Raw genomic sequence first — 57,671 nt, 5'->3', positions numbered from 1 at the left:
CGGGCCCGGCCCGGATCGCATTGTCGTGTTCCAGGAGTTCGACCAATTGCCGCCGTGGAAGACGGTGGTCGAGAACGTCGCGTTTCCGTTGCGTGCGGCCGCGAAGCTGTCGCGTGCCGAAGCATGCGAGCGCGCGCTGCACTATCTCGACAAGGTCGGGCTCGCCGGCTTCGCCGATACGTACCCACATACGCTGTCGGGCGGCATGAAACAGCGCGTCGCGATCGCGCGTGCGCTGGCGATGCAGCCGCGCGTGCTGCTGATGGACGAACCTTTCGCCGCGCTCGACGCGCTCACGCGTCGCAAGATGCAGGAAGAACTGCTGCGCCTGTGGGACGAGCTCCGCTTCACGTTGCTGTTCGTCACGCATTCGATCGAGGAGGCGCTCGTCATCGGCAACCGGATCCTGCTGCTGTCGCCGCATCCGGGCCGCGTGCGCGCGGAGCTCAACAGCCACGACTATTCGCTCGACAGCGTCGGCAGCGGCGACTTCCGCGACAGCGTCGCGCGCATTCATCATCTCCTGTTCGATACCGACGAAGCGAACGTCACCCGCGCAGCACCGGCCACGGAGGCAATCGCATCATGAGCACGATCGATCCGGCTCTGCCGCCGCTGCCGCCCGTTCGCGCGGAATACGTCCATGCGCTCGACACGCCGCCCGACGCCGAACGCGCGGCGCCCGTGCCGCTGATGCGCCGCATCGTCGGCGCGAGCGGGTTTCGCCGCGCCGTCATCGCGCTCGTGCTGATCGCCGCATGGGAAATCATCGCGCGCATCGTCGCGAATGACCTGCTGGTGCCGACCTTCGGCGCGACGCTGGCCGCGTTCGTGCAGGGCATCGCGTCGGGCGAACTGCTCGTGAAGACCGGCATCTCGATGTCGGTGCTGTTGCGCGGCTATGCGCTCGGGGTGCTGTTCGCGTTCGTGCTGACGTCGGTGGCGGTCTCGACGCGCATCGGCCGCGACGTGCTCGCGATGCTCACGTCGATGTTCAACCCGCTGCCGTCGATCGCGTTGCTGCCGATCGCGTTGCTGTGGTTCGGGCTCGGCACCGGCAGCCTGCTGTTCGTGCTGGTGCACGCGGTGCTGTGGCCGCTCGCGCTCAGCATGTATACGGGTTTCGCCGGCGTGCCGGCCACGCTGAAGATGGCCGGGCGCAACTACGGCCTCACGGGCTTGCGACAAATCGCGTTGATCCTCGTGCCGGCCGCGCTGCCGTCAATCCTGTCGGGGCTGCGGGTCGGCTGGGCCTTCGCGTGGCGCACGCTGATCGCCGCGGAGCTCGTGTTCGGCGCGAGCGCGGGGCAGGGCGGGCTCGGCTGGTACATCTTCCAGAACCGCAACGAGCTGTATACCGACCGCGTGTTCGCGGGCCTCGCGGCCGTCATCGTGATCGGGCTGCTCGTCGAGCACCTCGTGTTCGATACGCTCGAACGCGTGACGGTGCGCCGCTGGGGCATCCAGCAATGAGCGCTTCGAGCCGGGACCGGACGCATGCGCGTGCGCACTCCCGGCGCACGCATAACCAAAGCTGAAATCGGTTTTTCACGCGGGCGGGATGCGTCCCTATTGTTGGCGTTCTTTATTGATGCTAGCGGTGCTCAGTAACCATGCTAACGGCAATCAAACGGAAACTACCTGGTTTCAAGGCGTTTGGGGGAAATTCCGCGTTTCTCAGGCCGTTGCTATGGCGCATCAAATGACGCTTCCGCTGCTCACCAACTTTGCTGGCAGGTCGTTGAATTACTGTCGGGCCGGACGTATTTTTTCCGTTCGGTCGTTCGCGGCGATCACCGCGAAGCGTTCGATTTCGGCTCATTCGCCCGATTTCAATGCTCGAGTGTGCCGATATTCACCTGCCGCCGTTGTGCCAAATGACGCGCGCCCAACCTCGCCCCCTCAAAAAATCGACCTTCCCGTATAAGTCGTCAACCACTCCAGCGCCAGCGTCCCTGCGCTACGAATATATAAACTCGCATGTGATTCCATCGGGACCAACCGGACGGGCGTGTGCCGTGCTGCCCTCGACGACCGAGTTCGGCCAGAAGCGGTCAGTCGCAAGACCGTTGGACCTGCACCTTACCAACCTATCGAATCTCGTTCGGTGTCGCACAGGCGACTATCGTCCGATCCAGGTACGATGCACAGGAAGGGCAGCCGCTGTCCCAGTTGGATAGGTTGTCTATCGGGCTTGGGGATGCCGACTGCTGTCGTCCATGAGACGACCCTCGACAGAGCAGTGTAGATTCTCGACAATGCAACGGGGGCTAATCAAGAGTGACCGACTGCGTTATGCCACAAATCTTCTATCGAGACTGGCCGATCCCACCGAGAATGTCCCGGTCGGAGTACTTTAGGTTTCGCCTTAGGTTGCTCGCGCTTATTGTCCTATGGGTATTTTCTGGTATCGCCTTGGTAGTTTTTTGGGGGCATCTGCACGTCCTGCTGAAGTGCCTGATTGTGGTGCTGGAGTATGTGTTTAGTCCCGATATCGATTTGATCGAGAATCTGTTCGTTTCGTACGAGAAATACCTCAAAAACGGCTTGTGGTGACAATGTGTCTCATTGATCAGCATTGCGCGGCGCGGTAGACAAAGCGGGCATCAAACTGTCTGCATCGGGGGCGATTGCTGCCGATGGCCGAATTCCCCATTAAGCGCTCTAGCTCGCGCCGATATGAATCTGCCGCCGTCGCGCCACATGAGGCACGCTTGACTTCGACGCTTCAAAAGATCGAGCGCCCCGAATAGGTCGTCAACCATTCAAGAGCCCTGGTCCCCGCCAGCGAGTTCCCGTTCGCATCGAGCCCCGGCGCCCATACGCACACGGCCATGTCACCCGGCAGCACCGCGACGATCCCGCCGCCGACACCGCTCTTGGCAGGCAAGCCGACGCGATAAACGAAGTCGCCCGCCGCGTCATAGGTGCCACAGGTCAACATCAGCGCCGACAACCGCTTCGCCGAACTCGCATCGACGACCCGCTCGCCAGTAACGGGCGCGACGCCGCCGTTCGCGAGAAACAGCGCCGCTTGCGCAAGCTCGACGCAGTTCATCGTGATCGCACACTGGCGGCAATACGCGTCCACCACCGTGTCGGGCGGCATCTGCATGTTCCCGAAGCTCGCCATGAAATGCGCCATCGCGCGGTTGCGTTCCGCGTGTTGCAGTTCCGACAGCGCGACGCGCGAATCGTAGTCGAGGTCGGTCGCGCCGTTCAGCCGCCGCACGAACTCGACGAGCGCCGTCTCGGCGCGCACGAAGCGGCGGCACAGCACGTCGGTGACGACCAGCGCGCCGGCGTTGATGAACGGGTTGCGTGGCTTGCCGCGCTCGCTTTCGAGCTGAACGAGCGAATTGAACGCGGTGCCGGACGGCTCGCGGCCGACCCGCTCCCACAGCGCATCGCCCAGCAGCTGGAACGCGAGCGTGCAAGCGAACAGCTTCGAGATGCTCTGGATCGAGAAGCGCTCCTGCGCGTCGCCGACGGTGTAAACGTTTCCGTCCAGCGTCACGACGGCCATCCCGAACTTGTCGGCGGGCACTTTAGCGAGCTCGGGAATGTAGTCGGCGACACGTCCCTGGCCGATCCAGGGGGCGAGTTCGGCATGGATGCGTTCGAGGATCGACTGGTAATTCATCGTGTGTGAGGCAGGGCGGGCGCGCGGCCCGGTTTTCGGAGAGCCCGTATGGAACCGTTTCGGCGCCGATTCGTCAAGCGCGGCGACCATCGCACCCTTATTCTCCAGATCTTCAAACGGGCAATCGGTGGGCGCAGTATCATGCGGTACGTTTCGACCGATGGCCGGCAGCCGGCGCAGGCCTGCTGCCGCCGCGGTTTCCCCGTACGATCCGACCGTTGCCCATGTCTTTTCGCATCCTGCTCGTCGAAGACGACACCCGCCTGTCCACACTGATCGCCGGCTACCTGCGCAAGAACGACTATGAAGTCGACACTGTGCTGCACGGTGACGCCGCCGTCCCGGCGATCCTGTCCACGCGCCCGGATCTCGTCATTCTCGACGTGAACCTGCCGGGCAAGGACGGCTTCGAGATCTGCCGCGAGGCGCGCAAGGAGTACGACGGCGTGATCATCATGGTGACGGCGCGCGACGAGCCGTTCGACGAACTGCTCGGCCTCGAATTCGGCGCCGACGACTACGTGCACAAGCCGGTCGAGCCGCGCATCCTGCTCGCGCGGATCAAGGCGCAACTGCGCCGCGTCCCCGCGCGCGCGGCCGAGGGTGCCGCGCCGCAGCCGGAGCGCTACACGTTCGGCCAGTTCTCGATCGACCGCACCGACCGTTCGGTCGTGCTGCCGGGCGGCGGCTCGCCGGACCTCACGTCGGCCGAGTTCGACCTGCTGTGGGTGCTGGTGTGCCATGCGGGAGAAGTCGTCAGCCGTGACGACCTGATGCTGCAGCTGCGCGGCGTCGAGTTCGACGGTCTCGACCGCACGATCGACGGGCGCATCTCGAAGCTGCGCCGCAAGCTGCATGACGATGCGGGCAACCCGCAGCGGATCAAGACGATCCGCAGCAAGGGTTACCAGTTCAGCAAGCATGCGTGGGAATGACGCCGGCCCGGCACGACGCCGTCGGCCGCCGCATCCCCGCATCGCACGATAGCCGGAAGCCGCGATGATCCGACGCACCCGTTCGCACCCCGATGCAGCGCCGCTTTCGGCGCCGCGCTATGTCAGATGGCGCTGGCTGCATTTCCGCCGCGCGTGGACCGACACGCGCGCCGACCGCATTCCGAGCTGGTCGCGCCTGTACGTGCGGACCTACCTGCATCTGCTCGGCCTCGTGCTGCTGACCGCGCTCGTGCCGGCGCTCGCGCTGTGCGTCGTGCTGTCGCCGGAAGTCGTGTGGCACGCGTTCGACGCGCTGCCGGGCGATATCTGGATCGTGCTGGCGTTCGTGTTCGCAGCGCCCGCGCTCGCCGCATATCGGTGGATGCGGCCGGTCTGGTCGGATCTCGTGATGGTGCGCGAGCGCGCGATCGACTTCACCGGCGGCCGCTTCAACACGCGCGCGCGGGAGTCGCACAGCGTGATCATCGGCCCGCTCGCGCGCACGCTGAATGCGCTCGCGATGCGCATGGAGCGGCTGATCGCGGCGCAGCGCGACCTGACGAACGGGATCTCGCACGAGCTGCGCACGCCGCTCGCGCGCGTGCGCTTCGCGCTCGAGATGCTGCGCGAACCGGGTTCCGCCGCCGAATACCACGGTGCGCTGGAGAGCATCGCGCAGGACGTGACCGAGCTCGAGGAGCTGATCGACATGAGCCTCACGTATGCGCGGCTCGAATACAGCTCGCTGCAGTCGAACCTCGAACTGACCGCGCCGGTCGCGTGGTTCGAGCACCAGGTCAGCGACGCGCAGCTGCTGTATCCGGAGCGCGCGATCGAGTCGCGCATCGCGATCGCGTCGGACCTGCGCGTGAAGATGGACCGGCGGCTGATGTCGTACGCGATGCGTAACCTGCTGCGCAACGCGAGCAAATATGCGGCGTCGCGGATCGTCGTCGGGATCGCGCTCGAGCACGGCAACATCGCGATCTTCGTCGAGGACGACGGCCCGGGCGTGCCGGAGAGCGAGCGCGAGCGGATCTTCGACGCGTTCGTGCGCCTCGACCGCCGCACCGGCGGCTACGGGCTCGGCCTCGCGATCACGCGGCAGGTGCTCCACGCGCACAACGGCCGGATCGCGGTGGTTGATCCGGTCGAACTCGGCGGCGCGCGCTTCGAGATCAGTTGGCCGATCTGAACGCCGTCAGTACGTGCGGCCGAGCTGCAGGTAGATGTTGCGCCTGCCGCCCGGCGCGAGCGCGACACCCATGTACAGCGGACCGAATGCGGTCGACAGGCTCGTGAAGAACGTGTAGCTCTGCTTGAGCGTGCCGCCGCCGACCTTCACGCCGCTCGACCACACATTGCCGACTTCCGCGCTGGCGCCGACCGACAGCGCCTTGATCGGGGACGCGTTGAACGTCATCAGCTGGTTCATGTACGTCACGTTACCGTACGCGAGTTCATTGCCGGTCAGCTGGTCGGCCGCATACGCGGCCAGATGCTGGAACCCGCCGAGCGTGAAGTTGAACGCGTTGATCAGGTTGGTGCCGCCGATGCTCTTGCCGCCCTCGATCGTTGCACTGACGCTGTGCCGGCCGAACTGCTGCGCGATCATCGCCTTGCCGTAGAGCTCGGTGTAAGGCGTGTTCGACGTATCGGCGAGGTCCTCCGCGGACTGGCTGTTGTGCGACCACAGCGACCGTTCGACACGGAATTCGCCGTAGTAGCCGCGGCGCGGGAACATCGGATCGTCGAGCTGATCGATGACGAGCCGCGCCCGCGCGGTCAGCGCCTGCGACGTGAAGCTCGGCCATATCAGCGTCGAGCTGCCGTCATCGAACGGGAACGGCAGGTTGTAGTTCGGCGAGCCGTGCCCGGTCGCGTAGCCGATACCCATCCGGAAGTCGCCGAGCCGGGCGATCGGCAGGCCGAAGTCGAGCCCGGTGCGCGCCGTCTGCATCAAGTACTGATTCAGCTTCACCTCGCCGCTGTTGTCGTACAGGTTCACGTAGCGGCGCTGATATTCCGCGTAGGGCGAAATGTACAAGCCGTATGCGGCCGGCAACGGCTGGCGCAATTCGACGCGCGCCGACTGCAGATCGCTGCCGATCGTCGTGTCCGCGCGGAACTCGAGGCCCGATTCGGTGAGCCACGGCCGCCGGTAGCCGATGTGCAGGCGGAAGCCGCCCTCGTCGGTCGAGCTGCTCGACATCCCGACGCCGAACAGCAGGAAATTCGGCCCCCAGTATTTCTCCCGCGCATCGATCTCGAGCACATTCTCGTCGCCGTGGCTCACGATCTGCTGCGTCACGCTCTCGAAATTGCCGCCGGTCGTCAGCCCGAGCAGGTCCTGGCTGACGGTCGCCGGATCGTAGGTGTCGCCCGGTTTCACGTGCAGCGCGTCGCTGACGACGCGCTTCGGCACGCCGCCGGTCGTCTTGATCTCGACCCGCGTGATGCGGATCGGCGGCGGCAGCGGCTGCGCATGCGCGGACCGGTAGGCCGCGTACTGTTCCGGCGTGAGCGCGAAGTGCCTGAGCCGCGGGAGCGCCGCGGTCGCGGCGGCCGCGCCGGCGGCGATCGCCTGCTTCGCGTTCTGGAAATCGGTGAACGCGAGCGCGCCGAGGTCGGGCGTGAGCAGCACATCCTGCGCGGCGAGTTGCTTGCGCTGCAACGTCACGTTCTGGCGGATCAGGATGCCGACCATCTGCTGCATCACGTCGGCCGGCGACGCGAGCGCGTCGAGCGGGCGCAGCGGCGAGCCGATGTCGACGGCGATCACGACCTTCGCACCCATCTGCCGCGCGGTGTCGACCGGCAGGTTGCTCACGAGGCCGCCGTCGACGAGCGCGCGGCCGTTGATCTCGGCCGGCGCGAACAGGCCGGGCATGGCCATGCTCGCGCGGATCGCGAGCGGTAGCGAGCCGCGGTCCAGCACGACCATCTGGCCCGTCTGCAGGTCGGTTGCGACCGCGCGATACGGGATCGGCAACTGGTCGAACGGCTGATTGGTCGGCACGGCGGCCGTCCAGTTCGCGAGCAGCGCCTGCAGCCGGTTGCCCTGCACGAGGCCGACCGGCGCCTTCACGCCTTTCTTGCCGAAGCCCAGTGTAAGGCTGTTGATGTACAGTCGCTCGTCCTCGCGGCTGCTTTGCGGCAGGTCCGCGCGGTCGGTCACGTCGAACGCGATGTCGGCCAGGTTCACCTCCGACAGCTGCTTCTGCATCTCGTCGGCGGCCATTCCGCTCGCATACAGGCCGCCGACCACGGCGCCCATGCTGGTGCCGGCGATGCAATCGATCGGAATGCGGTTCTCCTCGAGCACTTTCAGCACGCCCAGGTGGGCGTACCCGCGGGCGCCGCCGCCGGACAGCACGAGGCCGATCGCCGGCCGGCCGGCCGGACCACCGTCGGCGTTGCAGGTCGGCGCGGGCCTGGCGGTGGGGGCGGCGGCCGTCGTGACGGGGGCGGCCGGCGCGGCGGAAGTGGCCGCCGTCGCGGTGCGGGGGGCGGTGTCGGCTGCCGGCAAGGGCTGCGCGGCAACGGTGCAGCACCAGAGCGCAACGAGCGTTGCGCCCAGTTGGCGCACCCCGAGCCAGCGGGGAAAAGCGGGCGCTGTCATGGAGGAATACCTGGCGTGATCGGGCGTCGGACGCCTGCCGGGAGCAGGCAAGACCGAGAGATTACCGTGTTTTACAAGCGCGACGCGAGAGGCCGATGCGTAGCCGCGGACCTGCCGAAACACACATTCGGCAATCTCGTCGCGAAAAAATCATCGGAATTGTCTAAAGTACCGGAACGATTTGCCGCTAAGTCCATGATGGGGCGGTAAAAGCGCGCCGCGGAGACGCGGCCTGGCCGTTTCGGCCGGTTTGTTCAAAAAAAGGCTTGATATGTCGACACCGCTGTTCGGAAAGTTGTTTGCGCAACCCGTTGCGATCGACCCTGGAACGGCGAGTACGCGGATTTATACGCACGAGCGCGGCGTGGTGCTGAACCAGCCGTCGGTCGTCTGCTTTCGCAAGGGCGGCGCGATGGACGCGCGACCGACGCTCGAAGCGGTCGGCGAGCGCGCGAAGGCGCTGCTCGGCCGTGAGCCGGGGCATCTGGAGGCCGTGCGGCCCATGCGGCACGGCGTGATCGCCGATGCGCACGCCGCCGAGCAGATGATCCGCCGCTTCATCGACATGTCGCGCACGCGTTCGCGTTTCGGCCGCCGCGTCGAGGTCACGCTGTGCGTGCCGTCGGACGCGACGGCGGTCGAGCGCCGCGCGATCCGCGAGGCCGCGTTCGCGGCCGGTGTATCGGACGTCGAACTGATCGAGGAAGCGCTCGCCGCCGGGCTTGGCGCGGGCCTGCCGGTGACCGAGCCGGTCGGCTCGATGGTGATCGATATCGGTGGCGGGACGACCGAAGTTGCCGTGATCGCGCTCGGGGGCATCGTCTACCGCGAGGCGATCCGCGTGGGCGGCAACCAGTTCGACGCGGCGATCGTCAACCACGTGCGCAACCTGTACGGCGTGCTGCTCGGCGAGCAGACCGCCGAGCGCGTGAAGAATACGATCGGCTCGGCAACCAGCGCGGTGCCGCGCACGTCGACGCGCGCGATCGGGCGCGGCGTCGCGGACGGCCTGCCGCGGTCGATCGAGCTGTCCAACCACGACGTGGCGGACGCACTGGCCGCACCGCTCAAGCAGGTGATCGGCGCGGTGAAGTCGGTGCTGGAAAATGCGCCGGCCGAACTCCTGACCGACATCGCGCATCGCGGCGTGGTGCTCACGGGCGGCGGCGCGCTGCTCGCGGACCTCGAACGCCTGCTGCGCGACGAGACCGGACTGACCGCGCGGATCGCCGACGAGCCGGCCACCTGCGCGGTGCGCGGCGCGGGGGAGGCGAAGGGGCGGCTCGCGACGTGTCCGGTGGACTGACGCCGGCCGGGCCGGCGCATTGGCGTTCCTTGCCGGCCTTTCGAACCCCGAATTTCGTGCATGCCGAACGTCGTCCGGGTTCTCCGGACACGCTCGGCACGTCGTGTCGACCTCGTTACCTGGACAGGCGCGAGCGCGCCGTGGCAGCATGCCGGGCCGTGTGCCGTGCAAACCGGCGGCGCGCTTCTCCAGGAGTCCGATACCTTTGAACCAGCGTTTCAAGCGGGGCCGTGCGGCCCGGATCGGCCGTGTCCTGGCCGCGTTCGCGTGTTTGTGGATTGTCGCGGCCGTTGTGCTCGTCGGAACCGGGATGCGGATGCCGAGCGAGCCGGCCGACGTCGCGGTGATCTTCGGCAATGCGCTCGACGACGGCGGTGCGCCGAAACCGGTGCTTGCGGCGCGGCTCGATGTCGGCGTGCGCTGTTATCGCACCGGGCAGTGCCCGGCGTTCCTCGTCAGCGGCGCGATCGACGGCCCCGGGCTGAACGAGGCGACCGCGATGCGCGACTATCTGGTCGCGCGCGGCGTGCCGGCCGACCGGATCGCCGTCGACGACCAGGGCGACAACACGCTCGCGACCGCGCAGCACGCGCGCGCGTACATGCAGGCGCACCGGATGTCGCGCGTGCTGATCGTCAGCCAGTATTACCACCTCGCGCGGGCGCGCCTCGCGTTCGAGCGGGTCGGCATCGCGCCCGCGAACATTTTCGCCGCGTATCCACACAGCTTCCAGTGGCGGGATATCTATTCGAGCTGGCGGGAAGTGCCCGCATACGCGATCTATGCGCTGCGCCTGTGGCTCGATCCCGATGCACGGCCCATGTCGTTCCGGCCGATGCTTTATCTGATCAGCCTGTTTTCATAACACGGCGTTCCGGCCGGGATTCGGTCGATTTTACGGCTTTCATTTTCATTTCCAAATGCCGCCTTCGCATGGGCCGGATCCGAAACCGCCGGGAAGCATGTTGAAAATCGGCGATTTCAATTTGGTAAATGAAATGGATCCGGATTATCGAACCGACTGCCGCAGCCGCCACTTATATTGCACCGCGAAAATCACCCGTCTATGAGGTATCGGCATTTTCACGGATCGAGCTCCGTCGGCAGCTTCGCGCCGGATTTGACGGAGTGACCGGGAGATCCGTGGAAACCAGTGACTTTGCGCATTTCATCAAGTAAAAAATACGCATTCTATTGACCCTCCACAGATAACCAAACATCGACTGGAAAACCATGTTTTTTTGATATAGCCTTGTCTGACAAAAGCAGGGGCGGTAATCAAATCAACCAGAAAGTCGCTGCATAAAAACAAGGGTCACGATCATGGCATCCGGTTAGTTTTGCATCCTCAAACGAGAATCGATTAACCAATAATTCATCCACGAATAAACCGACGTCGTTCCGCGACCGCCGGAGGGCACGCTTGCGTCCCGGATTTTCCGCTGTCGCCGGTCCGATTCAGCGTCCATGCCGATGACGAGGGGAAGCATGAACATTGCGCATTCGAAGAAGAGCGGGGAGCCGTTTCCGAGATTCCTGTTGCCGACGGGGGTTTTTCTGGCATTGTCCGGCGCGGGCATCGTTCCCGCGTACGCGACCTGCAGCACAGCAGGCACCACGGTGACCTGCTCGGGCGTCGCGAACCCGCTGGCGCCGAGCTATGCAAACAGCGCCAACAACCTGAACGTCACAGTCAATCCCGGCGCGAGCGTCGGCGTGCTGCTGGGCGTCGGCGGCACCGCGATGTCGCTGACCGGCAGCGGCGTCACGCTGACCAACAACGGCACGATCGATCCTTCGGTGCTCGGCCCGGGGCTCGGCGTGCTGTCGAGTGGCACGGTGGTCGGCAATGCGTCGGCGAGCACCACGACCGTCACCAACAACGGCACGATGATGGGCTCGACCGGCGTCGCGATCAGCGGCGTGACGGGCATGGCGCTGTCGGTCCAGAACGGCACGGGCGGCGTCTCCAGCATCACGAACACCGGCGTGATCGGCTCCACGCCGCTGGCCGGTGCGACGCTGTCCGGCGCGGACGCGCCCGTGGTTGCCGCTTACGGTGGCGGCCAGGTCAACATGTCGAACAGCGGAACGATCACCGGGCGCGTGTCGCTCGGCTCGAGCGGCACGCCCGGGCTCGGCAACACGTTCGTCAACTCCGGCACGATCAACGGCGGCGTGTCGATGGGCGCCAACAGCACGAACACGTTCACCGCGGTCACCGGCTCGTCGGTCAATACGGCGGGCGGCACGGGCGGCGCGTTCAACATCACGGTCGGCCCCTTCACGCTCGGCGTCGCGGCGACCGGCGTCGTCGACGGCGGCGCGGGCGGCAACAACACGCTGGTGCTGCAGCAGGGCGCTACGGCGAACGGCACGATCGCGGTCAACAATTACATCAACTTCAATCATCTCGACGTCACGAGCGGCAACTGGACCGTCAACGGCGCGTCGACCGCGCAGGACGCGACACTCGCGGGCGGCGTCGCAATCATCAACGACAACGCGTCGCTCGGCACGGGCACCGTCACGGCCACTGGCGGCACGCTGCAGGCGGGCACGGCCGGGCTGAACGTCGCCAACAACGTGGATCTCGGCGCGGGCGGGCTGACGGTGCAGGGCGCGACCGGGCTCACGCTATCGGGCACGGTGACGGGTAGCGGCACACTGACGAAGAACGACGGCGGCACGCTGACGATGTCGGGTGCGAGCACGTATACGGGGGGCACGAACCTGAACGGCGGCGGCCTGGTGGTCGGCAGCAACACGGCGCTCGGCGCGGGCGCGCTGAACGTCAATGCGGCGGCGTCGCTCGACGCGAGCACGAACGTGACGCTCGGCAACGCGGTCAATCTCGCCACCGGCACGACGCTGACGATCGGTGGCAGCAACGCGCTTGCGCTGTCCGGCGCGATCGCCGGCGCCGGCGGCCTCGTGAAGGACGGCGCGGCGACGCTGACGCTGAACGGCACGAACACGTACACGGGAGACACGACGATCAACGCCGGCACGCTCGCGCTCGGGACGGGCGGCAGCCTCGCGGCGACCGGCACGGTGAACCTGACCGGCGCTGGCGCGACGTTCGACCTGAGCGGCGCGTCGGGCGCACGGACGATCGGCGCGCTGGCGGGAGCGGCCGGCACGAACGTGAACCTGGGCAGCACTTCGCTGACGCTCAACGGCACCATCAATGCGACCTACGCGGGCACGATCGGCGGCGCGGGCAGCGTGACGCTGTCGGGCCCCGGAACGCAATCGCTGACCGGCACGAACGTCTACACCGGCGGCACGAACCTGAACGGCGGCAACCTGGCCGTCGGCAGCAACACGGCGCTGGGCTTGGGCGCGGTGAACGTCAACGGCTCGTCGACGCTCGATGCGACCGCCAACGTGTCGCTCGCGAACGGCATCAACGTCGCCACCGGCACGACGCTGACACTGGTCGGCAGCACCGATCTCGGGCTCGGCGGCACGATCTCAGGCGGCGGCGGGCTCGTGAAGAACGGCGCGGCGACGCTGACGCTGAACGCCGCGAACAACTACACGGGCGGCACGACGCTGAACGCCGGCGTCCTCGCGCTCGGCAATGCCGCGGCCCTCGGTTCCGGCACGCTGACCGTCGGCGGCGCGGCGACGCTCGATGCGATCACGAACCTGTCGATCGGCAACGCGATCGATCTCGGCGCGAGCACGGCGCTCACACTGGGCGGCAGCAACGCACTCGTGCTGGGCGGCGTGATCTCCGGCACGGGTGCGCTCGTGAAGGCCGGCGCGGCGACCACGACGCTGACGGGCGCGAACACGTATACAGGCGGCACGACGATCAACGCCGGCACACTGGCGATCGGCGCGGGCGGCAGCCTGGCGGCGACCGGCGCGATGAATCTCGCGAACGCGGGCGCGGCGCTCGACCTGAGCGCTGCGACGGTGCCGCAGTCGATCGGCGCGCTGGACGGTGTGGCGGGCACGAACGTGAATCTCGGCGCCAATACGCTGACGCTGGGCGGGACGGCCGGCGGCACGTTCAGCGGTGCGATCGGCGGGACCGGCAGCCTGACGCTGGCGGGCACCGGCACGCAGACGCTGAACGGCGCAAGCACCTATTCGGGCGGCACGAACCTCAACAGTGGCAGCCTGGTGCTCGGCAACGCCGCGGCACTCGGCACCGGCGCGCTGAACGTCGGCGGTGCGGCCACGCTCGATACGAACGCGAACCTGTCGGTCACCAACGCAGTCGATCTCGGTGCGGGCGCAACGCTGACGCTCGGCGGCAGCAATGCGCTCGGATTGAGCGGCGCGATCTCCGGCACGGGCGCGCTCGTGAAGAACGGCGCGGCGACCACGACGCTGACGGGCGCGAACACGTACACCGGCGGCACGACGATCAATGCGGGCACGCTGGCGATCGGGGCGGGCGGCAGCCTGGCGGCGACCGGCGCGATGAATCTCGCGAACGTGGGCGCGACGCTCGATCTGAGCAGTGCGTCGGGTGCGCAAACGCTCGGCGCGCTGTCGGGCGTGAGCGGCACGAACGTGAATCTCGGCGCCAACGCGCTGACGCTGGGCGGGACGGGCAGCGGCACGTTCAGCGGGGCGATCGGCGGGACCGGCAGCCTGACGCTGGCGGGCACCGGCACGCAGACGCTGAACGGCGCGAGCACCTATTCGGGCGGCACGAGCCTCAACAGTGGCGGCCTGGTGCTCGGCAACGCATCGGCACTCGGTACCGGCGCGCTGAACGTCGGCGGTGCGGCCACGCTCGATACGAACGCAAACCTGTCGATGACGAATGCGGTCGCTCTCGGCACGAGCGCGACGCTGACGCTCGGCGGCAGCAATGCGCTCGGATTGAGCGGCGCGATCTCCGGCACGGGTGCGCTCGTGAAGAACGGCGCGGCGACCACGACGCTGACGGGCGCGAACACGTACACCGGCGGCACGACGATCAACGCGGGCACGCTGGCGCTCGGGGCGGGCGGCAGCCTGGCGGCGGCCGGCACGGTGAACCTCGCCGGCACCGGCGCGACGCTCGACCTGAGCGGCGCGTCGGGTGCGCAAACGCTCGGTGCGCTGTCGGGCGTGGCCGGCAGCAACGTGAGTCTCGGCGGCAACGCGCTTACGTTGGGCGGAACCGCCAGCGGCGCGTTCGGCGGGGTGATCGGCGGCACCGGCGGCCTGACGGTCGCGGGCACCGGCATTCAGACGCTGACCGGCAGCAACACGTACACGGGCGGCACGACGATCGCGGCGGGTGGCACGCTTCAGCTCGGCAACGGCGGCTCGTCGGGCAGCGTGGTCGGCAACGTCGTCGACAACGGCGCGCTGATCTTCAACCAGTCCGCCAACGTGACGCTCGCGAGCGTGCTGTCCGGCACCGGCTCGCTGACCCAGGCCGGCAGCGGACAACTGACGCTGACTGGCACCAGTACGCTGAGCGGCCCCACCACCGTCGCCGCGGGCACGCTCGCCGTCGACGGTTCGCTCGGCCAGTCGACCGTGACCGTGCAGAACGGCGCGACGCTGACGGGCACCGGCACGGTCGGCGGCCTCGTCGTGCAGAGCGGCGCGTTCGCGGCCGTGTCGCAGCCGGGCGCGGCGCTGAACGTCGCCGGCAACGTCACGTTCCAGCCGGGCTCGACGCTGCAGGTCGCGGTCACGCCGCAGCAGGCGGGCAGCATCGCGGCGAGCGGCACGGCCACGCTGAACGGCGGCACCGTGCAGGTGCTCGCGAACCAGGCCAGCTATCAGCCGACCACGAAGTACACGATCCTCAGCGCGTCGTCGGGCGTGCAGGGCACGTTCAGTCAGGTGAATTCGAACTACGCGTTCCTGATGCCGACGCTCAGCTACGATCCGGACCACGTGTACCTGCAACTGGTCGCGAACGGCACGTCGCTGACCGATGTCGCGACGACGCCGAACCAGCGCGCGGTCGCGACCGCGATCGGTGCGCTCGGCGCGGGCAACCCGCTTTACGACACGGTGCTGACGACCGATGCGGCCACCGCGCGCCGGGCGTACGGGATGCTCGACGGCGAACTGCAGGCGAGCCTGAAGAGCATGCTGCTGCTCGACAGCCGCTACGTGCGCGATGCCGTGACCGATCGCGTGCGCCAGGGCCTCGCGCCCGGATCGGGGCCGCTCGCGGCGCTGTCGTCGGGCGGCGCCGCGCTGTGCGGCGACAACACGGCCGGTGTCACCGACCCGACGTTGCCGCCGGAACGCCGGATCGGCTCGCGGGCCGGCTGCCATGGCGGCACGCCTTATCAGCCGGTTGTCTGGGGGCAGGCATTCGGCGGCCGCAGCAGGCTCGCGGGCGACGGCGACACGTCGGCGATCAACCGCAGCATGACGGGCTTCATCGCCGGTGCCGACATGGCGCTCAACGACAAGTGGCGTGCCGGCCTGGCCGCCGGCGTCACGCACAGCTCGCTCGACAACGACCTGAGTTCGTCGGCGTCGGTCAACAGCTACTACCTGTCGCTGTACGGCGGCGCGCAGTACGGTGCGCTCGGCGTGCGCGGCGGCGCGTCGTACACGTGGTATCGGATCAACAGCGACCGCTATCCGGGCTTCGCGGGCTTCTCCGACCACGATTCGGCCGGCTACAACGCGAATTCCGCGCAGGTGTTCGGCGAAGTCGGCTACGCGCTGCCGGTCGGGCCGGTCGCGCTCGAACCGTTCGCGGGTCTTGCCTACGTGAACCTGCATACCGACGGCTATACGGAAAGCGGCGGTGCGGCCGCGCTGCGGGCCGGCGGCCAGACGACCCACGTCGGTTTCTCGACGCTCGGCGTGCGTGCCGCGTCGCAGTTCGGCACGTTTACCGCGCGCGGGACGGTCGGCTGGCGGCACGCGTTCGGCAACGTGCAGCCGTCGTCGGCGTTCACCTTCGCGAACGGCGGTACGTCGTTCCAGGTATCGGGCGTGCCGATTGCTCGCGACAGCGCGGTGCTCGAAGCGGGCATCGACGCGACCATCACGAAGCGCCTGACGCTCGGCCTCACGTTCAGCGGCCAGTACGGCAGCGGCGTGCGTGACAACGCGGTGCTCGGCAACATCCTGTGGAAGTTCTGACCGTCGCCTGATGTGCCTGTGCGCGGCCCGGTGCGGCGGCGGCAACGCCGCGGGGGCCGCGTCTTTTTCGTCGCTGCGCGCCCCCCCGGTTCTGGCCTATCCTGTGCGAAACACGCGACGCGCACCGCGCGTTGCGCCTCGACACAGGAGCATCGATGCCGAATCACGCCGAAGCCACCACGACGCAGGCGCCGCAAGTCGCGCCGGTTCCCCCGACCCAGGCGACGGGCCCCGCGTTCATCGCGCCCGAAGCCGATCCGCAGGCACTCGCACGCAACAACCAGTACGTATTGAAATCCGGCGACGCATTCGTGGTCAGCGATGCGCTCGGCGACATCGGCGGCCATGACGACGGCCTGTTCGTCGACGACATGCGCGTGCTGTCGACATGGCGTTTGACCTTCGGCGGCCGTGCGCCGTCGCTGCTGTCGGGCGCGACGAGCGCGGACAACGCGTCGTTTACCGCACACCTGACGAACCGCCCGCTGCCGCCGCTCGGCGGCCGCGAGACGCCCGAGGGTGTGATCCACATCGAACGGATGCGCGTGCTCGCGGGCGACGTGCTGCACGAAGCGCTGACGTTGACGAACTACGGCGCGAGCGAGGCCGAGGTGCCGCTGTCGCTGTCGTTCGCGGCGGATTTCAAGGACATGTTCGAAGTGCGCGGCACGCAGCGTCCGAAGCGCGGCACGGTGGCCGCGCCGCGCGTCGACGCCGGTGCGGTGCGGCTGCGTTACGACGGCCTCGACAAGGTCGAGCGCAACGTGACCGTGCATTTCTCGCCGGCACCCGACGCGCTCTCGGTCGATCGCGCCGATTACACGCTGACGATCGCCGCGCAGGCGTGCGTGTCGATCTACCTGACCGTCGACGCGACGCTCGGCCCCGCGCGCGACGGGGAAGGCCCGGGATGCGGCCGCGTCGCGCTGCGCACCGCGCTCGTCGGCGTGCATCGCGAGATGCGTTCGCGGCGCGAGGCGATGGCGCGCGTGAACACCAGCAATCCGCTGTTCGACGCATGGCTCGACCGGTCGCTCGCCGATCTCGGGCTGCTCACGACGCAGCTCGACACCGGGCCGTATCCGTATGCGGGCATTCCATGGTTCTCGACGCCGTTCGGCCGCGACGCGGTGATCACGTCGCTGCAGATGCTGTGGCTGCAGCCGTCGCTCGCGCGCGGCGTGCTGCGCTTTCTCGCGGAGCACCAGGCGCGCGAGACGTCCGCGTTCCGCGATGCGGAGCCCGGCAAGATCATGCACGAATTCCGCCGCAGCGAGATGGCTGCGACGGGCGAGGTGCCGTTCGCGCTGTATTACGGCGGCGTCGATACGACCCCGCTGTTCATCGTGCTCGCGGGGGCGTACGTCGAACACACGGGCGACGATGCGCTGATCGACGAGCTGTGGCCCGCGCTCGAGCGCGCCGCGCAGTGGGTGATCGACAAGTGCGACCGCAATCCGTACGGGCTGCTCGATTACCAGCGCACGTCGGAGCGCGGCCTCGCGAACCAGGGCTGGAAGGATAGCCACGATTCGGTGTTCCACGCGGACGGCCGCTTCCCCGACGGCCCGATCGCGCTCGTCGAAGTTCAGGCTTATGCGTGCGCGGCGCTCGATGCGATGTCGATGTGCTCGCACCGGCGCGGACACGCGGCCGACGCGACGCGCTATGCGTTGCGCGCGAAGACGCTGCGCGACCAGGTCGAGGCACTGTTCTGGATGCCGGAGTCCGAGTTCTACGGGATCGCGCTCGACGGTCACGGTGACTTGTGCCGCGTGCTGGCGTCGAACGCAGGCCATCTGCTCGCGTTCGGTCTGCCCGACGCCGGGCGCGGCGCGGCGGTCGCCAGCGTGCTCGGCTCGACGCTGTTCCAGACGGGTTGGGGCATTCGCACGCTCGCGGCCGGCCAGCCGCGCTTCAATCCGATGGCCTATCACAACGGTTCGGTGTGGCCGCACGACAATGCGCTGATCGCGCGCGGGCTCGCGCGCTATGGCGACAAGACGGCGGCGGTGAACCTGCTGCGCGCGCTGTTCGAAGCCGCGGTCAGCTTCGAGATGCGGCTGCCGGAGCTGTTCTGCGGGTTCCCGCGCCGGCGCGGCGAGCCGCCGACGGCGTATCCGGTCGCGTGCCTGCCGCAAGCGTGGGCGGCCGGTGCGCCGTTCATGATGCTGCAGGCGTGTCTCGGCGTGAGCGTCGACGCGGCGCGCCACGAAGTGCGTGTCGAACGCCCGACGCTGCCTGAAGGCGTCGACTGGCTGCGCATCGACGAACTGCGGGTCGGCGACGAGACCGTATCGCTGACGTTCCGGCGCGTCGACGGCCAGGTATTCGCGGCGGCCGCGCAGCCGGGGCGGGTGAAGGTGGTCGCGGTGCTGTAATGATGCGGCAGCCTGCACGGACGTTGCGCGATGTCGCGCCACGTCCGCGCGCAGCGGCATAGAATCGTGACATGACCCTTGAACGATGGCGGAGGCACCTACGATGACGACCGATAAACGGCCCGACGACGGCGAGCAGAAGCTCGAGAATCTGGAAGCGGCGGTCGACCACCTGCACAAGTCGATCGAGTCGCAGAGCATCGCGGCTGGCGCGGCGAAGGGCATCCTGTTCAGCCTGATCGAAACGCTCGGCGCGCTGATCGGCGATCCCGACCTGCCCGAACATGCGCGCTCCGGATACGAGGCGCTGCGCGACAAGGCGAGCGAATTGCGCAGCGGGCTCGACCGGCATTGATGAATCGGCAGCACCGGCGTCGGCCGCACGGCCTGCGCCGGTGCTGCACAATCTTGCGCGGCGCGCACAAAACCCCGTGCGCTCAATGAGTTAGCCGGCCGGTGCGCAGGATATCCACAAGCTTGCCAACATAATCTGTGGAGAACCGTCCGGCCCGCGAGCCGGCGCGCAGGGCGCGCGCCGCGAGGTTGCAAACGATGCCGCGTCATTGACCTGTCTGGGCCGATCTACTGAATCCCCTTTTGTATCAGGATGTTACGCGTCACATTGGTGGAATATCCACAGGCTTGCCAACAAAATCTGTGGATAAGTCTGACGTGATTGCTTCCTGATGGTTGAGGATCCGGCGCGCGGCGGCCGCTGCGTTCAACCTCCAGGCAGCACGGGCTGCCCGATACGTGCATCGGCGCGGTAATTCGTGCGCGATCAACGGGTTAGGCCCCGGGTACCCAGGATATCCACATCCTTGCCAACAAAATCTGTGGACAAGCAGGGCCTCATCATTCGACTGGCGCCGCGTCGGCCGCTTCCGCAACGATCCAGTCGCGAAACAGCGTCATTGCCGGCGTGAGCGGCTTCGACTTCAGCGACGTGAGCCAGTAGCCGCCCGCGCGCACGTCGATGTCGAGCGGCCGCGCGAGCTGGCCGAGCTGCAGTTCGCGCGCGAACATGCAGGCCGGCGCGAGCGCGATGCCCGCGCCCTGCATCGCGGCCTCGACCATCAGTCGCGACGAATCGAACACCGGCCCGTTCACTGGCCAGGGTTCGAGCTGCGCGGCGTCGAACCAGCCGAGCCATTCGTCGGTACGGTACGAGCGCAGCAGCGTTTCGTTCGCGAGATCCGTCGGCCGTGCGAGGCGCCGCGCGATCTCCGGCGCGCACAGCGCGGTGAGCGGTGCGTCAAGCAGCCGCTCGTTGCGCGTCGCCGGCCAGTTGCCTTCCCCGAAGCGGATCGCGAAATCGAGGCCCTCGGCCGCGAGGTCGACGACGTTGTTGTTGGTCCGCAGCCGCAGCTCGACGAACGGGTGCGTGTCGCCGAAGCGCTTCAGCCGTGGCATTAGCCAGCCTATGGCAAAGGTGCCGACCGCGCCGAGCGTCAGCACCTCGTGGAAGCGTCCGCCCTCGAATTGCTTGAGCACGGTCTCGATCCGGCTGAATGCGTCGCTGAGCACCGGCAGCAGCGCGCGCCCTTCGTCGGTGAGCCCGAGGCCGCGCGGCAGCCGCGTGAACAGCGCGCAGCCGAGCCGCTCCTCGAGCGAGCGCACCTGCTGGCTCACGGCAGCCTGGGTCACGCTCAGCTCGAGGCCGGCACGCGTGAAGTTCAGGTGGCGCGCCGACGATTCGAATGCGCGCAACGCATTGAGCGGAAGATGAGGGCGGAGCTTAGTCATAAGAATTTCTTGTGTCAGCGCTCAATTATCGTTGCTTGTCAGGCAACCGTAAAGTCACGATAGTGCTGTCTCGCCGGCCGGCCGTTCCGCATCCATTCCACCACGAGAGACACGACATGACCTACTCATCGCAACGTCGAAACCTGTTGCTGGCCGCCGCGACGGCGCCGCTCGTCCTGACCGTCGCCGCGTGCGCGTCACCGCCGGCCGCGGGGCAGGACGTTTCGTCCGCGACGTCGTTTGCCGCGCTCGAGCGCGCCGCGGGCGGCCGTCTCGGCGTGTGCGCGATCGACACCGCGAGCGGCCGGCACGCGCGGCATCGCGCGGACGAACGCTTCCCGTTCTGCAGCACGTTCAAGGCGATGTTGAGCGCGGCGGTGCTCGCGCAGAGCGTCGAGCACCCGGGGCTGCTGCAGCAGCGCGTGACGATCGCGCAGTCCGATCTCGTGAACTACTCGCCGGTGTCGGGCAAGCACGTCGGCACCGGGATGACTGTCGCCGAGTTGTGCGAGGCGGCGATCCAGTACAGCGACAACTCGGCCGCGAACCTGGCGATGAAGCTGATCGGCGGGCCGGCGGCGGTGACCGCGTATGCACGCTCGATCGGCGACGACACGTTCCGGCTCGATCGCTGGGAGACCGAACTGAATACCGCGTTGCCGGGCGACCTGCGCGACACGACGACGCCCGACGCGATGGCCGCGAGCATGCGCGTGCTTACGCACGGCGACGCGCTGCCGCCCGCGCAGCGTGCGCAGCTCGTCGCGTGGCTGCGCGGCAACAAGGTCGGCGACAAGCGGATTCGCGCGGGCGTGCCGGCCGGGTGGCAGGTGGCCGACAAGACCGGCACCGGCGACTACGGGACGACGAACGATGCGGGCGTGATCTGGCCGCCGTCGCGCGCGCCGATCGTGCTCGTCGTGTACTACACGCAGGCGCGTGCCGATGCGAAGGCGAAGGACGACGTGATCGCGGCCGCCGCGCGCATCGCGGTCGCGACGTTCGCCTGAGCGGGCGGCGCGGCGTGCGTTCATCGATGGCTGGACGAAGCGATGGAGGCACGCCGTGCCGCAGGCGTGACCGGCACGTCGAAACGTTGTGCGATCAACGACTTAGGTCACGCATGCTCAGGATATCCACATCCTTGCCAACAAAAATTGTGGACAAGCCCGCGAGCGGTCTCGTTCGTCGCGCAGCGGGCACGGCGCTCGCGTGCCGCAGGCCTGCCTGCACGGTTTGAAGCGGCACGGACAAAACCTTTCGGATCAAGCGCTTGTGCGTGGTATGCGCAGGCTATCCACACGCTTGCCAACACAATCTGTGGACAAGCGGTGTGGCGCGCGCGACATGCGGTCCGTCGCATCGCACGACGATGCGCGAACGGCACGGTGCCCGCCGCGTGCCCCATTCGAAGCGATGCGGACAAAGTCTTTCGGATCAAGCGCTTGATCGCGGTATGCGCAGGCTATCCACATGCTTGCCAACACAATCTGTGGACAAGCCAGCTTGATGTTCAGCCATGCCGATCGTCGACCGAGGGCCAGCGCGCGAATGCGAAAACCCACAACATGATGAAGTTCAGGACCGGGACGAACATCGTCAGGATCCACCAGCCTGAATGCCCGGTACGCCGAACGATCCGGACATACGGATAGACGACGATCGCGACGAGCACGAGTGAGACGATCAACTGCCCTGCGGTGAAGTGTTCCATGGCCTTCCTCGGATGATGTGTCGTTGTACGATGCGGGCCGAACGGCCCGCACGCCGCGCGCAGTCTCGAGATGCGCGGCCGCGTGCGGCTCGTGTGATCCTGACGCGTCGCATGCACGCACGTCAAGCCGCGTTCAGGGCGCGCCGTTGCGCCGGATCGTCCGATTGCGCGCATGTGCGGACCGCGCGCTGCCGCAACGGCGGCGCGGCGCATGAATCATTGGCCGATCAACGGGTTAGGCGATGCATGCGCAGGATATCCACAAGCTTGCCAACATTTTCTGTGGGTAAGTGGCGCGGCGATCGCGTCGTGTATCGAACGCGCATCGACGTGGCATCGTGATGCGAAGTGCGGCGAACCGGCGCGTGTGACGGGCGCGGTGCGCGCCGCGTCTGCATCACGCGTGCCAAAGTCCGTCGGATCAAGGGCTTAGCGTCGCGGTGCGCAGGATATCCACAAGCTTGCCAACATTTTCTGTGGAGAAGTCCGCGTGGCGATCGCGCGGCGCGGCACCGCGTGCAAACCGTGCGTCGCACCGGCTCGCGCATCGGCTCATGCATCGGCTCACGCGGTACACACGCCTGCCACGGCGACTTTCTGGAACAGGTGCGGGCTCGCGACGGCGGACGACGGATAAGCCGACAGTTTCGCGACGAACGCCGGATGCGTGAAGGCCGCGCGAAACGCGTCGGTCGATTCCCAGATCGCGTAGTTGAAGTAAGTCGGACTGTCGCCGAGTGCGCGATGAAGCTGGGTCGAAATGAATCCGGGCTGCCGTTTCATGAACTCGGCGTCGTCCTTCCACACAGCCAGGAAATGCGCTTCGTCGGCCGGATCCAGCGTGAAGACGTTGACGAGGACGACGGGTTGCGCGTCGATGCCGAGCTGTTGCTGGATCGGAAAGGCCGGGTCCATCGGTTTGAAACGAGGCATGGAGCACTCCTGCAAGTAATTGGGTCGATGGCGCGATCATGCCTGCCCGTTCGGCGCATGAGCGCCGGACATCGTCGACAGCACGCGAATCGCCGCATCGAGATCGGCCGAACTGAATTGACCGGCGATGTCGCGGACATGCTGCTGCCATTGCCCGACCACCGCCTGGTAGGCCGCGGTACCGCGCGGGGTCAGCGCGTACAACGGAGAGCGCTTGTGCGTCGGGTTCGGCAGCGGTTGCACCAGCCCTTCTTCCACGAGCACGTTGATCTGTTTCAGGACGGCCTGCCGCGAGATGCCCATGGCGTCGGCGATCTGCGGGATGTTCGGGGCTTCCGGCGCCATCGAGATGGCGCCCAGCACCTGCCAGCGCGCGCTGGTCAGGCCGTGCGGCGCGGCAAAGGTATTGCCCCATTCGATCAACAGGCCGTTCAGGCGGAAGACGGACAGCGCGACGGCAGTCAGCTTGGCGGGTTTCGTCATGGTCGGGATGTGCGATAAATTGACAACCAATTTACGTAATTGGTAACTGGTTGTCAAGTTTGTCGTGGATCGCCACGGCCGGACGGGCGTGGCAGGAGAGGGGATCGGTACGCGATGTCGCGTCCGGACGTGGGGTGTGCGGCGCGGTCTGGCGCATTCGCTGCGCACGACCGACAAACCCTTTCGGATCAATCGCTTGTCGTCGTTAGCGGCCGGTTGTCCACAAGCTTGCCAACACAATCTGTGGAAAAGCCGCCCGTCGGGCGAGCGTCAGGCCGGCACGGGAAAACGCACCGTCACGGTCAGCCCGCGCCCGCCTTGCGTCGTGCCGAGCGCGACCGTCGCGCGATGCTGTTCGGCGATCCGCTTGACGATCGACAGGCCGAGCCCGCTGCCCGACGACGTGGCAGCCTGCGCGCCTTCGCCGCGATAGAAGCGCTCCCATACGTCCTTGCGCTCGGCTTCCGGAATGCCGGGGCCGTCGTCGGCGACTTCGAGCACGGGCGTCGCGCCGTCGAGGCGCGCGGACACATCGACGCGCGCGCCGTCGCCCGCATAGCGGATCGCGTTGTCGACGAGGTTGTTCAGCAGCACGCGCAACGTGTCCATGTTGCCCGTGGCCATCACCGGCGACGCCACGATCGCGCCGAGGTCGATTCGGTGCGCATCCGCGACGCGCGTGCGGTCGGCGACCACCGAGCGGCACAGCGCGGCGAGATCGACGCTCGCGGATGCCGCGGCGGACGCCTGCGCGTCCGGTTCGAGGCGCGCGAGTGTCAGCAACTGCTCGGCGAGGTGGCCGAGGCGTGTCGTGCCGGCCTGGATCTGCGCGAGGATCTGCTCGCGCTCGTCGGCCGTCGACGCGCGCCGCAGCAATTGCGACTGGATCGACAGCCCCATGATCGGCGTGCGCAACTCGTGCGCGGCATCGGCGATGAAGTGCCGCTGCAGCGTGAACGAGCGGTCGAGCCGCGCGAGCAGGTCGTTGATCGCTTCGGCGAGCGGGCGGACCTCGTTCGGCATCGACGCGACGTCGACGGGTTCGAGATTGTTCGCATTCCTGCGCTTAAGGCCGGATGCGATCGTGCGCAGCGGCCGAAGCCCCGCGCCGATGCCGAACCACAGCCCGATCGCGAGTACGGGCAGCATCGAGAACACCGGCCACAGCAGGTGCACCGCGATGCCCGCGATCGCTTCCCAGCGCGCATGGCGCGCCTGCGCGAGCCGGATCGTCGTGCCGCCGCGTTCGGTCACGTAGGTGCGCCACGGCTGGCCATCGACGTCGACGCTCCCGATGCCCGTCTGCGCGGGCGGCGGCAGCTCGGACTTGCGATCGGTCGAGTAAACCAGCGTGCCGTTGCGCCAGACCTGCAGCAGCACCGCGTCGGGATCGCTGGCCTCGAATTCGTGCTTGCCGTCGCCGTGATTGCGGAACGACAGTTCGCCGTCCGGGCCGACGACGATCTGCTTCGACATGCTGCGCATCTGGTCGTCGAGGAGATCGTCGAGCTCGCGCAGCGCGCCCCAGTAGGTGCCCGCACTCGCGACCAGCCCGATCACGCACGCGGCCGGCAGCAGCCACATCAACAGGCGCCGCCGCAGCGATGCGCTGCGCCAGCGCGCGATCGCGTGTTGCAGACGCGTCATGCGCCGTCACCGATCCGGTAGCCGACGCCGCGCACCGTGCGGATCATGTCGTGGCCGAGTTTCTTGCGCAGGTTGTGGATGTGCACCTGCACCGCGTTGCTCTCGATTTCCTCGCCCCAGCTGTACAGCCGTTCCTCGAACTGTTCGCGCGAGATCACCGCGCCGGGGTCGCGCATCAGTTCTTGCAGCAGCACGAATTCCTTCGGCGACAGCGTCACTTCGTCGTCGTTGAGCCACACCAGGTGCTTGACGGGATCGAGGCGCAGCGGGCCGATCGCGAGCGTCGTCTGCGCGCGCCCCGCGTGGCGGCGGTTGACCGCGCGAATGCGCGCGAGCAGTTCCTCGAGCACGAACGGCTTGACGAGGTAGTCGTCGGCGCCGCTGTCGAGGCCTGCGATGCGGTCGGGCACGCCGTCGCGCGCGGTGATGATGATCGCGGGCAGGGTTTCGTCGCGGCGGCGCAGCGACGCGAGCACCGACAGGCCGTCGCGGTTCGGCAGCCCGAGATCGAGCAGCAGCAGGCCGTAGCCGGTCGAGCGCAGCGCGAGCGTCGCAGCATCGCCGTCCTTGACCCAGTCGACTGCGAAGCCTTCCTGTTTGAGGCCCTGTTCGAGCCCGCTGCCGATCAGCGGATCGTCCTCGACGAGCAGTACGCGCATGGATTCGTGTCTGTTGGCGGGCGTGGCGCCCGGGGTTCCCATGATAAGCGCAGGTGCCTTAGGCCGAGCTTAAACACGGGCGCTTCCGTGCGTTCGCGCACCGAAATGCCGCGACGGCATGCCGCGGGGGACGACCTTCAGGTTTGCTTAATCTTACGCTCCGTAATCTCGGGCCGTCGCGTTCAACGGGAGCGCGACGTACTCGAACAACTGGAGGAACGAGATCATGAAACACCTGACGAGAATCCTGGTGGTCGCGCTTGCCGTGCTGCCCGCCGCCGTCTACGCGGAATACACGGGGCCGTCCACGCTGACCACGACGACCGTGAAGGAACTGCTCGCGAACGGCAAGGACGACCAGCACGTGCAACTCCAGGGGCGCATCGTCAAGCATACCGGCGGCGAGGACTACGAGTTCGCCGATGCAACCGGCACGATCCGCGTCGAGATCGACAAAAAGCTGTGGGCGGCCGGCCAGCCCGTCAGCGACAAGAGCGAAGTGAAGCTGACCGGCGAGTTCGAGCGCAAGTGGTCGGGCAAGGTGAAGGTCGACGCCGATCACGTCGAAGTGCTGCGCTGACCGGTGCACCGGTGCAGACGGGGCCGGTGATACCATGGACGACCGGTTCCCGTTCTCACCAAGATGGCTGCCAATTTCGATGAACTCGCGTCCCGGATCCGGGCGCAATTTTCCGAACTGAGCCCGCAATTCCAGGCGGGCGCTGCATTTCTGCTCGATCATCCCGACGAGGTTGCCACCTCGTCGATGCGCAAGGTCGCGCAGCGCGCGCAGGTTCAACCCGCGTCGCTCGTGCGGCTCGCGCAGCAATTCGGTTTCCCCGGCTGGAACGAGCTGCGCGACCTGTGCGTCGCGCGCGTGCGCACGCGTCCCGAGCCGCTCACGCAGCGAGCGCGTTCGCTCGTGCGGCCCGACGCGAAGGCGTCGCTCGCGCACGACCTGCTTGCCGCGCAGCAGCACAATCTCGCCGCCACCTCCGCCCAGAACGAGCACGCGCTCGCCGACGCCGCGAAGCTGATCCGCAAGGCGTCGCACGTGCACGTCGCGGGGTTCCGGTCGTGCTATCCGGTCGCGTTCGGATTCGTGTACGGCTACCGGCTGTTCCGGCCGACCGTGTCGTTGCTCAACGGCGTCGCCGGCTCGCTCGAGATGGAGCTGCGCACGATCGCGAAGCAGAGCGTGACGGTGATCATCAGTTTCGCGCCGTATTCCGCGGAAGCGACGCGTGTCGCGCAGGCGGCGAAGGCGCAGGGCAGCAAGATCGTCGCGATCACCGACAGCGCGGTGTCGCCGATCGCGCTGCATGCGGACGCGCAGCTGATCTTCACGCACGACAGCCCGTCGTTCTTTCCGTCGCTGGTCGCCGCGCATGCGATGGCCGAGGCGCTGGTCGCGCAGTTGCTGGCGCTGGAAGGCAGCGATGCGATCACTGCGCTCGAGCGCACGGAAGCGGAACTGCATGCGAAGGGCGCCTACGTGGTGTAGTCGCGCGCGGGTCGGGCCGTCTTGCCATCTCCCGTTTTCTTCCTGATTCGACGTAACCGATGACGCTCACCTACGACGTGACCGACGCCGGCGACGCGAACGTCCGCAAGCAGATCGCGGCGCCGCTCGTCCGGTTCAACGAAAGCCAGGCCGGCCCGATCGATTTCCGGCCGCTGGCCGTGCGCGTGACCGACACCGACGGCACGGTCGTGGGCGGCCTGTGGGGCAGCACGGCGTTCGGCTGGCTGCATGTCGACCTGCTCGTCGTGCCCGAGGCGGCGCGCGGCCAGGGGGCCGGCTCGCGCATCATGGATCTCGCCGAGGCGGAAGCCGTCGCACGCGGCTGTCACGGCGCGTGGCTCGACACGTTCGACTTTCAGGCGCAGCCGTTCTACGAAAAGCGCGGCTATGTCCGTTTCGGCGAGCTGCCGGATTACCCGACGGGGCATGCGCGCATTTTCCTGACGAAGACGCTCGGTCCCCGCGCGGCGGCGTGACCGGCGGCACACCGCGCCGCGCGCGAGGCCCCGGCATCCACATCGATATTTCAGCGCGCCCTGAACCGTCGCGGTACCGCGCGCGCGTATGCTGACGTCTCCATTCCGAGGAGACTTCGATGTCCGATTCCAACGTGCAGTTTCGCCAAGCCGAAACCTTCCGCGCGCTGCACGCGCGGCCCGGCGCCTTCATCATCCCGAACCCGTGGGATGCCGGTTCCGCCCGGCTGCTCGCGATGGCCGGCTTCGAAGCGCTTGCCACCACGAGCGCCGGCTTCGCCTTTTCGCGAGGGCGGCCCGACAACGCGATCGATCGCGACGAAATGCTCGACCACATCGCCGAGATCGTCGCCGCGGGCGGCCTGCCGGTCAGCGCCGATCTCGAGAACGGTTTCGGCGACGCGCCTGACACGGTCGCCGAGACGATTCGCCTGGCGGCCGACGCCGGCGCGGTGGGCGGCTCGATCGAGGATGCGACCGGCCGTGCCGACGCGCCGATCTACCCGCACGACGTGGCGGTCGAGCGCATCGCGGCGGCGGTCGACGCGGCGCGCTCGCTGCGGTTTCCGTTCACGCTGACCGCGCGCTGCGAAAACTACCTGCACGGCCGCTCCGACCTTGCCGACACGATCGCGCGGCTGGTCGCATACCGCGACGCGGGCGCCGACGTGCTCTACGCACCCGGCGTGACCGATCCCGACGAGATCGCGGCGGTCACGCGCGCGGTCGGTGCGCCGGTCAACGTCGTGATGGGGCTGCAGGGCGGGTTGCTGAGCCTCGAGGCGCTCGCGGCGCTCGGCGTGAAGCGCGTCAGCGTCGGCGGCGCGCTGGCGCGGGCCGCATTCGGCGCGTTCCTGCGCGCTGCAACGGAAATGGCGCGCGACGGCACATTCACGTTTACGCAGGCGGCGGTGCCGGGACGCGACCTCAATCGCTGGTTTTCGGCGCCGGACAATTCGCCCGTGCGGTTCGAACAATGAGCGCAGATAAAACGTGGGAACGTTTCCAGCCGGAAACCGATTGACAGTAATCAATCGAAACCACCGCCGATTTGAAGTTCGATGACGGCGCGAAATTCATCGTTTATTCTCTGCACTCCGGTTGTTTGACCATAATCGGCGCGCAAGCCGCGCCGATTATGGTGTCAGAAGCCCGCCACGCGAATCGGTGCCGCGTAGTGTTGCGATTTTCAGGTCGATGTTTTCGGGTATTCGGGAGTTGCCGGTTATTTATTGGATTGGTAATCTGCCGCGTATCCGAATGACCTGTCAGCGGGCCGCCGGAAAATGAATATATAAAAAATCGAGAGAGCGATGAAAATCCGAGAAAATCACAGCAACGGCTTTCGCGTCGGCGATGTCGTGACGCTGAAAACCGGTGGGCCGCGCATGACCGTCACCTATGCCGGGCCGGTCGTGTTCGACGATGCCGACTGGCTGATCTGCCAGTGGTTCGACGACGGCGGCCGCTTCCGGCAGGAAATGTTTCATCACGAAACGGTGGTGCCCGAACCGCGTGCGATTTCCGCCGGGCGCGTCCGCCTGCGCATGCAGGCGCACCGCTACCGGTCGGCAGCCTGACGCCACGTCCGTCACGGCGCCGCGTCGCTTGCCGCCCGTGGGTTGCTGCGTCGCAGCACTCCGCGGTGCCGGCATGAGCATGAGCGCGACATCCGCGACATTTCACGTCAACCTGAAACATGCGGCGGCCCGGCGCGCCGATACTGCACGCATGAACCCGACCAATCCGATTGCCGCGGTCACGCACCGCGATCCCTACCCTTACTACTCGACGCTCGTCGACGGGCCGCCGCTCGCGTTCGACGCCTCGCTCGGCCTGTGGGTCGCGAGCCGGGCGGCGAGCGTGACGGCCGTGCTCGGCCACCCGGCGTGCCGCGTCAGGCCGCTCGACGCGCCGGTACCGCCCGCATTGCGTGGGACGACGGCGGGCGCGCTGTTCGGCGAACTGGTGCGCATGAACGACGGCGCATTGCGGCACGACGTGCCGAAGCAGGCGCTGCGCGCGGCGTTCGCGCCGATCGACGTCGACGCATTGCGCGAGCGGGCCGCGCAACTCGCCGGCAGCCGGTTGCGCATGCCGTACGACGCGGATGCACTGAACGCGTGGTGCCTGACGGTGCCCGTTTGCGCGGTCGCCGATCTGCTCGGCTTCGACGACACGCAGCTCGACGAAATCGCCGCGCTGGTCGTCGACTTCGTCGCCGCGCTGTCGCCGCTGTCGGACGACGCGGCACTGGCCCGCGCGAGCGAGGCCGCGCGGCAACTGCTCGACCGGATGACGGAGCGTGTCGCGCGCACACGCGCGCAGGACGGCTCATGGGTCGCGGCGATTCAGCAAGCGGCCGGTGCCGCGGGTTGGCACGCGAGCGGCGCGCTCGTCGCGAATCTCGTCGGGTTGCTGTCGCAGACGTGCGAGGCGACGGCCGCGTGGCTCGGCAATGTGCTGGTCGCGTGGGACGCAACCGATGCCGAACGCACGCTGCCGGATGCCGCGATGCTCGAGGCATTCGTCGCCGAGGTCGGCCGATTCGATTCGCCGGTGCAGAACACGCGCCGCTTCGTCGCGTCGCGCACGACGATCGAAGGCGTGACCGTCGATGCCGGTGCGGCCATCCTGGTCGTGCTCGCGGCGGCGAACCGCGATCCGGCCGTGCACCGCGAGCCGGACCGATTGCTGCCGGGCCGCGCGCCGGGGCCGAACTTCGGGTTCGGCACGGGGCCGCACGGCTGCCCGGGCGAGCGGATCGCGCGGGCGGTGACGGCGGGAGCGTTCGGGGCGTGGCTGCGCGCGGGCGGTGAGGCGCGGCGCGCGAGGCTGGTGTGGGACTACCGGGCCTCGACCAACGTCAGGATGCCGAAGTTCGGCACGGCGAGGTAAGGCAAAGTAAAGGGAACAGCGGGACTGCCTAGCGGCAACCTTGCTTCTCGGCCCATTGCTCCTGGGCGGCGACGCGGCGCTGCACGCGTTCGACGAGGCCGGTCGAGAAAGTCCGCATGCTGATGCCGCGGCGCTTCGCGAGGATGGCTTGCGCGACGTCGGTTTGCGGGTTCGGCTGGCATGCCCAGTAGAGCGTCATCAGCCAGCCGATGCCCGTCCATGCGAACAGGGCGTTGAACATTGCGATCGTCAGCCTGTCGTGCCGGCCGCGCCGGTCGGCGACGATGGCCGGAAGAAAATAGAGCGCGATCGCCGCGACCGAGCCGGCCATCTGAATCAGGACTGCGTGTTCCATGTTGCTGCTCCATCCGAACTGCAATGTGGCCGATTGTCGCGCTTTTTCCGTTCGTGTGCCGGCAATTGATTGTTGCGTTTTTAATGACGATCAGCGCGCGGCGACGTCCTCCGGTTGCACTTCGTTGCACAACGCGAAACCTTCGTCGAGCCAGCCGGTGACTCCGCCGATCATCAGCTTCACCGGGCGGCCCAGGCGCGCGAGCCGGATGGCCGCGCGCGCGGCACCGTTGCAGTGCGGGCCGGCGCAGTAGACGACGAACAGCGTGTCGGCCGGGTGGTCGGCGAGCTTGCCGGCGACGATCTTGCGATGCGGCAGGTTGCGCGCGCCGGGCACGTGGCCGGCGGCAAACTGTTCCGGCCCCCGGACGTCGAGCAGCACGAAATCGGGCGAGCCGGACGCAAGCGCGTCGTGCACGTCCCAGCAATCGGTCTCGAAGCGCAGCGAGGCTTCGAAGTGCGCGAGGGCGGCGGCGCTGTCGGCGGCGGGGACGTCGGTGACGTAAGACATGAAACGCGCTCCTGAAAGACGGCGCGGAATGCGCCGGGATGAAGGGCAGTATCACGGTTCGGCGGCCATCGCGGCAGTGGCGCGATCGACAAGTTCCGGTAACATCGCGCCATGCACAATCATCTCGTCGTCGCGCTCGCCTACGATCGCCTCTGCACCTTCGAATTCGGCTGCGTGGTCGAACTGTTCGCGCTCGAACGCCCGGAACTCGGCGTCGACTGGTATCGCTTCGCCGTCTGCGCGAGCGAGCCGGGCCCCGTGCGCGCGGCGGGCGGCATCACGGTCGCCGCGCCGTACCGGCTCGCGATGCTCGATCGCGCGGACACCATCGTGATTCCCGGCTGGCGCGATCCGGACGAACCGCCGCCGGAACCGCTGCTGAAGAAGCTGCGTGCCGCGCATCGCCGCGGCGCGCGGCTCTGTTCGATCTGCTCGGGCGTGTTCGTGCTCGCGGCGGCTGGCGTGCTCGACGGACTCACCGTCACGACGCACTGGCGCTACGCCGAGCGCCTGCAGGCGCGCTATCCGGCGCTGCGCGTGAATCCCGACGCGCTGTACGTCGACGAAGGGCAGATCGTCACGTCGGCCGGCTCGGCGGCGGGGCTCGACATGCTGCTGCATCTCGTGCGCCGCGACCACGGCGGCGCGATTGCGAACCGGGTCGCGCAGCGCCTCGTGCTGCCGCCGCATCGCGACGGCGGCCAGGCGCAGTTCGTGCCGCGACCGGTTGCCCCGGGCGGCAGCGACCGGCTCGCGAAGCTGATCGACTGGATGCGCGCGCATGCGGCCGAGCCGCACACGCTCGCGTCGCTGGCCGCGCAGGCGGCGATGAGCACGCGAACGCTACAGCGGCAGTTCGCGGACGCGACGGGGATGTCGCCGCTCGCGTGGCTGATCCGCGAGCGCGTGAACGTCGCGAAGGACATGCTCGAAGCGCATCCCGGGATGTCGCTCGCGCAGATTGCCGCGCGCGCGGGGTTCGGTTCCGAGGAGTCGTTGCGCCGGCACTTCCGGCGCGTCGCGGCGACGAGCCCTGCCGCGTACCGGCGCGGAATGGATCGCGGCGTGAGGCCCACGGACGCGTGAGCGTCGCGCCTTGCTTCGCCACATCAGCGCCCTGCCGCCGTTCACTTCCTGCTGACTTCGAGCGCGCGTAAGATGGCGGTCGCCGTGCGGCGATCCGGTTCACGCGCGCCGCGCTTCCTGCGCCGCTGCAACCAGCCGCCATTCATCCATCACAACGACAAGGACAATCGCCATGGGCCTGCTGGGAAAGCTGTTCGGAAAGAAACCGCGTGATGAAGCGGCGACGCCCGCGCCGTCCGCGAACGACGCACCCGACGCATCCGAAGGCGCGGACGATCAGAACGGCCCCGACATCGCGCCCGAGCTCGCGCCCGCGCTGAAGGCATTCCAGGCCGGCCGGCACGACGCCGCGATCGCGGCCGCCGCGCCGCACGCGGAGCGACTGGCCGATGCGGCGCGCCTGTGCGCGCTGTCGTACTCGGCGATGGAGCGTTATCCGGAAGCGTTTCCGTACTGGCTTGCGCTGTTCGACCGCGAGCCGAGCGCGCACAACGCGGTGCAGCTCGCGACGACGTCGGTGATGTGCGGCGAAGTGGAGCGCGGCGAGGCGTGGATGCAAAAGGCCGCCGAGATCAATCACGACACGCACGAGCAGTCCGACGTCGCCGCGCGCGTGAACTTCATTTCCGCGCTGATGCAAAGCGGCCACCTGCGCGAGGCGTTGCCGCATCTCGCGTGGGTGCGCGACGTGTACGGCCACGTGCGCATCACCGATTCGACCTTCCTCTACATGCGCGGCATTCCGTTCTTTTCGTCGTTCCTCGAGAACAGTCTCGACATCCTGAAGGCCACGCAGCCGGCCGATGCGATCGCGCCGTGGTACGGCGAACTGAAGGGCAAGCTCGACGAAGAAGGCGAAGCGCAGCTCGCCGAGTGGGTCGGTCGCTTGCCGGCATGACCGGCGAGTCGTCACGCGTCGCGACGCCGGCCGCGTTCTGCCGGCGCGGCGTCGCGGCGCGCATGCTCAGCGCGTGTTGGTGTCGCGCGCGGTTTTCTTGATGCACGCGATCCGGTACACGCCGTCCTCGACTTCGACGCCATGCGTGTCGTGCGTGAAGCCGGGGAAGCGCAGGTCGTATTGCTCGAGCGCCTTCAGGTAGCCGAGCAGCGGGCCGTCGGCGGGCCCCGCGTTCTCGCCGGGCATCAGCAGCGGAATGCCGGGCGGATAGGGCACGACGCCTGTCGCGACGGTGCGGCCTTCCATCTCGGACAGCTCCAGCATCTCGATGTCGTTGTGCACGAGATGCTCGAACGCCTCGGCCGGGCTGAAGTCGGGCTGCGGCAGCGTCGAGAAGCCGCGCGACATCATCTCGGTCGTCTTCAGGTCGCTCATCGCGCTGAACATCAGGTCGCACAGATCGCGCAGGCCGAGCTTGCCGTAGCGGTCCGGATAGCGCGCGACGAGTTCCGGCAGCGCCTGTTCGAGCGGCGCGTTCGCGTCGTAGTCGCGCTTGAAGTCGAGCAGCGTGTTGACGAGCGTGCCCCACTTGCCCTTCGTCACGCCGATCGAGAACAGGAACAGGATCGTGAAGTCCGTCGTCTTCTCGACGACGATCCCGTGCCGGTCCAGATACGCGGTGACGACCGACGCCGGAATGCCGACCGGCATCAGCCCGCCGTGCGGCGCGACGCCCGGCGTGACGATCGACACCTTGATCGGATCGAGCATGCAGTAGTCGTCCTCGATCTCGCCGAAGCCGTGCCACGTCTCGCCCGGATGCAGCACCCAGCACGACGGATCGGTGGCGAGCAGCGTTTCGTCCGCTTCATGGAACGGCACGCGCCGGCCCGTCTTGCGATCGACCACGGTGTCCGGCTGCCAGCCGTTGAAGAACCAGTCGTCGCTCTCCTCGCATTCCGCATGCAGCCGCGCGAGCATCCGGCGGAACGACACGGCCTCGCGGATCGCGTCGGTCGTCAGCGCCTCGCCGCCGGGGCCGTCCATCATCGCGGCGCTCACGTCGTTCGACGCGATGATCGCGTAGTTCGGCGACGTCGACGCATGCATCATGTATGCCTCGTTGAAGCGTGCATGCTCGATCGGATTGCGGCCGTCGCGGACGTGGATGAACGACGCCTGCGACAGCGCCGCGAGCAGCTTGTGCGTCGACTGCGTCGCGAACACGGTCGGCTTGCTTGCGTCGTGCTGCGACGGATCGCCGTGCATCGCGTGACGATCGCGGTAGATCGGGTTGAAGCGCGCGTAGCCGTACCACGCTTCATCGAAATGCAATCGGTCGACGCTCTGGCCGAGCAGTTCCTCGACGCGCGCGACGTTGTAGCAGAGGCCGTCGTACGTCGAGTTCGTGATCAGTGCATGCACGGGCGTCGGATCGATGCCGTCGCGCCCGCGCACCAGCGGGTTCGCGTCGATCGCGAGGCGCACGGCGGCGGCCGTGAGCCGTTCCGGCATGATCGGCCCGATGATCCCGTAATGGTTGCGTGACGGGATCAGGTAGGTCGGAATCGCGCCGGACATCGTCATCGCGTGCTCGGCCGACTTGTGGCAGTTACGGTCGCACAGCGCGACCTGGTTGCGCGTGACGCTCGCCATCAGGATCACGCGGTTCGACATCGACGAGCCGTTCGTCACGTGGTACGTGCGGTGCGCGCCGAACACGCGCGCCGCGTAGCGTTCGCTTTCGCCGATCGGACCGGAGTGGTCGAGCAGCGAGCCGAGTTCGCCGACCGAGATCGACAGGTCCGAGCGGAACAGCGCCTCGCCGAAGAATTCGAAGTACGCGCGGCCGACCGGCGATTTCAGGAATGCGGTGCCGCCCGTATGGCCCGGCGTGTGCCACGAGTATTCGTACACGCGCGAGAACTGCGCGAGCGCGCGGAACATCGGCGGCAGCACGGTTTCGCGGTAGCGTTCGATCGCGGCGACGATCCGCCCGCCGATGAACGCGGTGGTGTCCTCCAGCATCCAGATGAAGTCGTCGGCCTTGCGCATCGCGTCGACGGGAATCGCGGCTGCGCTCGCGCGGCTCGCGAGCAGGAACACCGGCACCGTCGCATTGCGCGCGCGCATCGCGTCGAGCACGGCCTGGGCGGGCGCATGGGCGGGATCGTTGCCGAGCTCCCAGTTGAGCAGCAGGCACTGGATCGCGGGATCGGCGTCGACCACCGCGCGCGCGTCGTCGGCGGAGGTCGCGATCACGACGTCGACGAGCCGCGTGCGCAATTCTTCGACGAGCGCGGTGGCCGCACGTCCGGTGGCGGTGCGTTCGTCGATGTCGTGCTGCACGAGCAGCGCCTTCATGCCGAGGCGACGGAACGCCGGTTGGGTCAAGGAAGCGGTCATGGGTCATTCCCCCGTTTGCTGGGTTGCCTGGACGCCCGCGGCCGGCGAGCGTGCGTGAAGGATGTCGGCCGTGTGTCGGCCCACGGAGATCCAGAAGGTCGCGATGAGCGCGGCGATGGTGATGCCGAGCGCGAGGTAGCGCACCCAGCGCGGCGAGCGGCCGCCCGGATGGATATGGGTTTCCTCGATTTCGCGCTGACGGTTGATCGACAGCTCGTAGAACACGATCGTCGCGATCACGAAGATCAGCGACCAGCGCGTCTGCTGGCCGTCGGAGCCGACCATCGCCCACAGCGCGTAGACGGCGCCGATCAGGCCGACGATCGTGTAGAAGGTGAACTGGTGCGACGGCATCTTGCCGTAGCCGAGCACCTTGATCGCGATGCACGAGTAGATGTATGGCAGCAGCGTCATGATCACGGCGATCGACGCGATCTTGCCGAACTGCTCGCTCGCGCTCGGCGACATCGTCGCGAGCACTTGCACCGACATGATGACCGCGACGATCGCAAGGCCGGCCGACGGCACGTTCTTCGAGTTGACGCGGGCGAACACGCCGGCGAACAGGCCGTCGTCGGCCGCGGCCTTCGCGGTCTGGCCGACCAGCAGCGTCCAGCCCGCGAGCGAGCCGAGGCAGCCGAGCGCCGCGCAGATCGCAACCGCGTTCGCGGCGGTGTCGCCGAGCGCGAGGCGCGCGGCATCCGCGAACGGCGCGCTCGACGCGAGCAGTGCCTTGTTCGGGATCATCCCCATGATCACGGTCGAGCTGAGTACGTAGCAGACGGCCGCGAGCACGACGCCGCCGACGGTCGCGATCGGCACGTTGCGCGACGGGTTTTCGACGACACCGGCCGACACCGACGCGCTCTCGACGCCGATGAACGCCCACAGCGTGAAGTTCAAGGTCGCGCCGATCGCGCCGAAGCTGCTCGCACCCGACACGTTCCAGCCGGCGAAGTACACGTCCTTGCTGAACCAGAACCAGCCGAACACGGCCATCCCGAGGATCGGCACGAGCGCGAAGATCGTCGTGACCGACTGCACGCGGCCGACCACGTTCGGTCCGAGGATGTTGGCGTAGGTGAACAGCCAGATCACGAAGATCTGCGCGAGCGCGAATACCAGCGGGTCGCGCAGCATCGGGAAGAAGTGCGTGAGATAACCGAGGCCGGCGACCGCCAGGCCGACGTTGCCGAGCACGTTCGCGAGCCAGTAGATCAGATTGGTCTGGTAGCCGATGTACGGGCCGAACGACTTGCGCGCATACGCATACGGGCCGCCGGCGGCCGGGTCGATTGCCGCGAGCTTCGCGAACACCAGCGCGAGCGACACGGCGCCGACGACGGTGATCAGCCAGCCGAAGATCGCGATGCCGCCGGTGGCGGCGAGGTTCGCGGGCAGCATGAAGACGCCGGAGCCCATCATGTTGCCGGCAACCATCAGCGTGGCGGGGATGACGCCGATTTTCGGCGTGGCGGTCGCGGCTGGCGCGACGGTGGAGCGGGAGGAGGACGAGCTGGCATCGGACATGCGAGGCTCCTTGAATGATCGTGATGCGGTTGAGGTGGCGCGGCCCGGCGCCCGTCGACGATTCCGGAATGGTCCGTCGTTTTATTGAACGACAGCATCTTATCTCTTAATTGAATTCGAGTAAGAGTAAACGATGTAATTTAATATCTTGAATATTGATGATCATCATTGATGAAGATGAAATGTCATGGTGCGACTGGATGGGGCTGGATGGCGCCAGGCGGTGCGCTCGAGCCGGTCGGGGGCGTGTTCGCGGCCGAGGTATCGTGAAAATCGAACGGATTATTGGTTTTTTGCCGAACTGGTTAATTCAATTTATGGGCTGAATGACTCGGAAAGTCCTGATTGAATTGGTCGGTTATTATCGAGCGCTCGAAATGCGCTCGCCGGCGCCCGTGATTGTTTTACCGAACGGTGATTCCGATGACGATGCCGCTTTCTCGCCTGCCGCTGATCCAGGCGCTGCGGGAAACGGGCCCGAACGGGCCCCTGAATACGGCCACGGAAAGCGCCCTGGGGCGGGGGCATCGGCGTATCATCCGGTTTTTCGTCAGCCCTATCCAGGCACCCCACCATGACCTCCGTCGACACTACCCCCGTCCTCGACCATGACAAGCTCGTTACCTTCGTCGAGCGCAAGTGGAACGATGAAATTCTCCACGCACTGACCGACTACATCGCGATCCCGGCGAAGAGCCCCGCGTTCGACCCCGACTGGGCGAAGCGCGGGTATCTCGAGCGGGTCGTCACCGATGCCGCGCAGTGGGCCGAACGCCAGCCGGTGAAAGGCCTGAAGCTCGAGATCGTGCGCTTGCCCGGCCGCACGCCGGTGATCTTCTTTGAAACGCCTGCGACGCGCTCGGGCAGCACCGACACGATCCTGCTGTACGGCCACCTCGACAAGCAGCCCGAATTCGACGGCTGGCGGGCGGACCTCGGCCCGTGGACACCGAAGTACGAGAACGGCAAGCTGTACGGCCGCGGCGGCGCGGACGACGGCTATGCGATCTACGCGAGCCTCGCGGCGCTCGGCGCGCTCGACGAGCAGGGCGTCGAACGGCCGCGCTGCGTCGGCCTGATCGAGACCTGCGAGGAGTCGGGCAGCTACGACCTGCTGCCGTACGTCGACGCGCTGCGCGACCGGCTCGGCCAGGTGTCGCTCGTCGTGTGCCTCGATTCGGGCGCGGGCAACTACGACCAGATGTGGCTCACGACGTCGCTGCGCGGGCTGGTGTCCGGCGACCTGCAGGTCGAGGTGCTCGAGGAAGGCGTGCACTCCGGCGTCTTCGGCGGCATCGCGCCGTCGAGCTTCCGCGTGATGCGCCAGCTGTTCGAGCGCCTGGAAGATGCGAAGAACGGCAACCTGCTGCCGGGCGTGTTCCATTGCGAGATTCCCGACAGCCGCGTACGCGAAGCCGACACGGCCGCCGCGATCCTCGGCGACGCCGTGTGGAAGGGGCTGCCGTGGGCATGCGGCGCGGACGGCAAGCCGGTGCTGCCGACCACGACCGATCCGCGCGAGGCGCTGCTGAATTCGACGTGGCGTCCGTCGCTGTCCGTGACGGGCGCGGCCGGTCTGCCGGCGCTCGCCGACGCGGGTAACGTGCTGCGTCCGCGCACCGCGTTCAAGCTGTCGCTGCGCCTGCCGCCGCTCGTCGACGCCGCACAGGCCGTGCAGCAGCTGAAGGAACTGCTCGAACTCGATCCGCCGTACAACGCGAAGGTCACGTTCAAGCCGGACGCGGGTGCCGCGACCGGCTGGAGCGCGCCGGATCTCGCGCCGTGGCTCGCGTCGTCGCTCGACGCCGCGTCGCGTCGCCACTTCGGCGCGGACTGCGCGTACATGGGTCTCGGCGGCACGATCCCGCTGATGAACGTGCTGCAGGCCGGCTTCCCGTCCGCGCAGTTCATGGTGTGCGGCGTGCTCGGGCCGAAGTCGAATGCGCACGGCCCGAACGAGTTCCTGCACGTGCCGTACGCGAAGAAGCTGACCGCGGCGGTGGCGGACGTGATCGCGTCCGCGCGCTGAGCGTTCGCGCTGCCCGACCCGAACGGATTCGACCGGAATCACCCGGATTCACCCCGACCTCACGGAGCCTTGCCGATGACCGCGCTGCCGACTTCCGATACCGACCCGCTGAGCATGCGCGCCGAACCGCTGCATGCATTCGTCGCGGCACTCTGGGAGCGGGCCGGCAGCAGCGAGCGCGAGGCGCGGCTCGTTGCCGATCACCTGGTCGGCGCGAATCTGGCGGGGCACGATTCGCACGGGATCGGGATGATCCCGAACTACGTGGCGTCGTGGCGGGAAGGGCAACTGCAATTGAACGGGCACGCGTCGATCGTTCGCGACGGCGGCGCGGTGCTGACGATCGACGGCGGGCGCGGCTTCGGCCAGGTGATCGCGTTCGAGGCGATGGTCGAAGGGATCGAGCGCGCGCGACGCATGGGCATCTGCGCGATCGGGCTGCGCGACGTCCATCACCTCGGCCGCATCGGGCACTGGGCCGAGCAGTGCGCGCGCTCGGGGCTCGTATCGTTCCATTTCGTCAACGTGCCGGGCGACCTGCTCGTCGCGCCGCTGCACGGCACCGATCCGCGTTTCGGCACGAATCCGTTCTGCGCCGCGTATCCGCGCGCGGGCCGGCCGCCGCTGCTGCTCGATTTCGCGACGAGCGCGATCGCGTATGGCAAGACGCGGGTGGCATACAACCAGCGCAAGCGCGTGCCGGCCGGGTCGCTGATCGATCATCGCGGCCGGCCGACCGACGATCCGGCAGTCATGCACGAGCAGCCGTTCGGCTCGCTGCTGCCGTTCGGACTGCACAAGGGTTATGCGCTGGCGGCGATGTGCGAGATCTTCGGCGGCGCGCTGGTCGGCGGGCATACGACCTACGGCGGCACGCTGCAGAAGACGAGCGCGATCGTCAACGGGATGCTGTCGGTGCTGATCGATCCGAACGCGTTCGACGCGGCCGATGCGGAGCGCGAAGCCGATGCGTTCGTCGAATGGGCGAAGGCGTCGCCGCAGGCGGGCGACGCGCCGGTGCGGATGCCCGGCGAGCCGGAGGAGGCGAGCCGCGCCGCGCGCGGCGCGGACGGCATTCCGGTCGATCGTGCGACGTGGCGGCAGATCCGCGAGAGCGCGGCGGCCGTGGGCTTCGACGACGCGGAACTCGACGTGTGGACGCAGCGCTGCACGGGGCTCGCATGAGCTGGCAATCGGAGAAGGCGCACGGCGAGGAGATCGCGTATCGGCTCGCGCCGCTCGGCAACGTACAGGTCGTGCGGTTCTTCAGCGGCGCCGCGATGCGGCTCGACGGCGTGATGTTCGGCTTCATGTCGCGCGGGTCGCTGTTCCTGCGCGTCGACGACGTGAACCGTCCCGCGTTCGTCGCGGCGGGGATGGGGCCGTTCTCGTATGAGCGTCCCACGCGCACCGTTGCACTCGAGGGCTATTACGAAACGCCGGCCGACGTGCTCGAGGACACGGGCGCGCTGTTCGACTGGTGTCGCGGCGCGTATCGCGCGGCGCTGCTGGCCGGGGCGCCGAAGCGCAAGGCACGGCCGAAGTCGAAGCCGGCGCCGAAACCGGAAGCGACACGCAAGCGCACCTAGCGCCGAGCGTACGGCGGCGCATTTCCTTTCCTTGCTTTCGAGCTACCGCGGGTGCACGCAAGCGCCGGGTTTGACGCACCGCATGTTCCGGCTGCTTCACAACGGCGGCCCCGGCGTTTATGATCGGCGCGATTGCGTCCATGCCCGGCGCAACCCGAGCCGGTCTCGCTGCCGGCCTCGCGAACGGCGCATCGAAAGCCGCGCGAATGATTCCCAACTCATCGTTCCAGACGGAGATAGCCGATGCTCGTCCTGATTCTCGGTTTAGCGATCTTCCTCGGTGTGCATTCGATTCGGATCGTCGCGGACGGCTGGCGATCCGCGACCATCGAGCGGATCGGCGAGAAACGCTGGAAGGGCCCCTATGCGATCGCGTCGATCGTCGGCTTCGTGCTGATCATCTGGGGTTACGGGATTGCGCGCCAGGGCGGGACGCTGCTGTGGGTGTCGCCCGTCGGCATTCGCCATCTCACCGGCATGCTGACCGCGATCGCGTTCGTGCTGATCGCTGCGTCCTACGTGCCGCGCAACCGCATCAAGACGCTCGTCGGCCATCCGATGGTGGCCGGCGTGATGGTGTGGGCGATCGCGCACCTGCTCGCGAACGGCACGCTGCACGCGGTCGTGCTGTTCGGCGCATTCTTCGTGTGGTCGCTGGTCGATTTCGTCGTGTGGCGCGCGCGCGATCGCCTCGACGGCGTTCGCTATCCGGCGGGCAGGCTGTCGGGCGATGCAGTGACGATCGTCGCCGGGCTCGTCGTATGGGCCGTCTTCGCGCTGTTCCTGCACGGCCCGCTGATCGGCGTGCGGCCGTTCGGCTGAACGCGCCCGCCTGCAAGGATCGAAGCGCGGGGCGCGCAAGTTGTCGAAAGCGCCCGCAACATCGAGGCGGGCGCGCGACTCCGCCAGCGCTCGGCGCACGGCCGCTTGCCCATTGATTGCGAATCCGCCGCGACCGACGGCGTGCGTGCCATCCGCGCGCTCGGCGCGTGTGCGTCAGATCGGCTTGACGAACAGCCCGACGGTCAGCGCGGCGCCGATGCAGACGATCGCGATCCGCAGCACGCGCTCGTTCACGCGATGCAGCGCCCACGCACCGAGCAGGCCGCCGACGATCGCGCCGCCGCCGAGCGCGATGGCCTCGCGCCAGTGCAGGTGCGGCGAGGTCAGGAACAGCACGACCGCCGACGCGTTCATCACGCCAGCGAGCGCATTCTTCGTCGACATCGCGTGACGCGGCGACAGGCCGGCCATCGTCAGCGCGGCCATCATCAGGAACCCGATGCCGCCGCCGAAGTAGCCGCCGTAGATCGCGATCAGGAATTGCGAGATCGCGGCGGTGACGGGGCCGAGATGCTGCGTGCCGGCGCCGGGCTTGCGGAAGAAGCTGCCCCATGCGAACACGACCGTCGCGAACAGCACGAGCCACGGCACGAGGTGCGAGAAGATCGACGACGGGGTTTTCAGCAGCAGCAGGCCGCCGAGCGCGCCGCCGACCACGCTGATCGCGAACAGCGCGCGAAACGACAGCTTGCCGGCGCCGCACACCATGTTCCGGCTCGCCCAGCCCGTCGTGACCTGGCCGGGGAACAGCGCGACCGTCGACGTGATGTTCGCCGCGAGCGGCGACATCCCCGACACGATCAGCGCGGGCAGCGTGACGAACGAGCCGCCGCCCGCGAGGGCGTTCTGCAGGCCGGCCCACAGGCCGGCGATGATGATGAGGGCGAGCATCGGTGCGGGAGTGCAGAGGTGGCGGGGCGCGCGCGTACGCGCGGTGGACGCACGATGGTAATGCAGGATCGCGGCGGCGCAAAGCGGGGTGAGCGTGCAGCGTATCGGGTGCGCAGCGGGCACGGTCGATCGACATGGGCGTTGCATCGGGCCTGCGCACCTTCACGCTTTCATGCCGTCACGGCATCACGCGCACGATCGATGACGCGTCACGCGGTCGGCTGCGCGCCGGCTTCGTCTGCTGGCGCGTCGCCTTCGACGTCCGGATAGACGATCGTCCCGTCGTCCCGGATCGCCGCGCCGACCGTGAGGCGCGCGGGCTCCACGCGATTCGGGCCCATGATGTGCAGCACCGTTTCGCCGCGCGCAATCAGGTAATCGGACACGATGCGCCGATGACAGCGCCACCACACGGCTTCCGAACACATGATCGCGCAGCGCTGCCGGTGCCCTTGCGCGATCAGCCGGTCGAGGCCCGTTCGAAACTCGGGCGACAGCGCGTAGTCGGCGTAGCGATGGAAGCTGCGGTTCGTCCAGAAGCCGTTGACCTCGTCGGGCACGCCGCGCGACTTGCCGCGTAGTCCGCCGAGTGCCGCGATGTGCTCGTACGTGATGTCGACCGCGGCCAGTGCGGCGGGGAGCGTTGCTTCGTTAAACTGCGGATTGGTGCGCGAATGCGTCATCTTCCGGATATCGGCCAGCAGCGCGATATCGACCGCGTCGAGCATCCCGACGAACGCGTCGAGCGTGCGGTTCGAATGGCCGATCGTGTAGAACGGGAGCGTCACGTGTCGTCCTTGTCGGCGATGCGTTCGAGCACGCGCCCGCGATGCGCGGCGATGTGGTCGGTGCGATCGCTCTTGATCTCGTATTGCGGATCGTCGGGCGACGCACGGTGGCGATGGCCCTTATAGTCGAAATCCTGCGTGTGGATCGCGATGATCGTGCCGGTCACGTAACCGGCTTCGGAATTCCAGCGGACGTGGTCGCCCGGCTTGAACGGCGTCGTCATGCGGGGAGCCTCCTTGCCTCGGTGCGGTGTCGTCGGCCGCTGCCGTACGCATTATCGGCGCCGGCCGCGCATGGAGAAAGATACTGAGGGTGGGCGCAAGCGTCATGCCCGCAACCGGCGAGGCTTTCATTTATCCGACGATGCGTGCCCTCAAGTCCCCAGAACCAAATCTCACCCACCAAATTTCCGGGGGCATTCATGTCTGAATTGACCGAATCCAGAAGCGTCTGCGGCGTGCAGCCGATCATCGGTTCAATCGATTCGACTGCCGTTCACATCGAAGGATGTTCGCTACGCTGCTCGCGTACCAGTCGCACTGCACGCTCTCGAACATCCGGGGAAAACGTGCTTGCCTTCTTGTTCATGGCTCGATTCTCTCAAGAATACGCTCCTCCACCCAATTCGGTGCGGTTCAGTGCCGCTGCGCGCTGATCAGATACGAAGGTCGATCTCACCGTGACTGCCTGCCTCGCGTTGCCGAACGGCGTGCTGGGCCAGATCGCATGCAGCTTCAACACGGCGTTTCCCCGTCACGGCGGATCACGGGAACCGACGGCATCCTCGAGACGACCTTCCTCAACAGCCCGCCACAAGACGGACCGCCCGAGATTCATCTGCGCCGCGGCGTTTCGTCCACGACGCCGCGGGAAACCATCGTGCGGCCGGGCGACAGCGGCCTCCTCGCGGAAACCGAGCGCTTCGTGCGCGCCGTCCGGCTCGGCCGGGAGCAGTGGAACGGCAGCACCGAAGCGGAGTCGGTCGATACGATCGCCACGCTCGAGGCGATCGCGCGCAGCATCCGTTCGGGAACCCGGGAACGCGTCTAGCGGGATTCACGTCCGTGCAGGCGCTGCAGGCAGCGAATCAGTTGCTCGCCTTGCTTGCGGCAACTGGCGGTGGCTTCTAGAAACGGTCGATCATCCCGAACTGGATTCCGCGCACCGACGCCCCCGGCCACGACGGCGTGAGGCCGATCACGTTCACGCCTTTCAGCGTGAACGCGGCCTGGCCACGGTTATGCAGCCAGGCCGCGCTTGCATAGAGCAGGACGCGCTTCGACAGATCGTATTCGCACGCGGCGCTGAACTGGTCGGCGTCGTTGTCGCCGCCCGATCGGTCACGCAGCCACGTGTACCCCAGCGACGTGCGAAAACGCGCGCTCACCGCATAGCGCGCGGAGGCCGACACGCCGTCGTTGTGGTAGCGGGGCGTTCCGCCGTCGCCATTGAAATACGACAGGAAGCCGGTCACCGGGCCGAATGCATAGGAGGCGCCGCCGAGGTTGGCGCGCAATGCGCCGCTGCCGTGGGTTTGCTGGTGCGCATATGAAATGCGGAGCGGGCCGTCATGCCACGAGAACGTCTCGATGTGGCCTGCCAGTCCATTGCCGTCGCCGTCGGTTGGCGCGCGCAACGACGCCATGATCGTGGTCGAGAAGCCATGGACCTCGGGTGAAAGGTACGTGATCGCGTTGCTTTCGTACGGCGTGATTTTCGACAGATTGTCGAGGCCCGACGCGATCGTGCCAGCACCGAACGCATCGAGCTGCCCCTTGAACGGGATGTAGATCGGCGAATACTGGCGGCCGATCCGCACGGTGCCGTAGCGCGAGCTCACGCCGATCCAGGCCTGGCGGTTGAACAACGTGCCGGCGACGGCCTGACTGCCGTCCGTCGAGCCGAAGCCGTTCTCGAGATCGAACAGGATCTTTACGCCGTTGCCGATATCCTCGGCGCCGCGCACGCCGATGCGCGAGCCTCGATATGCACCGGAATCCATCCGCGCGACGTAGCCGGAGCCCGGATTCGTGATTTCGATGCTCGTGTCGATCGCACCGTACAGCGTCACGCTGCTTTGTGCATGGACCACGGATGCGTGCGCGGCAATGGCCGCCGCTGCGACACCAATGCGGAGCGCGACACGTGTGCCGGCCGCCGGCCGGCGCGCTCGGCCGTTTTCCGACGCGGCATCGTGACGTCGGGGGCGGGAAGCGGGAAGGGAATGACTCATGGGCAAGGGAGGCGGGCAGCCTCGGCAGTGGGGCGACGCGTCGCGTGCGGCGTGGTGCGGCGAGGGTTGCCGCACCATGCCGCACGCAATCCGGTCGAATCAGGCGCTTACTTGTTGTCCGGCAATGCGTAGGCAACCACGTAGTCGCCTCGATCGGGCGACTGGCGCGCACCGCCTGCCGAGATGACGATGTACTGCTTGCCGTTGAGGGTATAGCTCATCGGCGTGCCCTGGCTTCCCACCGGCAAACGCGCCTTCCACACTTCCTTGCCCGTCGAGCTGTCGAACGCGCGCAGGTAGTAGTCCTGCGTCGCGGCGAAGAACACGAGGCCGCCGCCCGTCGTGAGCGAGCCGCCGATGGTGGGCATGCCGATCGGCGACGGCATGTGCATCGGCACGCCGTAGAGGCGCGTGTCCTTCACGGTGCCGAGCGGGACTTGCCATGCGATGCTACGTGTTTTCAGGTCGACCGCGGTGAGACTGCCGAACGGCGGCTTCTGGCACGGGATGCCGAGCGGCGAGAAGAAGCGGTCCTTCAGCACCGAGTATGGCGTGCCGCCGAGCGGCACCGCACCCATGCCTGCGTTCACCGACTCGTTGCCGTTGGATGTACCGCTGCGGTTCTTTTCCTTTTCCAGATGGACCCAGAGGCCGAGGCGCATGTCGTTCACGTAGATCATGTCCGCGTTCGGATCATACGAGAGGCCGCCCCAGTTCATGCCGCCGAGCGAACCCGGGAAGCTGAGCGAACGATCGGTGTCCGGTGCAGTGAAAAGGCCGTCGTAGCGCATGCCGCGGAAGATCACGCGGCACATCAACTGGTCGATCGGCGTGACGCCCCACATGTCCGAATCCTTGAGCACGTCCGCGCCGATCTGAGGCATGCCGACGGACAGCGGTTGCGTCTTCGAATACGGCTCGTTCGCAATCGACGCGGTCTTGACCGGATGTTCGACGACCTTCGTCAGCGGCTTGCCGGTCGCGCGATCGAGCACGAACAGCTGGCCCATCTTGGTGCCGACGATCAGCGCCGGCACGCGCTTGCCATCTTCCATCGGGAAGTCGATCAGCGTCGGCTGCATCGGCACGTCGTAGTCCCACAGGTCGTGGTGAACGGTCTGGAAGTGCCACTTTTCCGCGCCCGTCGTCGCGTCGAGCGCGAGGATGGATGCACCGTACTTCTCGTCGAGCGCGGTGCGCTTCACACCCCACAGGTCGATCGCCGCATTGCCCACCGGCATGTAGATCGTGTTCGACGTCGCGTCATAGGTCATCGGCGCCCACACGTTCGGCGTCGAGCGCGTGAAGATCTTGCCCGGTGCCGGCTCCGCGTGATCGTCCGGATTGCCCGGATCGAACGCCCACTTCATCTTGCCGGTCATCACGTCGAAGCCGCGGATCACGCCGCCGGGCATGTCGAGCGACACGTTGTCGGCCACGCGGCCACCCGTGACCACCGTTGTGCCCGCGACCGTCGGCGCCGACGTGAGTTCGTACAGCGGGCTTTTCGCGTTACCGAGGCCGGCCTTCATGTCGACGATGCCGTGATCGCCGAATGCGTCGCAGAGCTTGCCAGTGTCGGCATCGAGTGCGACGAGCTTCGCATCGATCGTGTTCATGAAGATGCGGCGGCGGCACACGGCCGGATCGCCGGACGCGGCGATCGGCAGGACCGGCGTCGAACCGGCGACGGTCGGCTGCACGAGCGGCTTGTCCGCGTCGAAGTAGGCGAGGCCGCGGCAGCGCACCCAGACCGTCGTCTTGGTCGGAAACGCATGGCGCCATTTTTCGGTGCCGGTTGCGGCGTCCACGGCGATCACCGTGTTGTGCGGCGAGCACAGGAACAGCGTCTTGCCGACCTGCAGCGGCGTTTCCTGGTCTTCCGAGCCGCCGCCGTCCGGGCTGAGCGGCGTGTCGCCGGTGTGGAACGTCCATGCGACCTGCAGGTTCTTCACCGTGTCGCGGTTGATCTGCGTATAGCCCGCGAAGCGGTCGCCGCCGGCCGAGTGACCGTAGGCCGTCCAGTCCTCGGTGCCTGCGATGCCGGCCACCGGCGCGGGCGTCTCGGTGCCGAACGTGCCGTGCGGCACGAACATCCCGTAGACGAACACGCCGTTGCAGGCGAGCAGCACGGCGGCGATGCCCCATGCGGCGCCTCGTGCGGGCGCCTTGCCTTCGGCACGGCGCAGCAGCGGCCAGACCGTCACGAGCAGCATGCCGATCATCGAGAACATGAAGATCCGCGCGTTGAGTGGCCAGAACGCGAAGCCGACTTCCCAGACGGCCCACAGCGCCGTGGCGATCAGCATGACGAGGTAGATCGCGACCGCGCTGGAGCGACGGCGGGCGAGCTGGACGCCGGTCGCGCACAGCGCGAGCCCTGCCAGCAGGTAATACCAGCTACCGCCGCGTGCGACGAGCATGCCGCCGCCGATGATGAAATAGAGCCCGAGAAGCAGCGAGACCAATCCCGCGGCGATCAGGCCGATTCGGGCCGAAGCATGAATCGGCCCTGCAGTTGATTGCTTGGACATGAGTGTCTTCTATCCGGTTGCGCCTGGGCTGCATCGAAGGCAGGAAGAGGGCGCAGCGGGTGGCCCTGTTCGATCATATGGAGGCGGCGCCGCGTTGCATGCATGCGCGGGTGCGGGCTTCGCAGATCCTGATCGTGCAGCCTGGTTAGCTGTAGAAATTAACTAAGCGGTGCATTTTAAGGGCGAGCCGCGGATTTTGCTCGCCCTTTTTTTCTTCGATTGTTGTCTGGATGGTTGAAAGTGTGTTGTCGGATTCCGCAACTGGCGCTCGTCGGGATCGGGGAGCGCTGCGGCGGCGATCACGCGGGAAGTGCGTGGTCTGGAGGGGGGGGGCGGGAGCGGCGCGTTGACATGATCTCGCTCGAATAGAGCGAGCGTGGGCAGCGGAAGTCGCGCGGCTGGTGCTTTGGACAGCGCGGGAGCGGCGTGCCTTTGTGAATGCAGGCAGCGCACGCGGTGCAGCCATTCGGCGTTCACCGTATCACTCTCGAGTCGCCAGCAGAACGGGAGGTTCGGCATACCGTTTGTTGGCCATTCACCTGATAAAAGCATCTGTCCTATCAACGGGCGGGACCCTGTAATCTCGGAAACGGAGTCGCACTCCGGTTGCTGAATCCATTGAGCGCCGGACCTCGGGGCGTGCGCAATGCCCCACCCCGGTTCTTCATTCAGCCGGGTCCCACTGCGGCGCGAACGCCGGGCTGACGAGGCGCTGGTTCTTCGGCAGGCCGCCGATCAGCGCACGATCGGCGTCGTCCAGGCCCACGTCGAGCGATGCCAGGTTGGCGAGCTGATTGCGTTGTCCGGCCGCCTTCGGCACGGCGGCCACGTTCGGCTGGTCAAGCAGCCATTTCAGCGCGACCTGGGTCGGCAGCACGCGATGCTTGTCGGCGATCCGCTGCAGCTCCGGAATCTCCGACACGCGGTTGCGCGCGAGCGGGCTGTACGCGATCAGCGCCATGTCGTGCTCGCGCGCGAATTGAAGCAGCCGCGCCTGACCCAGCAGCACGTGGTACTCGACCTGTATCGCGGCCAGCGGTGCCTGCCGGTTTTCAACGACATCGCGCAACAGCGGAAGCGGAAAGTTCGCGACGCCGATCGCCCGGGCGCGTCCTTGCTCCTTGAACGACACGAGCGTGTCGATCGTCTCGGCAAGATTCCAGTCGGGCGCCGGCCAGTGGATCAGGAACAGGTCCACGTAGTCGGAGCGCAGCGCGCGCAACGTGTTGTCGAGCGATTTCCGCATGCGTTCGGGGCTCAACTGGTCCCACCACACTTTGCTGGTCACGTGAATCTGCTCGCGCGGGACGTTCGACGCCGCGATGGCCTCGCCGACCGCCGCTTCGTTCTCGTACGCGGCCGCGGTATCGAGGTGCCGATAACCCGACTCCAGCGCGAGCGCGACCGCGCGCGTGCAGTCGTCGCCGAGCATGGGCCACGTGCCGAGCCCCAGTTTCGGCATGTTCAACGCGTGGCGGTTGACGATACATTGCATGAACGATTCCTCCTCGATGGGTTGAGCCGGCTCGGCTTGCCCGTGCCGTGCCGGCGCGTTCGTCAGCCGTGGGCGGTGTCGCAGGTCGAGCGATGCGCGGTGGTCGCGGCCGATGTGCCCGTCGACCCCGCGTCGCGTCGCGCGACGAATTTCGCGATGCGCCAGCCGAATACGATGGCCGGGCCGAGCGTCGTGCCGGGGCCCGGATAGGCGCCGCGGAAGATCGACGCGAGATCGTTGCCGCACGCGAACAGGCCGGGAATCACGCGCCCGTCGACGTCGACCACCTCGCCGTTCGCCGTGCCGCTCAGCCCCGCGCTGCACGCGAGGTCGGCGGGCCATACGGTCACGGCATAGTAGGGCCCGGCGCCGATCGGGCGAATGCACGGGTTCGGCTGTTGCGCCGGGTCGCCATTGAAGCGGCTCATCGGGCTGCTGCCGCGCTGGAACGCCGGATCCTCGCCGTTGGTGGCGTCGCGGTTGTAGGTCGCGACGGTACGCGCCAAGCCGTTCGCATCCACCTGCAATTTCGCTGCCAGCTCGGCCAGCGTCGCGCCCTTGACCAGATAGCCGGCACGCTCGAACGCCGCGATGCGCGCCGCGCTGCGCGCCGGCATCAGCAGGCCGAGGCCATAGGTCCGGATGAACGCCGCATCGACGATCAGATGGGCCGGCACGCTGGGCCCATTGCCGCTGTCGCGCAGCATGCCCATCACAAAGTCGTGATACGAGTCCGACTCGTTGACGAAGCGCTCGCCGCGGCTGTTGACCGCGATGAGGCCGGGTTTCGCGCGATCGAGAATGATGTGCGGCCAGACGCTGTCGCCGTCGCCGCCCGGGGCACGGCGAATCGAGCACGGCATCCACAGCCCCGGGCTGTCGCCGCCGTTTTCGACCCGCGCATCGACGCGCTGCGCGCGGTCGACGCCGTCGCCGGTGTGCGTCGCCGGCGACAGCGACAGCGGCCGGGCCGCGGCGGGGAAGAACTGCTGGCGCAGCGACGGATGGCGCGTGATGCCGCCGGTCGCGAGCACCACGCCGCGCCGCGCGCCGATTCGCCTGCGGCCGCCGTCCGGCGTCGTGACGATGGCGCCGGTGACGCGGCCGTCGTCGCGTACCAGTTCGAGTAGTGGCGTGTCGAAGCGAATCTCGACCTGGCGCTTGAGCAGGCTGTAATAGAGCCGCGCGGCGAGCGCGTTGCCCATTACGAGCTGCGTGCCGCGCGGAAAACGCAGGCGGTCCATCGCATAGCGGCCGACGACCGCGACCGTGCGTTTGAAGTTCGCGGCCGATGCGAACGGCGCGAGCAGCGCATTGAGGTCGGCGCGCGCGACCATCATCCCGCCGAGCCCCATGAACTCCTTGCGAGGCGGGCGCACGCGCGCGAATGCGCGGCCGAGCACGCGCGCATCGAACGGCGCGGGCACGAGCGCCCGCCCGCCATAGGCCGCGCCGGGGCCGTTCACGTAATCGGGATGCGCGGCGGCGGCGACGAACTTGACTTCGCTGATGCGCGCGAGCTCGTCGATCGCATCGGGGCCGCTCTGCAGGAAGGCTTCGCGCGCGTCGTCGCCGCCGCGTGCGCCGACCACCGACTGCAGGAAGCGGCGCGCATCGTCGACGCTGTCGGGCACGCCCGCGTCGACGCTCAGGCGGGTGCCCGGCACCCACGTCGTGCCGCCCGACGTGGACGTGATGCCGCCCACCACGGCTGTTTTTTCGCAGACGAGGACCGCAAGCCCCTCGTGATGCGCGACGAGCGCGGCGGTCATGCCCGCCGCCCCCGCGCCGAATACCAGCAGGTCCACTTCCTCGTCCCAGTCCTGTTGCACCGCACCCATGTCCACGTCTCCTTCATGTCGTTCCGTCGCGCGCCCGGATTCGACGCGCGGCGGAAGATGCTCCGATAATTATGGAATGTTATTCCAATAAATAGCAAAGTGGAATAGTGTTCTAAAAAGTAGGCGGAGCGGCGTGCGGCGACGTTCAGAAGCGGTGCACGATGCCGACGCCGGCCGCGAACTGGCTGCGCGTGGACGACGGCGCCGAGTTGAAGCCGTCGCCGAGCGTGGCGGTCGCGTCGATGATGTGGCCGCTGCCCGTGGTGCCGAACGGGATTCGGCGGGGCGCGCCGCGCACGGCGCTCGCGCCCCGCCCGCACGCGCTCAGGCGGCGGTATCGATCAGGAACGCGACCATCCGGTCACAGACCCGCGAGAACATCTGCGTGCCCGTGACGGTTCGGCAGCCGCGGGCACGCGCCGCTTCGATGAACGGCGTGAGCGGCGGCTTCGTGACGACGTCGCCGACGAAGGTGGTGGCCGGCACGCGCGATACGTCGACGGGCGGCGGATCGTCCGCCCGCATGCCCATCGGCGACGCATTGACGATCACGTCGAACGATTCGGGCGCGACGTCCGTGGCGGCGACGCGCACCGTGCCGCGTTGCAGCGTCGCCAGCCGGTCGACCAGCGACGCGGTGCGGGCGGCATCGTTGTCGCGCACGTCGAGCGACGCGACGCCCGCCATCACCAGCGCATGGCCGATCGCCGAGCCTGCGCCGCCCGCGCCGACCAGCAGCGCGCGCTTGCCGGGCAGGTCGCAGCCTGCGTCGCCGAGCGCGGCGACGAAGCCGGTGCCGTCGAACATGCCGCCGTGCCAGCCGCCGTCGGCGGTGCGGCGCAGCGTATTGGCCGCGCCGAGGAATGCGGCTTCGTCGGACAGGCTCGTGCAGAAGCCGGCGGCGCTGAATTTGTGCGGCACCGTGATGATCACGCCGTCGACGTTGCGCATCGGCGTGATGCCCGCGAAGAACGCCGCGAGATCGTCCGGCGCGACGTGCGCGGGGACGACCAGCGCGTCGAGTCCGGCCTCGCGCAGCGCGGCCGTCACGCCCTTGGGCGAACGGACCTGCGCGATCGGATCGCCGACGATGAAGTGGACGCGGGTCGCACCGCTCAGGCCTTCGTCGAGCGAAACCGGGGTGGTCGGGGTCAAGGGGGCAATCATGCTGTTTTCATCTCCTGGGTGGAACCGGCTTCGTTGTGTACGATGCCGAGCAATTTCGCCTGGGTGGCGGGGTCCTGTTCGAGCGCGACCGCGCTGCTTTCGTGCGCGACGCGACCGTTGACGAGCACGTATGCGCGATCGGCGATCGGCAGCACCATGTCGGCCTGGTGCTCGACGATGACGACGCTCGCGCGCTCGCGTAGCTTGACGACCGCGTCGAGCACTTCCTGCACGACGGCGGGCGCGAGCCCTTCGAACGGCTCGTCGAGCAGGATGGCCTTCGCCGGCGCCATCAGCGCGCGGGCGATCGCCACCATCTGCCGTTCGCCGCCGGACAGGTGTTCGGCACGCGCATCCTTGCGCGCCGCGAGGCGCGGGAACAGCGTGAACATTTCGTCGACGCTCGCGCCGCCCTTGCGCGCGGCGAGCCGCAGGTTCTCGGCAACCGTGAGGTTGGGGAACAGCCGGCGGCCTTCGGGCACCATCGCGAGCCCGAGGCGATTGATCTCGTGCGCGGGGCGCCCGGTGATGTCGTGGCCGTCGAACACGATGCGCCCGGCCGTGACTTCGGCGACGCCGGTCGCGGCGCGCAACGTCGTCGTCTTGCCGACGCCGTTGCGGCCGAGGATCGCGATGACTTCGCCTTCGTGGAGCGTGAGGTCGATGCCGTCGAGGATCGTGTTGCCGGTGTAACCGGCCTTCACGCCTTCGAGGCGCAGCAGCGGGCGTCGCGCCGGCGCGGCTTCTTCGTGCTGCGCGCCGCGTCGTGCGGCCAGCCGCGCATCGACCGGCCGCTCGCCCTTCGCGTGGCCGAGATAGGCTTCGACCACCTCGGGATGGCGCGCGACTTCGGCGGGCGAGCCGTCCGCGATCAGCCGGCCGCGATGGAGCACGCTGACGCGATCGGAGATCGTCAGCACGCGATCGATGTCGTGCTCGATCAGCAGCACCGCATGATGGTTGGCCAGCTCGCGGATGATCGCCGCCACGCGCACGCGATCGGCCTCGGCAAGCCCCGCGAGCGGTTCGTCGAGCAGCAGCAGGCGCGCGCGGGTCGCGAGCGACAGCGCGATTTCGAGCAGGCGCTGCTCGCCATGCGACAGGCTTTCGCAGCCGTGCGCCGCGCGATCGTCCAGCCCGACCGCCGCGAGCAGCGACCAGGTCAGCGCATTCTGTTCGCCGAGCGTGTGCGCGTCGCGCCACATGCCGAGGCGATCGTGCTGCGCGGCCTGTACGGCCACGCGCACGTTCTCGAACACGGTGAGGTTGCGGAACACGCTGAGGATCTGGAACGAGCGGCTCATGCCGAGCCGCACGCGGCGAAACATCGCGAGCTTCGTCACGTCCCGGCCGTCGAACGTGATCGTGCCGGCCGTCGGCGACAGCACGCCCGTCAGCATGTTGAAGAACGTGGTCTTGCCCGCGCCGTTCGGGCCGATGAAGCTGTGCAGCCGGCGCGGATGGACGTCGAGGTCGATCTGTTCGGCGGTCACGAGCGAGCCGAAATGTTTCGACAGCCCGCGCACGCTCAGCACGGGCTTGTCGGAATCTGTGTCGATGCCGCCGGCGCGATACGGCGCGATCGTGTCGGGACGCGCGGGAATCGTGTCGCGCACGAGGGTCCAGCGCGGGCGTCGCAGCAACCGCTGCACGATGCCATGGATGCCCTCGGGCGAGAAGAACGCGAACGCGATGATGATCGGCGCGAAGATCAGCCACCAGTGCTCGGTCAGGCTGCTGAGCTTGTCCTCGAGCAGGATGAACGCGATCGCGCCCCACAGCGGCCCGAGAAACTGGTGGACGCCGCCGAGCACGGTCATCAACAGGCTGTCGCCCGCGTGCTCCCAGCTCAGGTTGTTCGCGTATGCGCCTTGCAGCATCAGGCACAGCAGGCCGCCTGCGTAGCCGATCACGGCGGCCGAGATCACGAACGCACGCAGCTTGAGCCGATACGTGTCGTAGCCGAGACTCGCCGCGCGTTGCTCGTTGTCGCGCAACGCCTGCAGCGCCCGCCCGAACGGCGCGTGCACGAGGCGCCACAGCAGATACGCGATGGCGATCACCGTCACGCACGCGAACACGTGGAAGCCGACGGTCGCCGGGAAAGTCGGGCGCGGCACGTTCTGCAGGCCGTTTTCGCCGCCGGTCACATCCGTCCACTTGAACGCGATCTCGAATGCGATCTGCGAACAGGCGAGGGTGAGCAAAGAGAAGTACAGCCCGCGCCGGCGCAACACGATCGCGCCGATCAGCGCGGCCAGCACGGTCGTCACGAGCACGCTGGCCGCGAGCGCGAGCAGCTCGTTGCCGAGCACGCGCAGCAGCGACACGGCGACCAGGTACGTGGCCGTGCCGAAGAACACCGATGCGCCGAACGGCACGAGGCCCGTGTACGCGACCAGCAGGTTCACGCCCATTCCGTAGAGCGTGTAGATCGCGATCTGGGTCGCGCGCTCGAGCGGCGTGCCGGTCGCGGTGAGCGCGAGCGACACGAGGACGAGTGCGGTGGTCAGCACCGCGACAGGGTGGCGGGTCAGATAGTCGGGTTTCACTCGAAGCGCTCCCAGCGTTCACCAAACAGCCCGCGAGGGCGGACGAGAAGGACGAGTGCCATCAGCACGTACATGGCGACTGACGAGCCCTCCGGAAAGAACTGGACGGCCAGCGCGGTCACGATGCCGACCAGCAGGCCCGCGACCACGGCGCCGGCGAACGAGCCGAGCCCGCCGATCGTCACGATCACGAATGCGGGCATCACGGCGGTCGTCGCCATCCCCGGCGTGACCGTGACGAGCGGCGCGGCGAGCACGCCGGCGGCGCCCGCGAGCAGTGCGCCGAGCGCGAAGGCGCCGGTCAGCACGCGCGGCAGGTTGATGCCGAGCAGCCCGACCATTTCCGGATCGCGGCTGCCGGCGCGCAGGATCCGCCCGTACGGCGTGTAGTTCATGAACCACCACAGCACGACGAGGATCGCGACCGTCGCGGCGAGCACGAACAGCCGGTACTTCGTGATCAGCAGCGGCCCGTACACGAGGAAGCCGTTGAGCATTTCGGGCGGGCTGAACGGCAGGCCGCCCGCGCCCCACACGAGGCGCACCAGCGCGGTCAGCAGCAGCGACAGCGCGAACGTGACGATCAGGCCGAGCAGTGGCTCCTTGCCGTACAGGCGTCGGATGAACACCAGTTCGATCAGCACGCCCACCGCCGCGACGAGCACCGGCGCGAGCACGACGGCGACCCATCCGAACTGCGTCGACAGCGCGATCGCGAAATAGGCGCCGAGCGCGAACAGCGCGCCATGCGCGAAATTCACGATGCCGAGCAGCCCGCAGATGATCGACAGTCCGATCGCGAGCAATACATAGAGGAATCCCAGCACCAGTCCGTTGGCGACCTGGGACAACAACATTTCAGCCATGCCCTTACTCCAGAGTGCGGCCCGCCGCCGCCGCGCCGCGCCGCGTGGTGACGGGCGAGCGGCGGGCCGCGACGCGCGCGGGATACGCTTGGGGCCGTGTCGATTCGGGCGCCGCCGCCGCAGCGGCGGCGCGCGGGCTCAGCGCGCGGCCATCCGGCAGCCGATCTCCTGGCGCGTGCCGAACAGGCGGTCGAGCTCGGCGGGGTTCTGCGGCACGACGGAGATCGGGTCGAGCCAGTCCCATTTGTCCGCGATCCGGTCCTTCACCTTGAACACGCTCCAGCGCCGCAGCAGCTGGTGGTCCCACGGGCGGAAATTCGCGGGGCCGCTGCCGTCGGTGAGCTGAATGGTTTCCAGGCTCTGCACGATGTCCGCTCCGGACGTGCTCTTCGCGTGGTTGATCGCCTGCAGCAGCGCGCGCGCCGTGAACCAGCCGATCCAGGCCTTGTCGGCCGGCGGCTTGCCGTACTTCGCCGTGTACTTCCTGACGAACGCGACTTCTTCCGGCGAATGGCCCGGCGAGCTGAAATGCCACGGCTTGCCGTAGTAGCCGGTCGCCGCATCGGCGTTGATCGACCACAGATCCGAGTCGCCGATGATCGGGCACGCCACCGGGATCCGGCCTTTCATGCCCATTTCCGCGTATTGCTTCAGGAACGTCGACAGGTCGCCGCCCGGCAGGCCGAGCAGCACGACGTCGGGTTTCGACTGGCGGATCTTCAGGATGAACGAGCTGAAATCGGTGGTGTTGAGCGGTGTGACGTCGGCGCCGGTGATCGAGCCGCCCGACTGCTTCAGCAAATCCGACATCGCCCGCTGGATGTCCTGCCCGTACGCATAGTTCGCGACGAGGAAGTGCCATTTCTTGCCGATCGCGAGCAGCGACGGCGCGAGCGCGCGGCACGCGACGGGCGTCGGGCTCAGCACGCGGAACGTGTACGGGTTGCAGCTGCTGCCGGTGAGCTCGCGCGCCGCGGCGTTCGGTGCGATGTAGGGCGTCTTGGTGCGCCAC

General features: G+C 67.7%; 48 protein-coding genes (2 of these 48 cut by a window edge). 24 read left to right on the top strand and 24 right to left on the bottom strand.

What is annotated here, in order from left to right:
• Positions 1-589: the 3' portion of an ABC transporter ATP-binding protein gene (locus LGM71_RS08965; RefSeq protein ID WP_226114656.1), read on the top strand. It extends 416 nt beyond the left edge of the window; the window shows 589 of its 1,005 coding nt (coding positions 417-1,005); its start codon lies off the left edge, out of view; the stop codon is at positions 587-589.
• The gene (locus LGM71_RS08960) at positions 586-1,473 is read left to right on the top strand and encodes an ABC transporter permease (protein ID WP_124621951.1); all 888 of its coding nucleotides are present in this window, start codon (positions 586-588) and stop codon (positions 1,471-1,473) included. The genes LGM71_RS08965 and LGM71_RS08960 overlap by 4 nt, the downstream gene beginning before the upstream one ends.
• 1,255 nt (positions 1,474-2,728) lie before the next feature.
• Here LGM71_RS08960 and LGM71_RS08955 read toward each other — a convergent pair.
• Positions 2,729-3,643: a glutaminase gene (locus LGM71_RS08955; protein ID WP_226114655.1), complete on the bottom strand. Its 915-nt coding sequence runs from the start codon at positions 3,641-3,643 to the stop codon at positions 2,729-2,731.
• 224 nt (positions 3,644-3,867) lie between these two features.
• Between LGM71_RS08955 and LGM71_RS08950 the strand changes: the two genes are divergently transcribed.
• Both LGM71_RS08950 and LGM71_RS08945 read left to right on the top strand, forming a co-directional pair.
• A complete protein-coding gene (locus LGM71_RS08950) occupies positions 3,868-4,578 on the top strand; it encodes a response regulator (RefSeq protein ID WP_124621947.1) in 711 nt (236 codons plus the stop codon).
• A 64-nt stretch (positions 4,579-4,642) separates the two neighbouring features.
• Positions 4,643-5,773 carry an ATP-binding protein gene (locus LGM71_RS08945; RefSeq protein WP_059600167.1) on the top strand — a complete coding sequence of 377 codons (1,131 nt, stop codon included), beginning with the start codon at positions 4,643-4,645 and terminating at the stop codon, positions 5,771-5,773.
• A 6-nt stretch (positions 5,774-5,779) separates the two neighbouring features.
• On the opposite strand, the gene LGM71_RS08940 is transcribed toward LGM71_RS08945, so the two are convergent.
• A complete protein-coding gene (locus LGM71_RS08940) occupies positions 5,780-8,200 on the bottom strand; it encodes a patatin-like phospholipase family protein (protein WP_226114654.1) in 2,421 nt (806 codons plus the stop codon).
• A 271-nt stretch (positions 8,201-8,471) separates the two neighbouring features.
• On the opposite strand from LGM71_RS08940, the gene LGM71_RS08935 reads away from it, so the two are divergent.
• The 5 genes from LGM71_RS08935 (at position 8,472) to LGM71_RS08915 (ending at position 19,319) form a co-directional block, all read left to right on the top strand.
• Entirely contained in the window at positions 8,472-9,506 is a 1,035-nt protein-coding gene (locus LGM71_RS08935) for a rod shape-determining protein (protein WP_059600165.1), read from the top strand.
• A 205-nt stretch (positions 9,507-9,711) separates the two neighbouring features.
• On the top strand, positions 9,712-10,371 hold the full coding sequence (locus tag LGM71_RS08930) for a YdcF family protein (RefSeq protein WP_226114653.1): 660 nt from the start codon (positions 9,712-9,714) through the stop codon (positions 10,369-10,371).
• 623 nt (positions 10,372-10,994) lie between these two features.
• Positions 10,995-16,583, top strand: a complete 5,589-nt coding sequence (locus LGM71_RS08925) for an autotransporter domain-containing protein (RefSeq protein ID WP_226114652.1) — start codon at positions 10,995-10,997, stop codon at positions 16,581-16,583.
• A 155-nt stretch (positions 16,584-16,738) separates the two neighbouring features.
• Positions 16,739-18,964: an amylo-alpha-1,6-glucosidase gene (locus LGM71_RS08920; protein ID WP_124621937.1), complete on the top strand. Its 2,226-nt coding sequence runs from the start codon at positions 16,739-16,741 to the stop codon at positions 18,962-18,964.
• Positions 18,965-19,067: 103 nt separating this feature from the next.
• A complete protein-coding gene (locus tag LGM71_RS08915; protein ID WP_059600328.1) occupies positions 19,068-19,319 on the top strand; it encodes a hypothetical protein in 252 nt (83 codons plus the stop codon).
• Between the two features lie 500 nt (positions 19,320-19,819).
• Here the strand turns inward: LGM71_RS08915 and penR are convergent, their stop codons facing one another.
• On the bottom strand, positions 19,820-20,710 hold the full coding sequence (penR, locus tag LGM71_RS08910; protein ID WP_124901193.1) for a beta-lactamase transcriptional regulator PenR: 891 nt from the start codon (positions 20,708-20,710) through the stop codon (positions 19,820-19,822).
• A 116-nt stretch (positions 20,711-20,826) separates the two neighbouring features.
• Here penR and blaPEN-bcc point away from each other — a divergent pair, with 116 nt between their 5' ends.
• Positions 20,827-21,720 (top strand): PEN family class A beta-lactamase, Bcc-type, encoded by an 894-nt coding sequence (gene blaPEN-bcc, locus LGM71_RS08905; RefSeq protein WP_226114651.1) that lies wholly within the window; start codon positions 20,827-20,829, stop codon positions 21,718-21,720.
• A gap of 503 nt (positions 21,721-22,223) precedes the next feature.
• Here blaPEN-bcc and LGM71_RS08900 read toward each other — a convergent pair.
• The 5 genes from LGM71_RS08900 to LGM71_RS08880 form a co-directional block, all read right to left on the bottom strand.
• Entirely contained in the window at positions 22,224-22,424 is a 201-nt protein-coding gene (locus LGM71_RS08900) for a membrane protein (RefSeq protein WP_044847905.1), read from the bottom strand.
• A 564-nt stretch (positions 22,425-22,988) separates the two neighbouring features.
• On the bottom strand, positions 22,989-23,357 hold the full coding sequence (locus LGM71_RS08895; protein WP_226114650.1) for an antibiotic biosynthesis monooxygenase family protein: 369 nt from the start codon (positions 23,355-23,357) through the stop codon (positions 22,989-22,991).
• 36 nt (positions 23,358-23,393) lie between these two features.
• Positions 23,394-23,840, bottom strand: coding sequence for a MarR family winged helix-turn-helix transcriptional regulator (locus LGM71_RS08890; RefSeq protein WP_319000376.1), 447 nt, complete (start codon positions 23,838-23,840; stop codon positions 23,394-23,396).
• A gap of 270 nt (positions 23,841-24,110) precedes the next feature.
• A complete protein-coding gene (locus LGM71_RS08885; RefSeq protein ID WP_124621931.1) occupies positions 24,111-25,487 on the bottom strand; it encodes an ATP-binding protein in 1,377 nt (458 codons plus the stop codon).
• Positions 25,484-26,146: a response regulator gene (locus LGM71_RS08880; protein WP_059685844.1), complete on the bottom strand. Its 663-nt coding sequence runs from the start codon at positions 26,144-26,146 to the stop codon at positions 25,484-25,486. Before LGM71_RS08880 ends, LGM71_RS08885 begins: the two co-directional genes overlap by 4 nt.
• 226 nt (positions 26,147-26,372) lie before the next feature.
• On the opposite strand from LGM71_RS08880, the gene LGM71_RS08875 reads away from it, so the two are divergent.
• The 6 genes from LGM71_RS08875 (at position 26,373) to LGM71_RS08850 (ending at position 31,045) form a co-directional block, all read left to right on the top strand.
• Positions 26,373-26,726 (top strand): YgiW/YdeI family stress tolerance OB fold protein, encoded by a 354-nt coding sequence (locus LGM71_RS08875; RefSeq protein WP_226114648.1) that lies wholly within the window; start codon positions 26,373-26,375, stop codon positions 26,724-26,726.
• A gap of 63 nt (positions 26,727-26,789) precedes the next feature.
• Positions 26,790-27,650, top strand: a complete 861-nt coding sequence (locus tag LGM71_RS08870) for a MurR/RpiR family transcriptional regulator (protein ID WP_124621927.1) — start codon at positions 26,790-26,792, stop codon at positions 27,648-27,650.
• 59 nt (positions 27,651-27,709) lie between these two features.
• Complete coding sequence (locus tag LGM71_RS08865; RefSeq protein ID WP_226114647.1) at positions 27,710-28,147, top strand: GNAT family N-acetyltransferase; 438 nt, start codon at positions 27,710-27,712, stop codon at positions 28,145-28,147.
• Between the two features lie 119 nt (positions 28,148-28,266).
• Positions 28,267-29,127 carry an isocitrate lyase/PEP mutase family protein gene (locus LGM71_RS08860; RefSeq protein ID WP_226114646.1) on the top strand — a complete coding sequence of 287 codons (861 nt, stop codon included), beginning with the start codon at positions 28,267-28,269 and terminating at the stop codon, positions 29,125-29,127.
• 333 nt (positions 29,128-29,460) lie between these two features.
• Entirely contained in the window at positions 29,461-29,727 is a 267-nt protein-coding gene (locus LGM71_RS08855; RefSeq protein WP_059600151.1) for a YodC family protein, read from the top strand.
• 151 nt (positions 29,728-29,878) lie between these two features.
• The gene (locus LGM71_RS08850; RefSeq protein ID WP_226114645.1) at positions 29,879-31,045 is read left to right on the top strand and encodes a cytochrome P450; all 1,167 of its coding nucleotides are present in this window, start codon (positions 29,879-29,881) and stop codon (positions 31,043-31,045) included.
• Between the two features lie 28 nt (positions 31,046-31,073).
• Here LGM71_RS08850 and LGM71_RS08845 read toward each other — a convergent pair whose 3' ends face one another.
• Complete coding sequence (locus LGM71_RS08845) at positions 31,074-31,400, bottom strand: superinfection immunity protein (RefSeq protein WP_059600150.1); 327 nt, start codon at positions 31,398-31,400, stop codon at positions 31,074-31,076.
• Between the two features lie 90 nt (positions 31,401-31,490).
• Positions 31,491-31,910: a rhodanese-like domain-containing protein gene (locus LGM71_RS08840; RefSeq protein ID WP_175816004.1), complete on the bottom strand. Its 420-nt coding sequence runs from the start codon at positions 31,908-31,910 to the stop codon at positions 31,491-31,493.
• A 111-nt stretch (positions 31,911-32,021) separates the two neighbouring features.
• On the opposite strand from LGM71_RS08840, the gene ftrA reads away from it, so the two are divergent.
• Together ftrA and LGM71_RS08830 are read left to right on the top strand one after the other, a co-directional pair.
• A complete protein-coding gene (gene ftrA, locus LGM71_RS08835; protein WP_174906460.1) occupies positions 32,022-32,996 on the top strand; it encodes a transcriptional regulator FtrA in 975 nt (324 codons plus the stop codon).
• A 172-nt stretch (positions 32,997-33,168) separates the two neighbouring features.
• Entirely contained in the window at positions 33,169-33,894 is a 726-nt protein-coding gene (locus LGM71_RS08830; RefSeq protein WP_226114644.1) for a hypothetical protein, read from the top strand.
• Positions 33,895-33,960: 66 nt separating this feature from the next.
• Here LGM71_RS08830 and LGM71_RS08825 read toward each other — a convergent pair whose 3' ends face one another.
• Together LGM71_RS08825 and adiC are read right to left on the bottom strand one after the other, a co-directional pair.
• A complete protein-coding gene (locus LGM71_RS08825; protein WP_151049769.1) occupies positions 33,961-36,300 on the bottom strand; it encodes an Orn/Lys/Arg decarboxylase N-terminal domain-containing protein in 2,340 nt (779 codons plus the stop codon).
• A 3-nt stretch (positions 36,301-36,303) separates the two neighbouring features.
• On the bottom strand, positions 36,304-37,830 hold the full coding sequence (gene adiC / locus LGM71_RS08820; protein ID WP_226114643.1) for an arginine/agmatine antiporter: 1,527 nt from the start codon (positions 37,828-37,830) through the stop codon (positions 36,304-36,306).
• A 158-nt stretch (positions 37,831-37,988) separates the two neighbouring features.
• Between adiC and LGM71_RS08815 the strand changes: the two genes are divergently transcribed.
• The 5 genes from LGM71_RS08815 to LGM71_RS08795 all read left to right on the top strand — a co-directional run bounded on the left by LGM71_RS08815 (position 37,989) and on the right by LGM71_RS08795 (position 42,270).
• Positions 37,989-38,156 (top strand): hypothetical protein, encoded by a 168-nt coding sequence (locus LGM71_RS08815; protein WP_226114642.1) that lies wholly within the window; start codon positions 37,989-37,991, stop codon positions 38,154-38,156.
• 248 nt (positions 38,157-38,404) lie between these two features.
• A complete protein-coding gene (locus LGM71_RS08810; protein ID WP_059600144.1) occupies positions 38,405-39,859 on the top strand; it encodes a M20 family metallopeptidase in 1,455 nt (484 codons plus the stop codon).
• Positions 39,860-39,934: 75 nt separating this feature from the next.
• A complete protein-coding gene (locus tag LGM71_RS08805) occupies positions 39,935-41,044 on the top strand; it encodes a malate/lactate/ureidoglycolate dehydrogenase (protein WP_124901204.1) in 1,110 nt (369 codons plus the stop codon).
• Positions 41,041-41,448 carry a TfoX/Sxy family protein gene (locus tag LGM71_RS08800; RefSeq protein WP_124901205.1) on the top strand — a complete coding sequence of 136 codons (408 nt, stop codon included), beginning with the start codon at positions 41,041-41,043 and terminating at the stop codon, positions 41,446-41,448. The genes LGM71_RS08805 and LGM71_RS08800 overlap by 4 nt, the downstream gene beginning before the upstream one ends.
• A 243-nt stretch (positions 41,449-41,691) precedes the next feature.
• Complete coding sequence (locus LGM71_RS08795; protein WP_226114641.1) at positions 41,692-42,270, top strand: NnrU family protein; 579 nt, start codon at positions 41,692-41,694, stop codon at positions 42,268-42,270.
• A gap of 174 nt (positions 42,271-42,444) precedes the next feature.
• Here LGM71_RS08795 and LGM71_RS08790 read toward each other — a convergent pair whose 3' ends face one another.
• The 3 genes from LGM71_RS08790 to LGM71_RS08780 all read right to left on the bottom strand — a co-directional run bounded on the left by LGM71_RS08790 (position 42,445) and on the right by LGM71_RS08780 (position 44,194).
• Entirely contained in the window at positions 42,445-43,182 is a 738-nt protein-coding gene (locus tag LGM71_RS08790; protein ID WP_226114640.1) for a sulfite exporter TauE/SafE family protein, read from the bottom strand.
• Positions 43,183-43,391: 209 nt separating this feature from the next.
• Positions 43,392-43,970 (bottom strand): DUF488 family protein, encoded by a 579-nt coding sequence (locus tag LGM71_RS08785; RefSeq protein ID WP_226114639.1) that lies wholly within the window; start codon positions 43,968-43,970, stop codon positions 43,392-43,394.
• Entirely contained in the window at positions 43,967-44,194 is a 228-nt protein-coding gene (locus tag LGM71_RS08780) for a DUF2945 domain-containing protein (protein WP_124901209.1), read from the bottom strand. The genes LGM71_RS08785 and LGM71_RS08780 overlap by 4 nt, the downstream gene beginning before the upstream one ends.
• 503 nt (positions 44,195-44,697) lie before the next feature.
• Between LGM71_RS08780 and LGM71_RS08775 the strand changes: the two genes are divergently transcribed.
• The gene (locus tag LGM71_RS08775) at positions 44,698-45,021 is read left to right on the top strand and encodes a hypothetical protein (protein ID WP_226114638.1); all 324 of its coding nucleotides are present in this window, start codon (positions 44,698-44,700) and stop codon (positions 45,019-45,021) included.
• A gap of 76 nt (positions 45,022-45,097) precedes the next feature.
• On the opposite strand, the gene LGM71_RS08770 is transcribed toward LGM71_RS08775, so the two are convergent.
• From LGM71_RS08770 to LGM71_RS08730, 9 genes are all read right to left on the bottom strand, one after another.
• Positions 45,098-46,204: a porin gene (locus tag LGM71_RS08770; RefSeq protein ID WP_082729783.1), complete on the bottom strand. Its 1,107-nt coding sequence runs from the start codon at positions 46,202-46,204 to the stop codon at positions 45,098-45,100.
• Positions 46,205-46,311: 107 nt separating this feature from the next.
• Entirely contained in the window at positions 46,312-48,738 is a 2,427-nt protein-coding gene (locus LGM71_RS08765) for a membrane-bound PQQ-dependent dehydrogenase, glucose/quinate/shikimate family (RefSeq protein ID WP_226114637.1), read from the bottom strand.
• A gap of 664 nt (positions 48,739-49,402) precedes the next feature.
• The gene (locus LGM71_RS08760; protein WP_124901212.1) at positions 49,403-50,233 is read right to left on the bottom strand and encodes an aldo/keto reductase; all 831 of its coding nucleotides are present in this window, start codon (positions 50,231-50,233) and stop codon (positions 49,403-49,405) included.
• A gap of 62 nt (positions 50,234-50,295) precedes the next feature.
• A complete protein-coding gene (locus LGM71_RS08755; protein WP_226114636.1) occupies positions 50,296-52,074 on the bottom strand; it encodes an FAD-binding protein in 1,779 nt (592 codons plus the stop codon).
• Between the two features lie 145 nt (positions 52,075-52,219).
• A complete protein-coding gene (locus tag LGM71_RS08750; protein WP_185633729.1) occupies positions 52,220-52,372 on the bottom strand; it encodes a hypothetical protein in 153 nt (50 codons plus the stop codon).
• Between the two features lie 26 nt (positions 52,373-52,398).
• Positions 52,399-53,241, bottom strand: coding sequence for a shikimate dehydrogenase family protein (locus LGM71_RS08745; RefSeq protein WP_226114635.1), 843 nt, complete (start codon positions 53,239-53,241; stop codon positions 52,399-52,401).
• Positions 53,238-55,793 carry an ATP-binding cassette domain-containing protein gene (locus LGM71_RS08740; RefSeq protein ID WP_226114634.1) on the bottom strand — a complete coding sequence of 852 codons (2,556 nt, stop codon included), beginning with the start codon at positions 55,791-55,793 and terminating at the stop codon, positions 53,238-53,240. Before LGM71_RS08740 ends, LGM71_RS08745 begins: the two co-directional genes overlap by 4 nt.
• Positions 55,790-56,659 carry a branched-chain amino acid ABC transporter permease gene (locus LGM71_RS08735; RefSeq protein WP_124621851.1) on the bottom strand — a complete coding sequence of 290 codons (870 nt, stop codon included), beginning with the start codon at positions 56,657-56,659 and terminating at the stop codon, positions 55,790-55,792. Before LGM71_RS08735 ends, LGM71_RS08740 begins: the two co-directional genes overlap by 4 nt.
• Positions 56,660-56,797: 138 nt before the next feature.
• On the bottom strand, positions 56,798-57,671 hold the 3' portion of the coding sequence (locus LGM71_RS08730) for an ABC transporter substrate-binding protein (RefSeq protein WP_226114633.1). It continues 425 nt past the right edge of the window; only the last 874 of its 1,299 coding nucleotides appear in the window; its start codon lies beyond the right edge, outside the window — the gene reads right to left on this strand; its stop codon occupies positions 56,798-56,800.

The organism is Burkholderia sp. AU33545 (genome assembly GCF_020419685.1).
Classification (GTDB): Bacteria; Pseudomonadota; Gammaproteobacteria; order Burkholderiales; family Burkholderiaceae; genus Burkholderia; species Burkholderia diffusa.
The sequence above is the reverse complement of the archived record's forward strand: the minus strand, read 5'-3'. Positions and strand labels throughout refer to the sequence as shown.

Excerpts from the sequence above, each read along its gene's own strand:
- LGM71_RS08790 (WP_226114640.1), bottom strand. The coding sequence starts at position 43,182 with ATGCTCGCCCTCATCATCATCGCCGGCCTGTGGGCCGGCCTGCAGAAC.
- LGM71_RS08900 (WP_044847905.1), bottom strand. The coding sequence starts at position 22,424 with ATGGAACACTTCACCGCAGGGCAGTTGATCGTCTCACTCGTGCTCGTC.
- LGM71_RS08875 (WP_226114648.1), top strand. The coding sequence starts at position 26,373 with ATGAAACACCTGACGAGAATCCTGGTGGTCGCGCTTGCCGTGCTGCCC.
- adiC (WP_226114643.1), bottom strand. The coding sequence starts at position 37,830 with ATGTCCGATGCCAGCTCGTCCTCCTCCCGCTCCACCGTCGCGCCAGCC.
- LGM71_RS08765 (WP_226114637.1), bottom strand. The coding sequence starts at position 48,738 with ATGTCCAAGCAATCAACTGCAGGGCCGATTCATGCTTCGGCCCGAATC.
- LGM71_RS08735 (WP_124621851.1), bottom strand. The coding sequence starts at position 56,659 with ATGGCTGAAATGTTGTTGTCCCAGGTCGCCAACGGACTGGTGCTGGGA.
- LGM71_RS08865 (WP_226114647.1), top strand. The coding sequence starts at position 27,710 with ATGACGCTCACCTACGACGTGACCGACGCCGGCGACGCGAACGTCCGC.
- LGM71_RS08950 (WP_124621947.1), top strand. The coding sequence starts at position 3,868 with ATGTCTTTTCGCATCCTGCTCGTCGAAGACGACACCCGCCTGTCCACA.
- LGM71_RS08840 (WP_175816004.1), bottom strand. The coding sequence starts at position 31,910 with ATGTCTTACGTCACCGACGTCCCCGCCGCCGACAGCGCCGCCGCCCTC.
- LGM71_RS08775 (WP_226114638.1), top strand. The coding sequence starts at position 44,698 with ATGCAGCTTCAACACGGCGTTTCCCCGTCACGGCGGATCACGGGAACC.
- LGM71_RS08845 (WP_059600150.1), bottom strand. The coding sequence starts at position 31,400 with ATGGAACACGCAGTCCTGATTCAGATGGCCGGCTCGGTCGCGGCGATC.
- blaPEN-bcc (WP_226114651.1), top strand. The coding sequence starts at position 20,827 with ATGACCTACTCATCGCAACGTCGAAACCTGTTGCTGGCCGCCGCGACG.
- LGM71_RS08850 (WP_226114645.1), top strand. The coding sequence starts at position 29,879 with ATGAACCCGACCAATCCGATTGCCGCGGTCACGCACCGCGATCCCTAC.
- LGM71_RS08890 (WP_319000376.1), bottom strand. The coding sequence starts at position 23,840 with ATGACGAAACCCGCCAAGCTGACTGCCGTCGCGCTGTCCGTCTTCCGC.
- LGM71_RS08815 (WP_226114642.1), top strand. The coding sequence starts at position 37,989 with ATGATCATCATTGATGAAGATGAAATGTCATGGTGCGACTGGATGGGG.
- LGM71_RS08805 (WP_124901204.1), top strand. The coding sequence starts at position 39,935 with ATGACCGCGCTGCCGACTTCCGATACCGACCCGCTGAGCATGCGCGCC.
- LGM71_RS08825 (WP_151049769.1), bottom strand. The coding sequence starts at position 36,300 with ATGACCGCTTCCTTGACCCAACCGGCGTTCCGTCGCCTCGGCATGAAG.
- LGM71_RS08760 (WP_124901212.1), bottom strand. The coding sequence starts at position 50,233 with ATGCAATGTATCGTCAACCGCCACGCGTTGAACATGCCGAAACTGGGG.
- LGM71_RS08895 (WP_226114650.1), bottom strand. The coding sequence starts at position 23,357 with ATGCCTCGTTTCAAACCGATGGACCCGGCCTTTCCGATCCAGCAACAG.
- LGM71_RS08960 (WP_124621951.1), top strand. The coding sequence starts at position 586 with ATGAGCACGATCGATCCGGCTCTGCCGCCGCTGCCGCCCGTTCGCGCG.
- LGM71_RS08780 (WP_124901209.1), bottom strand. The coding sequence starts at position 44,194 with ATGACGACGCCGTTCAAGCCGGGCGACCACGTCCGCTGGAATTCCGAA.
- LGM71_RS08770 (WP_082729783.1), bottom strand. The coding sequence starts at position 46,204 with ATGAGTCATTCCCTTCCCGCTTCCCGCCCCCGACGTCACGATGCCGCG.
- LGM71_RS08920 (WP_124621937.1), top strand. The coding sequence starts at position 16,739 with ATGCCGAATCACGCCGAAGCCACCACGACGCAGGCGCCGCAAGTCGCG.
- LGM71_RS08800 (WP_124901205.1), top strand. The coding sequence starts at position 41,041 with ATGAGCTGGCAATCGGAGAAGGCGCACGGCGAGGAGATCGCGTATCGG.
- LGM71_RS08915 (WP_059600328.1), top strand. The coding sequence starts at position 19,068 with ATGACGACCGATAAACGGCCCGACGACGGCGAGCAGAAGCTCGAGAAT.
- LGM71_RS08925 (WP_226114652.1), top strand. The coding sequence starts at position 10,995 with ATGAACATTGCGCATTCGAAGAAGAGCGGGGAGCCGTTTCCGAGATTC.
- penR (WP_124901193.1), bottom strand. The coding sequence starts at position 20,710 with ATGACTAAGCTCCGCCCTCATCTTCCGCTCAATGCGTTGCGCGCATTC.
- LGM71_RS08935 (WP_059600165.1), top strand. The coding sequence starts at position 8,472 with ATGTCGACACCGCTGTTCGGAAAGTTGTTTGCGCAACCCGTTGCGATC.
- LGM71_RS08940 (WP_226114654.1), bottom strand. The coding sequence starts at position 8,200 with ATGACAGCGCCCGCTTTTCCCCGCTGGCTCGGGGTGCGCCAACTGGGC.
- LGM71_RS08955 (WP_226114655.1), bottom strand. The coding sequence starts at position 3,643 with ATGAATTACCAGTCGATCCTCGAACGCATCCATGCCGAACTCGCCCCC.
- LGM71_RS08860 (WP_226114646.1), top strand. The coding sequence starts at position 28,267 with ATGTCCGATTCCAACGTGCAGTTTCGCCAAGCCGAAACCTTCCGCGCG.
- LGM71_RS08795 (WP_226114641.1), top strand. The coding sequence starts at position 41,692 with ATGCTCGTCCTGATTCTCGGTTTAGCGATCTTCCTCGGTGTGCATTCG.
- LGM71_RS08885 (WP_124621931.1), bottom strand. The coding sequence starts at position 25,487 with ATGACGCGTCTGCAACACGCGATCGCGCGCTGGCGCAGCGCATCGCTG.
- LGM71_RS08855 (WP_059600151.1), top strand. The coding sequence starts at position 29,461 with ATGAAAATCCGAGAAAATCACAGCAACGGCTTTCGCGTCGGCGATGTC.
- LGM71_RS08830 (WP_226114644.1), top strand. The coding sequence starts at position 33,169 with ATGGGCCTGCTGGGAAAGCTGTTCGGAAAGAAACCGCGTGATGAAGCG.
- LGM71_RS08755 (WP_226114636.1), bottom strand. The coding sequence starts at position 52,074 with ATGGGTGCGGTGCAACAGGACTGGGACGAGGAAGTGGACCTGCTGGTA.
- LGM71_RS08745 (WP_226114635.1), bottom strand. The coding sequence starts at position 53,241 with ATGATTGCCCCCTTGACCCCGACCACCCCGGTTTCGCTCGACGAAGGC.
- ftrA (WP_174906460.1), top strand. The coding sequence starts at position 32,022 with ATGCACAATCATCTCGTCGTCGCGCTCGCCTACGATCGCCTCTGCACC.
- LGM71_RS08945 (WP_059600167.1), top strand. The coding sequence starts at position 4,643 with ATGATCCGACGCACCCGTTCGCACCCCGATGCAGCGCCGCTTTCGGCG.
- LGM71_RS08880 (WP_059685844.1), bottom strand. The coding sequence starts at position 26,146 with ATGCGCGTACTGCTCGTCGAGGACGATCCGCTGATCGGCAGCGGGCTC.
- LGM71_RS08870 (WP_124621927.1), top strand. The coding sequence starts at position 26,790 with ATGGCTGCCAATTTCGATGAACTCGCGTCCCGGATCCGGGCGCAATTT.
- LGM71_RS08810 (WP_059600144.1), top strand. The coding sequence starts at position 38,405 with ATGACCTCCGTCGACACTACCCCCGTCCTCGACCATGACAAGCTCGTT.